Here is a 54,533-nt window from a genome sequence, read left to right on the forward strand (position 1 = left end):
ATCGACAGCCTCCCCAGCATCAGAACCACCACCGACGAAACCCCTGGCTAGACTGCCCGCAACTGTTCACTTTTCGAAGATCGAAACTGACCAGTTCTCAAGCGTCGCTGACACCGCAGAATCCCGTAGACCACAGCCCCCACCCCGCTTGCTACGGATCAGAGGGTCAACGGCATCGGCTACCCACAGATCGGCGATAACCAGGACGCGCGTTGGGGTGTCCGTTGTCGTCGGTAGGGTCCTGTTGTGATCGAGATCGCGCGCGCCGAGTTGTCCTCCTCCGCTTGTCCTGAGCGTTTTGTCGCGCGCTGGCGGGACCTTGCGACGCACCCGGAGTGGGCGGCGGGAATGGAGTACCTGCGACTCGACGAGCCGTTCGCCGTGGGGGCAACGGGTGTGCTCAAGGTGCGTGGTGGGCACGAGGCGCCCTTCGTTGTGACGGAGTATGTCGAGGGTCGTGTGTACGCCGATACGACGATCCTCGACGGTGCCGAGCTCACGGTGCACCACGCCGCTGCTCCAGCGGGGTCGGGGTCGGCAGTCGTGCTGCGCGCGTGGCTCACCGGTGCCCGTGCGGCCGAGTATGCCGACCAGATGCGCGACGACGTGCAGCGCAGCCTGGATACCGACCTCGCGGCACTCGCAAGAATGCTCGAGTCCGAGGGTGAAGCGGCTGACCGCCGACTCACTGCGCGATCAAACGCATCTCGTGAGGGATCGGATCGGGCAACCTGGAGCGCGACCTCCGCCAGCTTGACGGAGTGAAGGTGCGTGCAGCGGACCCGCGAGCCTGCCCGACGTGTGGTGATCCGCTCACCTTCGAGATTCTCGACGATGAGCGATTCCTGGTCGCATGGTCGTGCGTGAACTGCGGTCTGATCCGAACCACCGAGCCGGGGTAGATCCCAATCGGTCGACGTGATCCCGGGCTCGCATGGGGCGCGACGCCACCAATGCCGGCTGCGCGGATGAGGATCGCTTGTGCCACGGGGGCGCGATATTGAGGCCGATCGTCTGGATTCTCGTGACAGGGGTGAGGATTCTGGTTCACTGATGCGAGGGTGGCTCGCTCGGCGCGCGGCGCCCGCGTGCCTTGGTGAACCGGGGGGAGTGGTAATGCGAGCGACTCGTGACCGAGCGGCTGTCCGCGAGCCGGTCGCTGCCGGGAGCTCTTGGCGGGGCATGTTCTCCCGCTCGACGATCCTGACGCTTGCGGTCGCGTGGGTGACGGCGATCCTGTTTCTCACCGTTGGGCACGAGTATGTGACCCATCCGCCGAACGCGGCGGTCGCAGTCGGCTGCTTCGTGTTGATCCTGGGGGCGATCATGGTCGCCGCGTTTGGGGTTGTCCGACATGCCGAGCATCTCGCGGAAAGGCTCGGCGAGCCCTTCGGCACACTGATCCTCACGCTGACCGTGGTTGTGATCGAGGTCGTGCTGATCGCATCGATCATGCTCGGTCCGGGCGGGTCAGCAACCATCGGGAGGGACTCGCTGTTCGCGGTCATGATGATCGTCGTCAACGGCGTCCTCGGCCTCACCATTCTGCTCGGGGCGCTGAAATTCGGACCGCAGCGGTACAACATGGAAGGCGCGTCGATCTACATCGCGATGATCGCGGCGCTCTCGCTGGTCACGCTCGTGCTGCCGAGCTTCCTGAGCTCCACCAGTGATGGCAGCCTCATCCCCCTGCAGGCCATCGGCATAGCCGTCCTATCGGCAGCGCTGTACATCTTCTTCCTCTTCATGCAGACCGGCACCGACCGCGCGCTTTACCTGCAGCCCCGGCCGGCGTCGTCCCCAGCCGAATCAGGTCCTGCGCCCACACCGTCGCACGAGAAGGTCGCGGCCCGCGAGCTGGTGCTCCGCTCGGCTCTCCTGGTCGTGACAGTGTTACCGATCATCCTCCTCGCCCACGACCTCGGCATCCTGGTCGGCCGTGGCATCGCGCTTACGGGGGCGCCGGTCGCTTTGGGCGGCGTGATCATCGCGATCATCGTGTTCACACCCGAAGCCATCACCGCCGTCCGAGCTGCACTGGCCAACGAGAACCAGCGTGCTCTCAACCTTGGTCTTGGCGCGTTCGTCTCGACGGTGGGGCTGACCATCCCGGCGATCCTGGTGATTGGTCTGCTGACCGGCCAGCCCGTCATCCTCGGAGAATCACCCGGCAACATGGTGCTCATCTGCATCACCCTGGTGATGACCGTCATCACCTACTTCGCACCACGCACCACTGCAGTCCACGGCGCGGTCCACCTCATGCTGTTCGGCGTCTACGGCGTCCTGCTCTTCGCACCGTAGCCCACCACACATCCTTGGCCACACACGATTCCCTGGCGTCCGTCACGAGAAGCCGGCGGTGGCGTCCCCGAGCGCGTTCGGACGGACGGACTGCGGGGGGTCCGCCGGCTGTGCAGTCCAGCTGCGGAGCATGTCGAGCGCATCCGCGGAGGGCGTTCCGGGCTCGGTGAGGTACGTGGCGAGCCTGACGTCGGGGGCCGATGGCAGCGTGAGCGTCTCGTAGCGGACGGTGAGCAGGCCGACGACGGGGTGGTTGATTCGCTTCGTGCCGTTGGCGTGGGTGCGAACCGTGTGCGCTCCCCACCAGATCCGGAACTGATCGCTCCGGGTGGCGAGTTCGCCGACGAGTGCCATCAGGGCCCGGTCGCTGGGGTCCTGCCCGGCGAGCAGGCGCATCGCCGAGACGGCTTCGCGTGCGCTCTTCTCCCAGTCCGCGTAGAAGGTCTGAGAGCGCGGGTCGAGGAACAGATACCGGGCATGGTTCACCCGGGCGCCGTCGACGGGGAACAGGTGAGGGAAGAGCGCGCGACCGAGGGAGTTGGAGGCGACGATGTCGGCGAGCCGGTTGAGCGCGACCACGGGGACGTCGGCCATGGCGTCGATCAGCTGAACCACCTGAGGAGAGACGCGGGTCTCGGACTTGGCGCGAGGGGCGCGGCGAGGTCCGGATGCCGCCCTGGCGAGATCCAGCAGGTGCGCAGTCTCGGCGTCGTCGAGTTCGAGGGCACGGACGAGGGCGTATAGAACACTCTCGGACACCCCGCTCAAGTCCCCGCGTTCCATGCGGGTGTAATACGCGGTGCTCACCCCCGCGAGTTGGGCGACTTCTTCACGGCGCAGTCCCGGTACACGGCGTTCTCCACCGAACACCGGTATGCCCGCCTGGGCGGGCGTGACGCGCCCGCGCAGCGCGGTGAGGAACTGCTGCACATCCTGCCGAGGATCCATCCTCCGACGCTAGCCCGTGGGCCACGTCACATGGGAGCTACTGCTGGTGACTCTCACCCACGTGGCATGCGCGCCTACCGTGGCGGCATGACAGCAGCCAACACACCGATCCCGAACGTGACACTGAACAATGGCGTGGAGATGCCGATCCTCGGATTCGGCGTCTTCCAGGTCGGACCCGAAGAGACTGAGAAAGCCGTCAGCGATGCGCTCGCAGCCGGATACCGATCGATCGACACGGCCGCGGCCTATCAGAACGAAGAAGCCGTCGGTGCGGCGATCGCGAAGTCCGGCATCCCCCGTGACGAGCTCTTCATCACGACCAAGCTGTGGGTACAGGACGCCCCCGCAGAGGCGAACACCGCGAACGCGTTCGACGACTCGCTGCGCAAGCTCGGCCTCGACTACGTCGACCTCTACCTGATCCATCAGCCCTTCGGCGACTACTACGGGCAGTGGCGGGCGATGGAGAAGATCGCCCGCGACGGGCGTGCCCGTGCGATCGGCGTCTCGAACTTTCCGGCGGACCGGATCCTCGACCTCATCCTCAACAACGAGATCACGCCCGCGGTCAATCAGATCGAGACCAACCCGTTCCACCAGCGCGCCGACTACCAGGGCATCCTCGCCGGCGAAGGCGTCCAGATCGAGTCATGGGGCCCGTTCGCCGAAGGCAAGAACGGGCTGTTCACGAACGAGGTGCTCACCGGCATCGGCGAGAAGCACGGCGAGTCCGTCGCGCAGGTCGTGCTGCGCTGGATGATTCAGCGCAACGTCGTCGTCATCCCCAAGACCGTGAACCCCGACCGGATGGCGCAGAACCTCGACGTCTTCGACTTCGCCCTCACCGAAGACGACATGAACCAGATCGCCGCCATCGACGAAGGCAGCTCGCAGTTCTTCGATCATCAGGATCCCGACATGGTCCGCTGGCTGGCCGCCCGCCGGCTCGAAGGCTAGGACTTCGCCCGGGATGAGGTCATTCGGCGAGGCGCTCATCCGGGTGGATGCTCCGCGTCTCTTTGCGCCGGCCGCGACGGTTGACCAGGTCGCTGAGGTACACCTTGGGCAGCATCTGGGCGATGGCCAGCGCTGCGTACATGATCGTGTTGATTGCGACGAACGCGGCCAGAAACTGGAAGGCGGGTGTGGCGAGCAACTCGACCGGGAGCAGCAGGCCCGTCGGCACAGCGCCCGTCATCGTGATCATCGGTTGCCCTCCGTCGCAGATACCGGTTCGTGTGCGACGCTTCCCCACTGGGCTTTACGCCCCACGGTGATGTCGAAGACGCCCCGGACGTACACGAGGTTGAGGAAGATCGCGTACGCGAGTTCGGGGAAGAGGGCGACGGCCAGCAATCGTGCCCGCCAGCCTCCTCGCCACACGGTGACGACGCGTTCGAGGACGAAGATCAATCCGACGACGACCCAGAACGGGATCCAGATCCAGTTGTCGGCGGCGAGGACCATGAGCACCAGGAGCAGCAGATAGGCCGTGATGGCGACGACGCCGTATCCGATGCCGAGCTGCTGGGCCCAATAACGCGTCACAGATGGACGGAACCCGTAGCTGCCCAGGTTCTCGACTGCTCCGCGCTGCCAGCGCAGCCTTTGCCGCCACAGTGTGCGCCACGTCTCCATCACCTCGGTGACGACCGTGCATTGGGCCGGCGAGATCATGAGTCCTCCCAGCGATTTGATGGCCAGGGTGAGCTCGTTGTCCTCGGTGAGGACGAGGGTGTCATACACCTCTCCCAGGACGCCGGGGAGGGATCGGCCACGTGCCTCTGCCACCGTGCGCAAGGCCCGCGGGCGAAAAATCGACGCCGTGCCCGTGAGCACGAAGACCCGTCCCCGCCGGCGACGGATCTGCCGGGCGTAGCGGGTGTACTCGTTACGCTGAAACTGGCCGAGCAGACCTGCCCCCTCGGCGCCGTAGAACAACCCACCGACGGCCATCAACGCCCGATCATCGGTGAATCGGCGGACCGCTGCGGCCAGGAAACCCTGGTCCAGCGTCGTGTCGGCGTCCATCACCATCACGGTGTCGTTGTCGCCGAGGCCCTTCAGTACGGCGGGCAGCGCCTGGTTGAGCGCACCCGCCTTCTTCTTCGTGTTGGCGACCGTTTCGAACACGTCGACGCCGGCCGCCCGGGCGAGCGAGACGGTGTCATCGGTGCAATTGTCGGCGACGACGACGATCCGCGCGGGCTGGTGAGACTGGGCGCGCAGCGAGGCGATCGTCTCCGCAATGCACCCGGCCTCGTTGTGGGCCGGGATCAGCACCGTGACGGTGACCGGGCCGGCGTAGATGCCGCGGGTCTCTGCCATCACCCGCTTGGGCGCCAACGGCATCCCCTCCCAATCATCACTCGTCCGGGAGCGTCTGGCGACACGCCGCTCTAGCAGGCCGACGACAGCAGCCACAAGCAGCGCGAACCCGGCTGCGGCGAGGATCACACCGGCCGATGGCGCCGACGTGGAATACATCACCTCCCAAGCCCCGAAGAGGGTCACTGTCGTCGGGGTATCCCACCCGGCAGGATCCTGGATAGTGGCGAAAGCGGCCAGGCCGACTACCAATGCGCCCAGCAGCGCAGAACAGATGAGAGCGACGCCGACGAAACGCTCGAACTTCTTCATTCGCTACCTCCCGGGGAGCTCGTGTCTCACGGCCACGCTCGCCAGGCGAGGGGCACTCTGCTGCTCGGCTATCGCGATCGCGTCAGGATCCATCGGACGGCCCAGCAGGTAGCCCTGCGCCGACTCGCAGCCGAGGGACCGCAACAGCGACACGTGCTCCTCCGCTTCGATTCCTTCGGCGATCAGACGGAGACCCAGCGCGTGCCCCGTCTCGACGATCACCCGAAGGAACCCTTGTGAATAGCGGGGTGTATCAAGGAAGCGCCGGTCGATCTTGAGGATGTCGATCGGGAGATCCTCGAGCCGTGCGATCGAGCTGTATCCGATGCCGAAGTCGTCGAGGGCGATGCCAATACCGTCGTGGCGCAACTCGTCGAGGTGCTTCACGGCAATGGAGGCGTCGATCAATGTGGTCTCCGTGATCTCCAGCACGAGTTGAGTCGGGTCGATGCCCGAGGCGGCCACCGCTTCGCGGACATCCGCCAACACTCGTGGGCTGGAGATATGCCGCCCCGAGACGTTGACCGTCACCGCGAGCCAAGGAGCGGCTGAGTGCTCGTTCCAACGGGCGAGCTGCCGGGTGGCCTGGCGAAGGATCCACGCGCCCAGATCGCAGACCAGCTCAGACTGCTCCGCGATCGGAACGAACGCTGAGGGCGGCAGCAGCATCCCGTCCCTGCGCCAGCGGATCAGTGCCTCGAAACCCTGCACGGCCCCCGAGTCCAAATGGACGACCGGCTGGTAGTGCAGCACCAGCTGATCTGCCTCGATGGCGCGCGCGAGATCACCCTCCAGCTCCGTCCGGACGCGGAACTCCTGCCGCATCTCAGCGTCGTAGATGCTCACCCGGCCTCGCCCGGACTGCTTTGCCCGATAGAGCGCCCGATCCGCTTCGTTCAACAACTGATCGGTGGTCGTGTCGCGATCGTGGCTCAGGGCCACCCCGATGCTCACCCCCACGGCGACGTTCTGCTGGTCCGCGACGGTGACGGGCGCGGACAGGATCGGCACGAGTCGGGTGGCGACCGCGACCGCGTCCGATTCATCGGTCAGCGGGGCCAGCAGAACCACGAACTCGTCGCCGCCAAGCCGGCAGCTGATGTCGTCGGCACGGACAGAATCGCGCAGCCGTCCAGCCACCGCTCGCAGCACGTCGTCACCTGCGCCGTGACCCAGGGTGTCGTTGATCCGCTTGAACCCGTCCAGGTCGAGGAACAGCAGCGCGACTCTGCTGTCCGAGACGGCCGCCCCACTCAGGGCCGCCCTGATCAGCTGCACCGCATGCGCCCGATTGGGCAGGCCGGTGAGCGCGTCGTGGGTCGCCTGATACTCCAAGCTTGCTTGCGTCTTGGTGAGAATCTGATTCGTGGCCGCGATCTGGTTGAGCGAGATCTTCATGCGCGCGATGGCCAACCCCATCAGGACGAGCGCCATGACGCCGATCAGCCAGTCGTCGACCGGGATGCCGAGCAGGTACTTCACGGTCAAGCCCACAAACGCGACGAACGTTGCAACGGCGAGGGCGACGGTCAGCCTGTCGCTGAGCGCGACTCGCGACTCGATCGCCCGCTCGGACAGTGTGCGCATCGTGGGGTGCAGCGCCGCTGCTCCCCACAGCGCGTACGCGCCGAGCCACAAGGCGTCGAAGATGGTGTGGGCCGTGTTGTGAAGACCCAGCTCGGTGGCTCCGAGATCCGCCACGATGAGCAGAGTGAGTGCGAGAACCAACAGGGCCAGCGAGGTCTTCCTGGTGCCAGGAACCGTGATCAGTCCGATCAGGATTCCGAGCAGAACGATGTCCGCAATGGGGTAGGCCGCCGCCACCACGACCGCCAACCAGGACTCGTGAGCGCTCGCCACACTCGGCCCGGCCAGCAGTACCCAGACCAGCATCAATCCGGTCGTGACGATCGCGCTGTCGATGAACCCCGCAAGATCGTTGAGCGGCCGGCGAGCGACGAGCAACTGAACCAGACCTGCGGCGAGGAATGGATACGCCGCCAGATAGAAGGCGTCTGCCACAGATGGGAAGACGTCCTGATCCTGCACTTGGCTGATCCAGATAAGGATGCTGTCGCCCACCGACGACAGGAACACTCCCACGGCCATCAGGTACCACGCCGACCGCAAGGGTGGCCGATTCACCCGCACGCCGACAACGATCGCGACGGCGCTCACCAGCCCGATACCGAGGTAGATAACAGCGCGCCACAGATCACTGGGCGCCACCTGGTAGACGACGATTACAGCCGAGCAGACCAGCAGGAAGATCCAGCAGGCCTGAGTAGAGCGTCGAGCGTTCGCGTTCACGCCGTCACCCGGTCAGCCAGGCGCACCAGGTCTGCTCCGCGAGCAGCGCATCGAGATCCTCGGCGGTGCGCGGGTCGTCGACGGCTTCGCGGAAGCGGGCCAGCGCCGCGGGCGGCACGTCGTACATGCCGCCACCCAGCATCAGGCCCTCCTCGCTCAGCTGCAGGTAGTGCGCCACGGTCGCCTGCGAGACCATGCCGATGTGCAGCTTGTAGGGCGTCTTGTCGGCGCTGAAGCGGACGTCGCGGTACGGGCGGAAGATCTTCACCGCGCCGAACTCGGGCTCCAGCTCCGCGCCGAGCGCCTCGAACGGTCCGCGAACGGCCGTGTCGTAGCGAGCCTTGTTGGCTGACCACCACACCTTCGTGTTGTCGGCGCGAAGCTCGGCGTAGAACGAGAGTGCGTCGCGATCGAGACCTTCGAATCCCACCCGCCGATCGTAGCGGGCGGGTGCCGCGGTCGTCGCGGCCACGCGGGTATCGGCCGAGGCGGCGATGCCGCCCGCCTTCTTGTTTCCCATTGGGTGACCCCTCCGGGCGAATCGATGGCGGTGCTGTCGTTCAGAATGGAGGGGTGCCCGCCGTCGCCCTCCTCTCCTTCTCCCTCGCTTCGCGAGTATCTCGAGGTCAGGGATTGATTCTGGGCCGCTGGACCGAATCTGAGGGACTCTCATGATCGAGCGCGAGCTCACGAGCCGCCAGTCGCTGACCGGCACCGGTCGGCGGCTGAACGGCGATGCCGTCGGATGGATGCGAGCCCCGTTGCTGGACACCTCGGGCATCGACGGCCGCCGCTCGTGGGGCCGCAACAAGCGGTGGGAGTACTGGAACGTCATGACGCCGACGCACATCGTCGCGCTCACGGTGTCGTCGCTCGATTACGCCGCGGTACACGACGTGTGGGTGTTCGACCGCGCCGCCGAGACAGCCGTACACCGTGGCGTCACCGGCATCCTGAGCGGCAGCGCGACGCTGCCCGCGAGTCTGGGCGACGGGCCCGCTCGGGCGCGTGCACGCGACCTCACCATCGACATCGATGAGGTGGCCGAGGGCACTCGGCTGCGTGCCCAGATCCCGGGAGCATCGGTCGACATCGTCGCCGCCCGGCCGCCCGTCCACGAGTCGCTCGCGGTCGTCGTGCCCTGGAGTGATCGCCGATTCCAGTACACGGTGAAGGATGTCGCGCGCCCTGCGACCGGCACGATCACCGTCGACGGGGTCGCCCACGACGTGCCGGCGGGGGAGTCGTGGGCCGTGCTCGATCACGGCCGCGGCCGCTGGCCTTACGACGTGAGCTGGAACTGGGGCGCCGGGTCGGGCGTCTCCGGAGGACGCGTGATCGGAGTCCAGCTCGGCGGCCAGTGGACCGACGGCACCGGCTCGACCGAGAACGCCATGTTCGTCGACGGCCGACTGCACAAGATCAGCGAAGAGCTGCGGTGGGAGTATGACACCGCGAACTTCCTGCGTCCCTGGCGGGTGCACGGCGAGACTCTCGACCTCACCTTCGTCCCGTTCTACGACAAAGTCACGCGCACCGATCTCGGCATCGTCTCGTCTCGCACCGACCAGTGCTTCGGATGGTGGTCGGGCCGGTTCACCTCGGCGGAGGGTGAGGCCATCGCGTTCGAGGGGATCCAGGGCTGGGCCGAAGACGTCCGCAACCGGTGGTGAGTACGGGCGCGTGGCTCATCGACCGGTGGCCGGCAATTCGGAGGAGATATGCAATCCGGAGGAGCGTCTCCGCGGCATCCGTCCTCCGGTTTGCAGATCTCCTCCGAAGCGCGCGACTCGTCGGCTTTCGTTTCAGACGGTGAGCAGCACCTTGGTGGCGCGGCGCTCGTCCATCGCGGCGTAGCCGGCGGCGGCATCCTCCAGGGGGAGGGTGAGGTCGAAGACGACGCCGGGGTTGATCTTGCGATCCCAGATCAGCTGGATCAGCTCCGGCAGGAAGCGCCGCACAGGGGCGGGTCCGCCGTGCAGGTGCACGCCCGAGAAGAACAGCTCGAGACCGTCGAGCGAGACGTCGTGTGAGACGCCGACGTAGCCGATGTGGCCGCCGGGGCGGGTGGCGCGGATCGCCTGGTCCATCGACTCCTGCGTGCCGACGGCCTCGATGACGGAGTGTGCACCGAGCCCGTTCGTGAGCTCCTTGATCTTCGCGACGCCGGCATCCCCTCGCTCCTCGACGATGTCGGTCGCGCCGAACTCACGCGCGAGTGCCTGCCGGTCGGCGTGGCGCGACATCGCGATGATGCGCTCGGCGCCGAGCTCGCGTGCGGCGAGGATGCCGAGGAGCCCCACGGCGCCGTCACCGACGACGGCGACGGTCTTGCCCGGGCCCGCTTCGGCGGCGACGGCGGCGAACCAGCCGGTGCCCAGGACATCGGATGCCGCGAGCAGCGACGGGATCAGGTCGGCGTCGGGGTGCCCCGGGGTGGCGACGAGGGTGCCGTCGGCCAGCGGAATGCGGGCGTACTCGGCCTGCGTGCCGATCGCGCCCATCATCACGTTGTGCACGCACCGCGACTGGTACCCGGCCTGACAGATCTCGCACGTGTTGTCAGATGCGACGAAGGATCCGACGACGAAGTCGCCGACCTTCACGTTCTTCACGTCGGGCCCGATCTCGGTGACGACACCGACGTACTCGTGGCCCATCGGCTGCGGAGTCACATACAGCGGCTCCGCGCCGCGGTAGGGCCACAGGTCGGATCCGCAGATGCACGACGCCGACAGGCGGATGACCGCATCGGTCGGTTCGAGGATCGTCGGGTTGTCGCGGTCTTCGACCCGGACGTCTCCCGGGGCATACATGGTGACTTGGCGCATTTCGGTTCCTTTACTTCGCAGCGTGGACGGGAGATGAGACGACGGCGGGGGCACGGGAGGGCTGACGGGTCATGAACAGGTATGCCGCGCCGGCGAGGATCACGGTGACGGTGGTGACGAGACCCAGGGGAAGGATGCTGAGGGCGCCGGCCACACCGACCAGGGGCGCGGCGAAGCCGCCGAATCCGTACCGCACCATTCCCAGCATCGACGACGCGGTCCCGGCCATCTGCGGGTATTCGACGAGGGCGAGGGTGGTGGCTGGCGGTGAGGAGGTCGCGACTCCTGCGGCGAGGAGGAACAGTGACACGATCACCACCCACAGCGGCATGGCGAGGAGGCCCGCCGCGAGCAGGCCGAGTGCGCCGGCACCGGCGATCAGGATGCCGATGGCGAGCGTGCCGGGGATACTCCACCGCTCGGCCGCCCGACCGGCGAGGTATCCGAACGTCATGAACCCGGCGGAGTTCAGCCCGAACGCGAGCGCGTAGCCGAGCGGCGGGAGGCCGTAGATGTCCTGCAGCACGAACGTCGACCCCGCCAGGTACGCGAACACCGCCGCATACAGGAACCCCTGATTGAGCACTGCGCCCAGGAACACGCGATCAGACAGCAGAGTCCGATAGTCGTGCATGGTCTGGCCGAACCCGCCGCGCGTGCGCCTGCCCGCCGGAAGAGTCTCGCGGAACACCAGGAGGGTCACGACGAGGATGCCGGCGCCGATGACCGCGAGGAAGAGAAACAGTCCGCGCCAATCGGTGGACGAGCTGAGCAGGCCGCCGAGGAGGGGGCCGACGATCGCCGCGAACCCGCCGACGACCGTGAGTCGTCCGTAGAAGCGGATCAATGCACCGCCGGTGTAGATGTCGCGTCCGGCGGCTTGGGCGACGACGATCCCCACGCCGCCGGCGAGTCCCTGCACGAACCTCGCCGCGATCAGCATCTCGATGGTGGGACTGATCGCGCAGAGCGTCGACGTGACGATGTACAGGGCGACGCCGATCAGCAGGACGCCCTGCCGCCCGAACCGGTCCGAGAGCGGCCCGGCGATCAGCTGCCCGGCGGCGAGGCCGATCAGACAGGCGGTGACCGTCAGCTGCGCGACCGAGGTGACGGCGCCGAGCTCCGCCGTGAGTGCCGGAAGCGCCGGGAGATACAGGTCCATCGAGATCGGGCCGAACACCGTGAGCAGCAACAGCAGGGTCGGGAGGGCGCGGCCGACTGCGGAAGGGGCGGTCGGGGACTGAACGGGCATGACACCAGCGTCCCCGCATCCGCCGGGACGCGGGAGTCCCTGGTGAGGGGTGTACCGAGAGAGCACCCCTCGTCGAGCGGGACCGTTCTAGCCTGGGCTTCATGGACAACCGAGCCGAGGTCCGCGAGTTCCTCATGACCCGTCGCGCGCGGGTCACCCCCGACGCGGTCGGCCTCACCGTGGGGCCCAACCGGCGCGTGGCCGGCTTGCGGCGCAGCGAAGTGGCCTCCCTCGCGGGCGTGAGCGTGGAGTACTACGCGAAACTCGAGCGCGGCGCAGTCGCCGGCGCCTCGGCATCCGTCCTCGACGCCGTCTCGCGCGCGCTGCAGCTGGACGACACCGAGCGAGCCCACCTCTTGGATCTCGCTCGCGCAGCGGACGGCATCCCCACCAGTGGTCGTACCCGTCGTCGTGCGAGCACACCGACCGCGCCACGACACAGCCTGCAGTGGGCATTGGCCTCGATCACCGACGCCATCGCGTTCGTCCGCGACCAGCGCCACGACCTTCTCGCCGTCAACGACCTCGGTCGCGCGTTCTACTCACCGGTCATCGGCGACGGGGGGCGGACCCCGAACCTCGCCCGGTTCCAGTTCCTGGACCCGGCCGCGCGGGACTTCTACCCCGACTGGGACAGGTTCGCCGAGATGTGCGTCGCCGTCATGCGCGCCGAGGCCGGCCGTGACCCGCACGACAAGGGTCTGCAGGACCTCGTCGGGGAGCTCTCGCTGCGCAGCGACACCTTCCGCACGTTGTGGGCAGCGCACAACGTCCGCACGCACGGAGCCGGAACCAAGCGGTTCCAGCATCCGATCGTCGGCGAACTCGTCCTCGCGTACGAGGAACTCGCCATCACCGCCGAGCCCGGCAACGTCCTCCTGATCTACACCGCCGAGCCGGGCTCGCCCTCCGCCGAGCGGCTCAAGCTCCTGGCGTCGTGGGGAGCAGACCGCAGCGAAGAGGCCCAGCTGCCCAGAGGTATCTGAGAGGATCGATGCCATGTCAGACGCTGCCGCACGTCGTTCGAACCCCACTGCCTGGGCCGCCTTCTGGGTCGCACTCGCCGGACTCCTCCTCATGCCGATCCCGCTTTTCATCGGGCTGATCCTGGGCGGCGGGCTGTCGATCGTCGCCGCGGTGCTCGCCGTGATCGGACTGCTCAAGGGGCTCGCGCGCGGGGGCAAGGGCATCGCGCCCGTCGTGTTCGCGGCAATCTTCATCGCGTTGACGTGGGCCGGGATCTCTGTCGGCGGCGGCACAATCTGGTGAGCCGACCGATGTAAGGACCGACGATGACGACGCTCCGCAGCTCCGAGTGGTACGGCGGCGACGGCCGCAATACCTATATCCACCGAGCGTGGATGCGCCGCGGCGTGCCCGACTCGGCGTTCACGGGGCGTCCGCAGATCGCGATCGCCAACACGGCGTCGGATCTGACGCCGTGCAACGCGCATCTGAACGAAGTCGCTCAGTCGGTCAAGAACGGCATCTACGAGGCCGGCGGTATCCCACTCGAACTGCCCGTCGTGTCGCTCGGTGAGACCCAGGTTCGCCCCACCGCGATGCTGTGGCGCAACATGGCCGCGATGGCGACGGAGGAGATGCTCCGGGCCAACCCGATCGACGGTGTCGTGCTGCTGGGCGGATGCGACAAGACGATCCCGTCGCTGCTCATGGCGGCGGCATCCGTCGACCTGCCCGCCGTGGTGGTTCCCGGCGGCCCGATGCTGACCGGCCACTTCCGCAACGAAGCCCTGGGCTGCGGCACGGATGTGTGGCGGCTGAGCGAAGAAGTGCGGGCCGGCACGCTCAGCGAGGAGATGTTCCTGAAGTCCGAATCCTCGATGATCCGCAGCAAGGGTCACTGCAACACGATGGGCACGGCGTCGACGATGGCGCTGGTCGCCGAGGCGCTCGGCACCATCGTGCCCGGCCTCGCGGGAACCCCGGCGCCGGATGCGCGGCTGCTCGCGGCCGCGCATACGACGGGGATGCTCGCCGTGCAGCTGGTGGCGGACGCTCGGCGCCCGTCGACGTTCCTGACGAAGGCGAGCTTCCACAACGCGATCGTCGCGCTCGCCGCGATCGGTGGGTCGACGAACGCCGTCGTCCACCTCCTGGCGATCGCCGGTCGTCTCGGCATCGAGCTCACCATCGACGACTTCGACCGGATCGGCGCCGACGTGCCGCTGCTGGTGAACCTGCAGCCCGCCGGTCGCTATCTGATGGACGACCTGTTCCGGGCGGGCGGGTTCCTCGCGGTCATGCGCGAAGTGCGCGACCTGCTCGATCCGACCGCGCTGACGATCACCGGCAAGCCGTTCGTCGACTACCTCGAGGACGCCCGCATCTGGGACCCCGACGTGATCACGCCCCGCGACTCTCCGCTGCTGCCCGCGGCCGGGATCAGCGTGCTCCGCGGAACGCTCGCGCCCGGTGGGGCGATCATCAAGCCGGCCGCCGCCTCGCCGCACCTGCTCAAGCACCGCGGGCCCGCCGTCGTGTTCGACTCGATCGAGGACTTCCACGCCCGTATCGACGACCCCGATCTCGACATCGACGAGAACAGCATCATGGTGCTGCGCGGCTGCGGACCCCAGGGCTATCCCGGGATGCCGGAAGTCGCCAACATGCCGCTGCCGACCAAGCTGCTGGAGCGCGGCGTGCGAGACATGGTCCGCGTCTGCGACGGCCGCATGTCGGGCACCGCCTACGGCACCGTCATTCTGCACGTCACCCCCGAGGCCGCGGCCGGCGGTCCGCTCGCGCTGGCTAAGACGGGTGACTGGATCAGCGTCGATGTGCGCGCCGGGCGGCTCGACCTCGACGTCCCTGTCGAAGTACTCGCCGCTCGCACGCCGAACGCGGCGACCCTCGACGGTTACGCGAACCCGCGCCGGGGATGGGAGCGGCTGTACGTCGACCACGTGCTGCAGGCCGACAAGGGCGCCGACCTCGACTTTCTCGTCGGGTCGAGTGGGTCGAAGGTGGCCCGTGAGTCCCACTGACCCGTTCCCACACGTGCCGACGATCGGCACCCCTCGGGTTGCGACCGACGTCGCGCACTTCTTGGGCGAAGGACCCCTGTGGGACCCGCTCACCGGGCGCATCTTCTGGGTCGACATCATGGCCGGCGCCGTGTACCAGGGCCGTTTCGCGGACGGAGGCGGCATCCGGATCGAGGAGCGGATCGACTTCCCCGATACCGCCAGTGCCGTCGCGGTCTCGCGGACCGGAGAACTCGTGGTCGCGGGCAGCGACCGCCTCTACTTCCGCGCCGTCGACGGAACCATCACCGCCGGCCCCGAGGTCATCGACGGCGACGACCGGCGGTTCAACGACGGCAAGCCGGATCCGGTCGGGCGCTTCGTGGTGGGAACCAAGGGCCCCTCGACGTCGGAGCGGCTTATCCGCTTCGAAGCCGACGCGACTGTGAGCGTCCTCGACGACGATCTGACGCTGTCGAACGGATTGGCCTGGACGCGGGACGGACGCAGGATGTACAGCGTCGACACCCTCACCCGCCGCATCTTCGTGCGCGACTACGACCCCGAGACCGGGGCGATCGGCACACGCACGCTGTTCGCCGAGCTCCCGGGCGACGGGTATCCCGACGGCATCACGACCGACGAGGACGACCACATCTGGGTCGCCGTGTGGGGCGGTGCGTGCGTCCTGCGCTTTTCGCCCGCAGGCGAGCCGGTCGGCCGCATCGAGGTGCCGGCGCCGCATGTCTCGTGCATCACCTTCTCCGGTGTCGAGCTCGACACGCTTGTCATCACCACCGCGACGGAGAACCTCACTGTCGAGCAGTTGGCCGAGTACCCGCTCGCCGGCCGTCTGTTCACCGTCAAGCCGGGTGTGCGCGGCAACCCGCCCCACCTGTGGGCAGGATCTGCCGGGCACCTCTCAGGTCCTCGATGAGAGCCCTGGTCATCACCGGCCCGCATCATGCGGAAGTCCGCGACGTCGCACCTCCGGAGGCAGCGGCCGGCGAGGTCGTCATCGACGTGCAGCGCGCCGGCATCTGCGGCACCGACATCGAGTTCTTCACCGGTGAGATGCAGTACCTCCACACCGGCCACGCCGAGTATCCGATCCGGATCGGCCACGAGTGGATGGGAACCGTCGCCGCGACAGGCGACGGGGTCGACCCGAGCTGGCTCGGCGCACGCGTCACCGGTGACACGATGCTCGGCTGCGGCGTCTGCAGGAGGTGCGTCCAGGGGCTGCAGCACGTGTGCGAGTTCCGCACCGAGGTCGGAATCCGCGGCGGGCGGCCGGGCGCCCTCGCTCAGCAGCTCGCCATGCCGGTGAAGGCCCTGCATCGTCTCACGGACAGCGTCGACGACGCATCGGGTGCCCTGGTCGAACCCGGCGGAAACGCGTTCCGTGCCGTCGAAGCGGCGAACCTGAAGCCGGGCGACCGGTGTCTCGTGCTCGGACCCGGCACCATCGGCCTGCTGTGCGCCATGTTCGCCCGAGCGGCAGGTGCAGAAGTACACCTCCTCGGCCGCAGCGAGCGCTCGCTCGCATTCGCCCGAACTCTCGGATTCGACGGTGGATGGAGCGAGAGCGACCTGCCGGATCGTCCGTGGGACGCGGTCATCGATGCGTCGAACGCTCCGCAGCTTCCCGCGAAGGCGGTCGAGCTCGTCGAACCCGGCAAGCGGGTCGTCTATGTCGGGCTGGCCGGCACTCCGAGCCTCATCGACACCCGCGCACTGGCACTGAAGGACGTCACCGCGGTCGGCATCCTGAGCGCGTCGCCGGGTCTCGCAGGGACCATCGCAGCGTACGCCGACCGACTCGTCGACCCGCGCCCGCTCATCGCGGCGACGGTGACGCTCGACGAGCTCCCCGCGGTCCTCGCCGGGCAGCGCCCCGACGGCGCCGGCCGCGGTCCGAAGTTCCACATCGTTCCACGGTGATGTCTTCGCACTCCCGGTGCGAACGCCCGCAGCCCTACGGCGCGATCTGCACCCGGACCGCGTCCTCGAGGGACTGCAGGTCGTTGATGGGCCGGGACTCGGGATAGCTCGTCGTCAGGAAGTGCTGCGCGTAGGGGAAGCACGCGATTGAGAACGGTGTGTCGTCTCGGAACGCAGTGCCGAAGGTGTTCGCGGAAACGTGGACCGCGTCCAGCGGTATGCGCAGCGCCTGGGTCATCTCGGCCGGATCGAAGATGAGCCCGAACGGCTCCGAACCTTCGTGCATGAGGCGCCCGCCGTAGTCGACCGAGAGGTTCCCGTCGATCCACAGGCGCTGGTCGAGCGCGCACATCGAGCCTGCCGTCACCGGCGCCGAGACGGTCAGGGTGTGCGTGCGCTCTTTGCTCTGAACGTCGACGATCACCTCGCCCGTGTGCGTGGTGGTGAGGATCGCGCGGCTCGTGGTCGCCGCCGAGAACCCCTCGCCGGGGTCGTAGTTGATCGTGTTGGATTCGTAGTCGCAGATGACCCACGTGAGCATGCCGGTCGCGATGTTCTCGGCGATGACGTACAGCTCGACCCGAGTTCCCCAGAAGAACGAGGCGCGAACGTTGAACGCGCCGAGGATCGCTGTGGGCCGAGGCGCTTCGTCTGCGAACATGCCCGTCGGGACGAGCCGGTAGCCCGGCGGCAGCAGCGCGCTCGCGGCATCCGCATCATGGATCTCGTATGCGAGGAACGCGGCATACGGGTCCACGACGAAGCCCATGTACTCCTCGCCGGATGCGTGCGCGACGATCCAGCGCTGCAGCGACATCGGCATCTTCGCCAGCATCTCGGCACGCCCGTAGAGGTTCGCTGATGTCTTCGGCGAGATCTTGCTCTCGGTAAGTGCGACGAAACTGCGCAGCTCTGCCGGCTCGATGCTCGATCCCATGCCTGCCAGCGTACGTCCCGGTCGGGAGAGGTCGGCCGCGCGGATGGAAACGGATGCCGCGGTGTCAGGCAAGCGTCAGTGTCGAGGCCGCGCTGAAGCCCCGCGGTGAGACGTGACGACACACCTTGGCGGAAGAGTCGATGCATGCGAAATGCAAGCGTTCGCGCTAAAATGCATGCATGAGCGTCACCATCACCGTCAGAAACGTGCCCGACGACGTCCGCGACGAGCTCGCTGCTCGCGCAGCCCGATCCGGCCGCTCGCTTCAGGAGTACCTCAGCGCTGAGCTTCGCCGTCTCGCTGCGGCCCCGAGCGCGGCAGAGGCCATCGCGCGGGCCCGGCTGAACGCCCAGACCTATCCGTCTCTCGCGATGGACGAGATCGTGGCGGCGGTCCGTGACGACCGACGCTGAGGCATCCCAGACCCTCGTCATCGATGCGTCGGTGCTCGTGGCGCTCGTCTCGTCCGCTTCAGCGGCGACCCGAGAGATTGCGACGCGGATGGGGGATGCCGCGCTGCATGCACCGTCGATTCTGCCCATCGAAGTCGACAGCGCGCTGCGGCGCCTGGAACATGGTGGCCGACTGAGCGGCATCCAGGCGGTTGCGGCTCGCTTACATGCTCGCCTGATGCCGGTCGATCTGTGGCCGTGGCACCTGCTCGGCGATCGTGCGTGGGAGTTGCGCGACAATCTCTCGACCTACGATGCCGGCTACGTCGCGCTCGCCGAACTGCTCGGCGTGCCGCTGCTCACCGGGGATGCGCGCATCGCTCGTGCCCCAGGCATTCGGTGCGCGGTGGAGGTCGTCAAGCTCGGCTGACCATCGGCGCGGTCGGCGTGCCTGCGACGGTGCGGCGATGATCGCGTCGCTCGGCGAAGCCGGCGTCGACGTCTCGGGTGTGCAGCGCTCACCGCACGCCACCGGAACGGCGCTGATCGTCGTCGGTGCGACCGGAGAGAACTCGATCGTCGTCTGCCCGGGCGCGAACGCGCGCATCGACGTCGCCGACATCGTGATCGATCCACACGCGGTGGTGCTGGCGCAGCTGGAGATCCCCGCCGCGGTCGTCGATTTCGTCGCCGCGCAGACGGACGGCTTCTTCGCGCTCAACGCGTCGCCGGCCGACTCGCTGTCTGCGGCGCTTCGCGACCGGGTCGACCTGTTCATCGTGAACGAGACGGAGTACGCCGCCCTCCCCGGCCTGCGAGACGCCCGACTCACCGCGGTCACCCTCGGATCCCGCGGTGCGGTGCTCTACCGGAACGGAAACGAGATCGCGCGCGCATCGTCGATCGCGAGCGCCGTGGTCAACACCGTCGGCGCGGGCGATTCGTTCGCCGCCGCGCTCACGCTCGGTCTCCTCCGCGGCGACGCGCCGGCAGCGGCGCTGCAGCGGGCATGCGCCGTCGGCGCGGCAGCCGTCGCCGACCACCGATCCCAGCCCGAGCTGCGGCTGCTTTCGGAGTACGCGGCCGACGCCTGATCGGACTCGTGCCGGAGGTGCTCGCCGAACCGACGGTCGATACGCTTCAGAGGCCCGACGTCGAGAGGGGACGGGATGACCGGCGAGCTGGCAGTGGTCCTCGCGCTCCTGGCCGCGGCGATCGTGATGTTCGCGATCGGCCGGCCGCGCATGGACGTCGTCGCGATTCTGATGATCGTCGCGCTGCCGCTGACCGGCATCCTCACCGTTCCGGAGACGCTCGCCGGCTTCGCCGATCCGAACGTCGTGCTGATCGCCGCGCTCTTCGTGGTCGGCGAGGGGCTCTCGCGCACCGGCGTCACGTACCGGCTGGGCGACTGGCTGGCGCGCACGGCGGGCACGAGTGCGACGCGCGTGATCGTGCTGCTCATGCTCAGCGTCGCGCTGCTCGGCGCCGTCATGAGCTCGACCGGAGTCGTCGCGATCTTCATCCCGGTCGCGTTGAGCGTGGCATCCCGCACCGGCATCTCACCACGGCAGCTGCTGATGCCGATCAGCTTCGCCGGGCTCACGAGCGGCATGCTGACCCTCATCGCCACGACGCCGAACCTCGTGATCGATGCCGAGCTGCGGCGGAGCGGCCTCGACGGCTTCGGGTTCTTCGCCCCCACGCCGTTCGGTCTCGTCATCCTGGCGCTCGGCATCGGGTACATGCTGATCGCGCGGCGGTTCCTCGGCGAGGAGCAGATCGCGGATGCCGGGACCCGCACCACGTTCGGGAGCCTGGTTCTCGACTACGGCGTAGACGCCCGCACCCACCGGTATCGCGTCAACGCCGGTTCGCCGCTGATCGGCGAGCGGCTGGCGGATGCCGAATTCGGCGGTGGTGCGATGGTGGGCGTGCTGGTGCTCGAGCGCACCCGGATGCTGCGGAAGACCGTGCGCACGTCCGCCGACGACGCCGTCCTCGCGGCCGGCGACATCGTGGTGGTCGACCTCGAGGTGCCGGCCCCCGAGCGGCGGCGGCTCCGGCTCGAGGAACTGCCGATGACCCCCGACTTCTTCGACTCGTATTCGCGCATGGTGGGGATGGCGGAGGTCATGATCGCGCCCGACTCGTCGGCGCGCGGACTCAGTGTGCGCGGCATCCGGTTCCAGCAGAGGCACGATCTGGTGGTGCTCGGGGTGCGGCACCGGCGCGAGGCCGCGGGGCCGGCGTTCCCCGCGATCCGTCTGACCACGGGCGATACGCTCCTCGTCGCGGGCGGTTGGGATGCGATCCACCGGCTGCAGGCGCAGCCCCGAGACTTCATCATGCTCGATCTCCCGGCCGAGGTGAAGGAAGTCGCCCCCGCAGCCAATCAGGCGCCGTTCGCGATCGGCGCCGTGGTCGTGATGGTCGCGCTGATGGTCACCGGCATCGTTCCCAACGTGATCGCCGCCCTCATCGCGTGCCTGCTGATGGGGCTCTTCCGGTGCATCGACATGCCGAGCGCCTACCGCTCGATCCACTGGCCGACGATCCTGCTGATCGTCGGGATGCTGCCGTTCGCGCTCGCGCTGCAGCGCACCGGCGGCGTCGACCTCGTCGTGGACGGCCTGCTCGGCGTGCTCGGCGATGCGGGTCCGACCGTGCTGCTCGCCGGCGTCTTCGTGCTGACCGCCGTCATCGGCCTCTTCGTCTCGAACACCGCGACTGCCGTGCTGATGGGGCCGATCGCGATCGGCATCGCAGCGCAGCTGGGGGTCTCGCCCTACCCGTTCGCGATGGTCGTCGCGCTGGCGGCCTCGGCGGCGTTCATGACGCCTGTGTCGTCGCCCGTGAACACCCTCGTCGTCGAACCCGGACGCTACAGCTTTCTCGACTTCTTCAAGGTCGGGGCGCCCTTCACGCTCGTCGTCCTCGTCGTCAGCGTGTTCATGGTGCCGCTCATCCTGCCCTTCTGACCGGCGCCGCCACTAGCCGATCCGAGTGTCGCCCGGCGGCGAGACGCGCAGCCAGCGGAACCCGTAGGGCGGCAGCTCCAGTTCGATCCGGCCGCGCCGGTCGGGGGTGAGCCGGTCGGGGCCGTGGAGGTCGAGGAGGGCGGTTCCCTCCTCGAGCACGCCGATCTCCACCGTGATGCGCTGCGGCACGTCGGTGAAGTTGTGAAGCGCGATCATCCGCCCGACGTCCGCGCGCACTTCGTGGGCGAGCATTCCCGTGCCGTCGTGCTCGAGGATGCGGAGTTCTCCCCACCCGATCTCGGGCGAGACGCGGTATCGGCTGATCAGGTGCCTCATGAACTGCAGCAGCGAGTCGGGGTCGTTCCGCTGCTGCTGAACGTTGACGTGCTCGGGTGCGTAGCCGTCGCCGGTGATGGGCGCGACGAGACGGCTCGGTGCTGCATGCGAGAACCCGCCATTTTTGCCGTCGGTCCACTGCATCGGCGTCCGCACGGACTGGCGGCCCGGGATCTCGGGGTTCTCGCCCATCCCGATCTCCTCGCCGTAGAACAGCACGGGCGTGCCCGGCAGTGAGAAGAGCAGGCTGTAGACCATGCGGATGCGGCGCGGATCGCCCCCGAGGATGGGAGGGAGCCGGCGTGTTATCCCTCGGCCGTAGACGCGCTGAGACTCATCCGGCGCGAACGCCTCGAAGACCTCGTCGCGTTCCGCGTCGGTCAGCTTGTCGAGGGTGAGCTCATCGTGGTTGCGCACGAAGTTCGCCCACGCGGCCTCGGGCGGGACTGCCGGCCGGGCGGTCAGGGTCTTCACCAGGGGTGCGGGATCGTGGCGCGCCAGCGAGAGGTACAGGGCCTGCATCGAGACGAAGTCGAACTGCAGATCGAGTTCGCCGCCGCGCTCGCCGCCGAAGAATTGCAGCTGCTGGCGATAGGGGAGGTTCACCTCCCCCAGCAGCGCCGAATCGCCGACGCGACGCTGCAGGAATCGCTTGAGGTCGCGAAGGAACTCGTGCGGGTCGCCGAATTCGACGCCTTCGGGGGGTTCGATGAGGAAGGGGACCGCGTCGATCCGGAAGCCCGAGACGCCGAGCGCGAGCCAGAAGCCGATCGTCTTGGCGATCTCGTCTCGAACCCGCGGGTTGGCGATGTTCAGGTCGGGCTGGTGCTTGTAGAAGACGTGCTGGAAGTACTGCTCGGTGCGCTCGTCATACTCCCAGACGCTCGATTCCTCGCCGGGGAACACGGTCGGCTGCCGGGTCTTGGGCGGCTCGTCGCGCCACACGTAGAAATCGCGGAAGGGCGACGTGCGACTGCGTCGCGCGGACACGAACCACGGATGCCGATCGGAGGTGTGATTGACGACGAGGTCGACGATCACGCGCATGCCGCGGTCGTTCGCGGTGCGGATGACCTCGACGAAGTCACCGTGGTTGCCGAGTCGCCGATCGATCCCGTAGAAGTCGCTGATGTCGTACCCGTCGTCGCGATCGGGCGTCGGGTAGAACGGCATGAGCCACAGGCAGGTGACGCCGAGGTCGGCCAGGTAGTCGATGCGCCGGGCGAGGCCCGCGAAGTCGCCGGTGCCGTCGTCGTCGGCATCCATGTACGTCTCGACGTCGAGGCAGTAGATGACGGCCGACTTCCACCACAGGTCGCTCGTGTCGGTGATCCTCACAGCGCCCTCCGCAGGGCCGGCAGCAGGTCGCGCTCCGCCCGGTCGAGGAAGGCGGACTGGTCGGTGCCCACGCCGTGCAGGTAGACCCGGTCGAAGCCGAGATGCGCGAGCGCCGCGATGCGGTCGGCGAGCTCGCTCGCGTCGGCCGAGACCAGCGCTCCCTGCCGGAGCTTCTCGTCGCTCGGGTCGCCCGCGAGCGCGTCGAAGTCCTCGGGCTGCTCGATGTCCCACAACGAGGACGGGATCACGGCATGCCGCCACTGCTCCCGCACGACACGCAGCGCCTCGTCCTCGGTGTCCTCGAGGGCGACATGCACTTGGAGCACACGGGGGCCGCGGCCGCCGGCATCCCGGTACGCCCGAACGACGCCCTCGAGAACGTCCGGCGGCTGCGCGACCGTCGCGAGCCCGTCCGCCCATTGCGCGACCCATCCGGCCGTCTCGGCGGTGACGGCGGCTCCGAGGAGTGGCGGCGGTGAGGCGGGGAGGCTCCACACCCGCGCGCGGTGCACGGTGATCTCGCCGTCGTGGGTGACCTCGTTGCCGGCCAGCAGATCGCGGATGACGTGGACGGACTGCTCGAGGCGGGTGTTGCGGCGCTCCTTGACGGGCCACGCGTCGCCCGTGATGTGCTCGTTGACGGCCTCGCCGCTGCCGAGGGCGGCCCAGAACCGCCCGGGGAACATCTCCTCGAGCGTCGCGATGGCCTGCGCCGTGATCACCGGGTGATACCGCTGCCCGGGTGCCGTGACGACACCGAGCGAGAACGACGTCGCGGCGAGGGCGGCGCCGAGCCAGCTCCAGGCATAGCCCGATTCGCCCTGCCGCACCCCCCACGGGGCGAGGTGGTCCGAGCACATCGCCGCGTCGAACCCGGCTTGCTCGGCGCGGACGACCGCGGCCAGCAGCCGACTCGGGGGGACCTGCTCATGGGATGCGTGATAGCCGACGAGAACCATCATTCGAGTCTTCTGCCGCGCGGTTCATATCGACAGGGGCTTGCGCGGATGGATGCCGACGCCTATGCGCGCGTCACCTGCCATGCCTCGCTTCGCCTTGTCAAGGCCCGCCGGGCGCGGGGCCGGGCACCGTAGCGTCCTGCGTGGAGGTACCACCATGGTCACGACATCGAAGACGGCATCCACGAAGACGAAGCGCGCCGCTGCCGGAGGGACGGGCGCGAAGAGCACCCGGCGTCAGAACGCAGAGAAGGGCTTCGTCGCGTCGAAGGAGCTCGGCGAGAAGCTGCAAGCTGTGCTCGTCGACCTTCTCGAGTTGCAGATGCAGGGCAAGCAGGCGCACTGGAACGTGGTCGGCCCCAACTTCCGCGACACCCACCGCATCCTCGACGAGATCATCGAGGCGGCACGTGAGTTCAGCGACACCGTCGCCGAGCGCATGCGGGCGCTGCACGCGGTGCCCGACGGCCGCAGCGACATCGTCGCGGCGACCACGACGCTTCCGGATTACCCGCAGGGCGAGATCGACACCGGCGAGACCGTCGACCTGATCACCGTCCGGCTCGAGCGCACGGTCGCCACCATTCGTGAGGTGCACGACGCCGTCGACGAGGAAGACCCGACGAGCGCCGACATCCTGCACGCGGTGATCGAGAAGCTCGAGCAGTTCGCCTGGATGGTCAGCGCCGAGAACCGGTCGCCTGCGCGTTCATAGCGCTAGATTCCACCTATGGAACAGGTGGCGCTGAGCACGGTCAGAAGCGGGTTCGTGCCTCACCGCGTCGCAACGCCCGACCAGGCGCACGTCGTGCACCTCGGTCCGAACGGTGGCCCGGGCGTGCTCCTGCTCCACGAGCTGATGGGGCTGACAGACGAGACGTTCGAGCTTGCCGAGGCCATCACCGCCGCAGGCTTTCGCGTGGCCGTTCCGCACCTGTTCGGGCCCGCGGGAGGCGACGGCAGCATGCCCGCGGGCTCGGCAGGGCTGATCGGTCGGTGCATCGCCCGCGAAATGAGCCTGCTCGCGCGCAACCAGCCGCGAAAAGGCACGGAATGGCTCGCGGAGGCGGCGAGCTGGCTCGGCACGCACACCACCTCGCCGCGCGGAGTCGCCGTCATCGGGATGTGCGCGACGGGCGCCTTCGCGATGGCTGCGGTGCTCGATCCGCAGGTGAAGGCGGTCGTCGCCAGCCAGGCGGCGTTCCCGATGCTCCGCCCCGGCAGTTGGGCGATCCCGGGCGGAGATGAGCAGCTGGGGTCGGGCGACAAGGGCGTCATGACCCTCCGCTTCCGCCGCGACTGCAAGTCGGCGAAGCGGCGGGTGGAGCGACTGCCCGACCTCGTGGGCGGCGAGCCGCCGACGCACCGTCGCGAGGGTCCGGCATCCCCCGATCCGAAGGCCGCGCCGAGCGTGCGCGGGATCGACGTCTCAGAGGGAGGCCGCCTTCACGTCGTGTGGGCCGACGGCAGGGGGCACTCGGTGCTCACCGCGTCACGCGTGGATCGGGCCGTCGTCGAGGTCGCCGCATTCCTGCGCAAGAACCTCCACCCCGCGGCCTGAGCGCTCACGACTCCCGCACGCGCGGCGACCGGGTGGCGATCAGCACGGCCGCCCACGTGAGCAGCAGCAGACCCGTCAGCACGAGTCCGAGGTCGTCGATGCCCACCGACGCCAGCCAGGGGAGCGGGCCGCCGAGGCCGAGATTCGAGACGAGGACGTCGGAGAGCTGGACGGTCGCGATCACCACGGCGGCGACGACGGAGATTCCGGTCATGGCGATCGCGTAGACCTCGCCGAGCGGACGCCCGGCGAACTGACGACGGCCGGGCTGCCACGTGTAGGCGCGCCGCATCACGGCTCCCTGCCCCGTGTCGAACGCGCTCATGCCCGCGGCGAAGAGAACCGGCAGGGTGAGCGCAGCCCACCAGGGCACGCCGCCGAGGGTAGCGGCGCCCGCGAGCGCGAGCAGCCCGATCTCGGTCGCGGTGTCGAAGCCGAGGCCGAACAGCAGCCCGACGACGTACATGCGCGAGGGGCGGTCGACCGCCTTCTCGAAGGGACCGAGCAGCCGCAGAACCGGTCCGCCCGCGTGCCCGTGGCGGTGGCGCAGCGCCGCGACGTTGATCGCGGCGATGACGAGGAGGAACACGCCCGACACCGTGGGTCCGATGACCCCGGTCCAGGTGCGGAGGGCCGAGGAGTCATCGGCGAGCGCCGATCCGACCGCCGCGATCCCGAAGGTCAGCACGATGCAGAGCACGACGACGATCGTCGAGTGGCCGAGCGAGAACCAGAAGCCGACGGTGCCGGCGGGCTTGCCGCGCTCCGCGAGGCGGCGCGTGGTGTTGTCGATCGCGGCGATGTGGTCGGCATCGAACGCATGCCGGACTCCGAGCGCGTACGCGGTGAGGCCGAGGCCGAGGGTCACCATCGCGCCGCCGCTGCCACCGAGCGGGATGCCCGCAGGGATCACCACGAAGACGAGGACTCCCCAGCCGAGGACGTGCAGCGCCGCGATGAACGCGATGACGCCGATCGTGCCCGGCCTGATGCGGGTCGCGGAGCGGGGCTCAGGCAGTGACGTCAACATGCTTCCTCTCGGCATCCGTCGCCCACGCTTCCCACACCGGGTCCAGCGGCGAGCCGTGCGTGTGATCGGAGAGGTGGCGGGCCATCGCCCCCGCGCGCTCGAATTCGAGATCGTTCGGTTGCAGGCGCGGCCGGAATCCGACCGCCACGACGGCGTCGTGCACCCGATTCACTCCCAGAACCCCCGGCTCGGGTGCCGTGCCGTCGGCCTCCAACCGCTCGACCAGGATCGGGCCGTCGCGGTCTGCGACAGCCAGCGCCGAGGCCAGCCGTCCGCCGCGCTCGCCGTGCCTGCCGAGAACCAGCGTCTCGCGGATCACTGCTCGGGCGCCGGGTTCCAGCGTCACCGTGCTCCGGCGCTCGACGTCGGCTCCGTCGGTGACCACGAACGGCAGGCCGTCCCACAGCAGCGTCGCATCGGGTCCGATCCGGATGTCCACCACCCACGACGAGCGGCTCCCGCGGTAGGCGACCGTGCCCCCGACATCCTGGATCTCGAGGGTGCATCCCGCCCCCACGTCGATGCCGACGTGCACGTGGTCGCCGCCGAGCAGCACCATTCCGGCCGCAGCGACGGCGACGTGCGCCCGCGTGGCATCGCGCGCGACCAGGCGCGGCGCGAGCGCGCCGACCGAGAGAGCCACGTGGGCACGTGGCTCGCCGGCGGTGACCGCGATTCGCGTGCCGGTCACTCGTTCGCGTTCGTCCCCGCGCCGGCGTGCGCGTGCGTGTGGGCGTCCTCGTCGTGCGTGTGCACGAAGCCGCCGTCGGGGTGCTCCTCGTCGGCGTGGAAGTGCGGCGCCATCGGCCCCGGATCCTGCGGCACGTGGTGGCCGGAACGGTGTGCGGCGAGCATGCTCAGCACCCAGGTGCGCAGGGCCGCGACCGACTCCGCGTCGTGGCGCGAGAGCGCCAGCACCGCCCGACCCTCGCGGGCCTCTTCGGCATCCGCGACCATCTGCGGCACGTCGACGCCGACATAGGGCGCGAGGTCGGTCTTGTTGACGACCAGCAGGTCGGCACGGCCGATCCCCGGGCCGCCCTTGCGCGCGACATCCCCACCGCCGGCGACATCGAGCACGAAGATCTGGGCGTCGACGAGCGCGGGCGAGAACGTGGCGGTCAGGTTGTCGCCGCCCGATTCGATCAGCACGACGTCGAGGGGCGAGAAGTCGCGCTCGAGGTCTTCGGCGGCGAGGAGGTTCGTCGTGATGTCGTCGCGGATCGCGGTGTGCGGGCACGCGCCCGTCTCGACGGCGCGGATGCGCTCGGGCTCGAGCACGCCGGCCGAACGGAGGAACCGGGCATCCTCGTCGGTGTAGATGTCGTTCGTGATCACGCCGAGGCGCAGCTCGGAGCCGAGCGCGCGGCACACCGTCGCGATGAGCGACGACTTGCCGGTGCCGACGGGGCCGGCGACGCCGAGGCGGAGAGCGCGGGCGGATGCGGGGGAATCAGGCACGGAAGAGCCTCCTGTTGGTGACGGCGTGGGCTTCTGCCCACATCTCGGACTGCGGGGCGCTCGCCGCGGGGATCGCCTCCGGTGAGGTGAGGGCGGCGAGCTGGGGGGTGAAGGTGTCGACCGAAGCGCAGGCGCCGAGAACGAGGCGCACGCCGTCGACCGGGTCGCCCGGCTCGAGCTTGAGGAGCGCCGCGACGCCGCAGGCCATGTCGTCGTAGACGGCGAGGCGCACGAGGGTCTCGGCGTCGAGGCCGGCATGGGCGGCGACCGCCCCGAGGACGACGGGGCGCGACCACATCGCCGCACCGGCAAGACCCGCGATCGGCGCCGAGTCGGGCCAGAGACGCCCGGCGAGGCGCAGTAGTCCGCGACCGAGCTCGCGCGATGACTGCCGGGTCGCTGGGCTCGGCGTGCGAGCGGCCCACGCCTGCTCGACAGGAGCGTACGCGCCGCCGCGAAGACCGGCAGCACGCGCGACGACGGCGGTCGCGGCATCCACCATCGTCGTGGTCCTCGCCCGCGCCCGCAGGAACGCGCCGATCTCGCTCGGCTCGAGCCCGCCTTGCAGCGCCGGCTCGAGCCCCGACGAGAACGCGTACCCGCCCGAGGGCAGGCGCGCGTCGGCCAGCAGCAGGGTGATCGTGTGCGCGTCGGGGGTCATCGAGGGGCTGCTCAGAACATGGTGTAGAGCTGCGCGAGGGGGAGGGATGCCGCGGGTGCGGGCACGACGGTGTCGCCGTCGATCGCGATCTCGAACGTGTCGGGCTGAATGGCGATCGAGGGGAGCACGTCGTTGTTGCGCATATCGGCCTTGCCGATGTGCCGGGTCGACTGCACCGCCGCGAGTCGGCGCCGCAGCCCCAGCGTCTCGGCGAGACCGTCGTCGAGCGCTGCGGGCGAGACGTAGGTCACCGACAGGTCGGCGCCGATCGTGTCGCCGAACGACGGCCGCATCATGACGGGCTGGGGCGTCGGGATCGAGGCGTTCGGGTCGCCGAGCGCCGCCCACGCGATCGCGCCGCCCTTGACGACGACCGCAGGCCGCACGCCGAAGAACTTCGGGTCCCACACCACGAGGTCGGCGAGCAGGCCCACCTCGATCGAGCCGACGTCGTACGCGATGCCGTGCGCGATCGCGGGGTTCACGGTGTACTTCGCGACGTAGCGCCGCGCGCGCTCGTTGTCGGCCGGCATCCCGCCTCCGAGCGCGCCGCGACGGTGCTTCATGACGTGCGCGACCTGCCACGTGCGCGTGATCACCTCGCCGATGCGGCCCATCGCCTGCGCGTCGGACGACGTGATCGAGAGGGCTCCGATGTCGTGCAGGATGTCTTCGGCCGCGATCGTGGTGGCCCGGATGCGCGACTCGGCGAACGCGAGGTCTTCGGGCACCGCGGGGTTCAGGTGGTGGCAGACCATCAGCATGTCGAGGTGCTCGGCGACCGTGTTGACGGTGTGCGGGAGCGTCGGGTTGGTCGACCCGGGGATCACGTTCGGAAGGCCCGCGATCGACAGGATGTCGGGGGCGTGGCCTCCACCGGCGCCCTCGACATGGAATGCGTGGATCGAACGGCCGGCCATCGCCGCGATCGTCGACTCGACGAAGCCGGCCTCGTTGAGCGAGTCGGAGTGGAGGGCGACCTGCAGCCCCCAGTCGTCGGCGGCTTTCAGCGACGCGTCGATCGCGGCAGGAGTCGAGCCCCAGTCCTCGTGCACCTTGTAGCCCGCAGCACCCGCGAGCGCCTGTTCCTTGAGCGCAGCGGCCGATACGGTGTTGCCCTTGCCGAGCAGCAGCACGTTCACCGGCAGGGGGTCGAGCGCGCGGTGCATGTTGGTGAGGTGCCACGCGCCGGGCGTGACGGTCGTCGCCTTCGATCCCTCCGACGGGCCGGTGCCGCCGCCGACGATCGTGGTGATGCCGGTCGCGAGCGCCTCATGGAGCTGCGACGGCGAGAGCAGGTGGACGTGGGAGTCGATCGCGCCGGCGGTGACGATGCGCCCTTCGCCGGCGATCACGTCGGTCGACGGGCCGATGATCATGTCGATGCCGTCGCTGATGTCGGGATTGCCCGCGTGGCCGATGCCCACGATGCGCCCGTCGCGGATGCCGATGTCGGCGCGCACGATGCCCCACCAGTCGAGGATGATCGCGTTCGTGATGACGGTGTCGAGCGCCCCGTCGGCACGACTCGTGGTCGCCTGCGCCATCGACTCGCGGATCGACTTGCCGCCGCCGAAGATCGCCTCCTCGCCGCCGACGGTGAGATCCCGCTCGATCTGGATCCACAGATCGGTGTCGCCCAGGCGCACCTCGTCGCCGACCGTCGGTCCGTAGATCGCGGCGTACCGCGACCGGTCAAGCCACACCATCGAGCACCCCTTCGGCTTCGGTCTTGATCTGGATGCCGGGAACCCGGCGTGCTCCGCGGAGCGCAACGGCGTCGAGCTCGCGCGAGGCGCCGGGCTCGAAGCGCTGCGAGGTGCCCGACGGGATGTCGAGGCGGAAGCCGCGGGCGGCCGCCCGGTCGAAGTCGAGCGCGGAGTTGGCGTCGGGAAGGTGCAGGTGCGACCCGATCTGGATGGGCCGATCGCCGGTGTTCACGAACACCAGGCGGATGCGTTGGTCGCCCGAGCGGTCGGCGTTCAGCTCGATCTGCCCCGGGAGGATGCGGAAGGCGCCCGGGCCCTCGCTCGATACGGATGCCATGCGTGCTGCCCTCAGTCGATCGGGTGATGGATGGTGACGAGCTTGCGCCCGTCGGGGAAGGTGGCCTCGATCTGCACATCGGCGATCATCTCCGGCACTCCCGGCATGACCTGGTCTCGCGTGAGCACCTGACGGCCGGCATCCATGAGCTCCGCCACGCCCTGGCCCTCTCGCGCGCCCTCGATCACCCAGCACGACAGCAGCGCGATCGTCTCGGGATGGTTCAGAGCGATGCCCCGTGAGAGCCGGTCGCGCGCGACCATGGCGGCCACCGAGAGCAGGAGCTTCTCGGTCTCGGCTGGCGTGAAGTGCATCGCTCTCCTCCGACGTCGGATCGATGTCAGAAGTGTGCCACAGCGGGCCCGTTCGGCGAGGGCTGGAAAGGGTGGTCGGAAGGCGCGATCCCGCGGAATCCCCATGATTCCGCGGCATTTCGGCCGATTCATCCAGCCACGGTTTACACGATCGGAACAATCGAGAAATGTCAGAGCAATGACACAGTCCCATGCTGGGCACTACCGCAGCAGTTCCGCGATCCATCCCGCACCATCGCACGCCCCTGCTCCACGCTCGGCCTCGACGAGGCCAGTCAGCCCAGACCTTCGAGGCCTCGGCACCGGTGATCGGCGTGCCCGGATTCACGCAGCAAACAGAAACGGAGTTCCCCATGAGCACCATTCGCACACGGCGGCTGAGGACCGCCCTGATCGTCCCGGCGATGCTCGCCGGCGCCGCACTCGTCCTCGCCGGCTGCGGGTCTCGCGCCGGCGACACCGCAGAACCGGCTGCCTCCGGGTCGGCGGAGAGCTGCGTCGACACGTCCGGCGACACGATCAAGCTCGGCTTCCTCAATTCGCTCACCGGCGGCATGGCGATCTCGGAGAAGACGGTCTCCAACGTCCTGCACATGGCGGCCGACGAGATCAACGCCGACGGTGGCATCCTCGGCAAGCAGATCGAGTACATCCAGGAAGACGGCGCCACCGACTGGCCGACCTTCGCCGAGAAGACCGAGAAGCTGCTGACGCAGGACTGCGTGGGCGCGATCTTCGGCGGCTGGACCTCGTCGTCGCGCAAGGCCGTGAAGCCCGTCGTCGAGGAGCACAACGGTCTGTTCTTCTACCCGGTGCAGTACGAGGGCCTCGAGTCGTCGCCGAACATCTACTACACCGGCGCGACGACCAACCAGCAGATCATCCCGGCGCTGGACTTCCTTGCGGCCGAAGGTGTCGAGACGCTGTTCCTCGCAGGCTCCGACTACGTCTTCCCGCGCACCGCGAACGCGATCATCAAGCTCTACGCCGAGGAGCTCGGCATCGAGATCGTCGGCGAGGAGTACGTGCCGCTCGACAAGGACGACTGGACCACCCAGGTCGCGAAGATCGTCGAGGCCGACCCCGACTACGTCTTCAACACGATCAACGGGTCGTCCAACGTCGGCTTCATCAAGGCGTACTACGACGCCGGACTCACCCCCGAGGAGACCCCGATCATCTCGGTGTCGATCGCCGAGGAAGAGGCGCCGGCCATGGGGCACGAGGTGACGGGCAACTACGCGTCGTGGAACTACTTCCAGTCGATGGACACGCCCAACAACCCGGCGTTCATCGAGCGCTGGCAGGCCTACCCCGGCAACAGCGGCGTGACCAGCGACCCGATGGAGGCGGCGTACATCTCGCTCTACCTCTACAAGGCTCTGGTCGAGGCGGCAGGGTCGTTCGACGTCGACGCGATCAACGAGGCGGCGGTCGAGAACGAGATCACCGTCGATGCCCCCGAGGGCGTCGTCACCCTCGACGGTGAGAACCACCACATCTCCAAGCCCGGCAACATCGGCCGGATCAACGCCGACAACCAGTTCGACATCGTCTGGTCGTCAGACGGCTTCATCGAGCCCGACCCGTACCTCGAGGGGTACGACTGGTTCCCCGCCGACGTCCGCGATGCGCTGGTAGCCGCCGCAGGCTGACGCCCGCAGGGTGTGGGGTCCCGTGTCCATCCGGCACGGGACCCCACGCTCCACCATCGCCTCCAGACTCCGCCACCGCACAGAGAGCGACCGACCGTGGATGCACTCATACCGCCGCTGCTGAACGGCACGGCGCTCGGCGCGCTGCTGCTGCTGGCAGCACTCGGGCTCACCCTCACCTTCGGGCAGATGGGGGTGATCAACATGGCGCACGGCGAGTTCATCATGGCCGGCGCCTTCATCGCCTATCTGACCCAGTTGGTCGTCACCTCGACCAACATCTCGATCCTGCTGGCGCTGCCGCTCGCGTTCGTCGGTGCGGGCCTCCTCGGCCTCCTCCTCGAGGTCGGCATCATCCAGTGGATGTACCGGCGACCGCTGGACACCCTCCTCGTCACGGTCGGGGTGAGCCTGATCCTGCAGCAGGTAGCCCTGCAGATCTTTCCCGCGCAGGGCGTGCCGGTCGAGAGCCCGGACTGGCTCGACGGGCAGATCAACGTCTTCGGCTACGGCTGGCCGCTGCGGCAGGTGTTCACGATCCTGCTCGCAGCCGCGTGCCTCGTGGCCCTGGCCGCGTGGCTCAAGTACTCGTCCTTCGGACGCCGAATCCGAGCGACGGTGCAGAACCGCGACCTCGCCGAGACCAGCGGCATCCGCACCCGCACGATCGACCGGCTCACCTTCTTCGTCGGCTCGGGCCTGGCCGGCGTCGCCGGCGTCGCGGCATCCCTCATCGGCGGAACCAACTCCCAGATGGGCACGCAGTACATCATCCCGGCCTTCCTCGTCGTCGTCGCCGGCGGCATCGGCCAGATCAAGGGCACCGTGATCGCGGCGCTCGCGTTCGGCATCGCGCTGTCGTACTTCGCCGACTGGACGACGGGGAGCATGGCGCAGGTCCTCGCATTCGTGCTGCTCGTGATCTTCCTGCAGTTCCGACCACAGGGCCTGTTCACGGTCCGCACCCGGGGGTTGACATGACCATGACCAAGCTGAAGCCGTGGCTGCCGCTCATCGGCATCGGCGTGTTCGCCGTGCTGCTGCTGGTGGTTGCCCCCGCCGTGCTCTCGATGCACTGGATCAACAACCTCGGCAAGTACTGCTGCTGGGCGATCGCGGCCGTCGGCATCGGGCTGGCGTGGGGACGCGGAGGGATGCTGGTCCTCGGCCAGGGCGTCTTCTTCGGTCTCGGCGCCTACGCCATGGCGATGCACATGACGCTCGAGAGCGCGGGGCCGGACAGCCTTCCGGTGTTCATGATCCTGTACGACCCGTCCGCCTCGCTTCCTGTCTTCTGGGAGCCGTTCCGCAGTCCCGCTTTCACCCTCGTCGCCATCATCGCGCTTCCGGTGATCGTGGCCTCGGTCCTCGGCTTCGCACTCTTCAAGCGACGGATCAAGGGCGCGTACTTCGCGATCCTGTCCCAGGCGCTCGCTGTGGCGCTCGCCGTGCTCATCAGCTCGACGATCCGCGAGACGGGTGGCGACACGGGGCTCAGCGACTTCCGCTACTTCTTCGGGTTCGTCCTCGAGGACGACGCGAACAAGATGATGATCTTCATGATCGCGGCGTCGCTGCTCATCGCGTGCCTCCTGGTCGTGTGGCAGCTGAACCGCAGCCGCTTCGGCGAACTGCTGATCGCGACGCGGGATGCCGAGGAGCGCGTGCGCTTCCTCGGCTACGACCCGGCCAACATCAAGCTCGTCGCCTACGTCGTCGCCGCCGTCATGGCCAGCATCGCCGGCGCCATGTTCGTCCCGATCGTCGGCATCATCACGCCGGCTGAGATCGGCGCTTCGGCGTCGATCCTGATGATTGCGGGCGTCGCTCTCGGCGGGCGCGCCTCGCTGTTCGGACCGGCTCTCGGAGCGATGGCGATCGGGTGGGGGCAGTCGAGCCTCGGCTCGAGCTGGCCGAGCGGCTGGGTCTACATCCTGGGACTGGTCTTCATCCTGGTGACGCTGTTCCTTCCGATGGGGCTCTCGTCGCTGTTCTCGAAGGCGAAGAACGCGGTATGGCGCTCACGCAGAACGCCGCCGGATCCCGATCCCGCCCCCGCCGCCTCGGCGCCGGTGCTCGAGGAGGTGGCGAAGTGACCGCCGCTGCGGATGCGCTCGTCGTCACCGATCTGCGGGTCGAGTTCGACGGCTTCGTCGCGGTCGGCGGCGTCTCATTCGACGCCCACCCGGGCGAGGTGAGGTTCCTCATCGGCCCGAACGGCGCCGGCAAGACGACCTGCATCGACGCCATCACGGGTCTGTCGAAAGGCACCGGCTCGGTGACGCTCGGCGACCAGGAGCTCTTGGGGCGACCGGTCAACAAGATCGTCCGCCTCGGCGTCGGCCGCACCTTCCAGACCGCGAGCGTCTTCGAGCAGCTCACCGTGCTGCAGAATCTCGACATCGCGGCGGGGCTCCACCGCTCGGCGCTGTCGCTCCTGCGCGCTCGCCGCGGGGTCGATCCGTCGATCGAGACCGCGCTGGAGGAGACGGGCCTGAGCGCCGAGCGCGCGACGCCCGCCGGCATCCTGTCGCACGGACAGAAGCAGTGGCTCGAGATCGCGATGATGCTCGTGCAGGGCCCCCGCGCGCTGCTGCTCGACGAACCCGTCGCCGGGATGAGCCAGGACGAGCGGACGGCGACGGGTGAGCTGCTGCAGCGCATCGCCGAGCGCCGGATCGTGCTGGTGGTCGAGCACGACATGGACTTCATGCGCCGCTACGCCTCGCGCGTCACAGTGCTGCACCAGGGCAAGGTGCTCTCGGAGGGCGCGGTCGCCCAGGTGCAGGCCGACCCGAAGGTGCAGGAGGTCTACCTCGGCACCGCCGGGGCGGCGACGACCACCGGCATGCTCGCCGTGGCCGAGTCGACGCCCGCGATGACGGATGCCGCTACCCAGGGAAACGGGGCCTGAGATGCTCGAGCTGAACGAAATCCAGGCCGGCTACGGCCGCACGCTCGTGCTGCACGGCGTCACGCTGCCGCGCTCCGATACGGTGGTGGCCGTCCTCGGCCACAACGGTGCGGGAAAGTCGACGCTTCTGCGCGTCGCGATCGGGCTCATCAAGCCGCGCAGCGGCCAGGTGATCTTCCAGGGCGAGGATGTCACGTCGCTCCCGCCCAACAAGCGCGTCGCACGCGGAATGGCCTACGTGCCGCAGGGGCAGCAGTCGTTCGGTCAGCTGACGACGATGGAGAACCTGCAGCTCGTCGCCGACGGCCGCAGACGCGGCAAGGCGCTCATCGAGCAGCAGCTGACGCGCTTCCCCGCACTCGAGAAGTTCGCCACCCGCAAGGCCGGTCTCCTCTCGGGCGGCCAGCGGCAGCAGCTCGCGATCGCGCGAGCCCTCATCACCGAGCCCAAGCTCCTGATCCTCGACGAGCCGACCGAGGGCATCCAGCCGACGATCGTCGCCGAGATCGAGCACACCGTGATGCAGCTCGCGAGCGAGGGGCTGTCGGTGCTGCTCGTCGAGCAGCACATCGGGTTCGCGCTGGAGGCCGCCGACAAGTACCTCGTACTCGCGAGCGGCTTCGCATCGAGCACCGGGGAGGGTGGGGCATCCGCCGCAGAGAACGTGCGCATGGCCATGGCTATCTGATCTGTCGCGAGGTCTTCTCTCGCCGCAACGCGGCTGTAACACGGTGCGTCCACAATGGTGCGCACGCGTGGGACGCGAGGAGTGCGACGGTGACGAGGGCAGACAACGCGCGGGCAGCCGCCGAGGACAGCCTCGAGGACTATGCCTTCCGCTACGTTCCGCGCTCGTTTCGGCGCTGGAGCGCCGGCGCGGTCGGGGTGACCGCGCTCGGCTCGATCGCCTTCCTCGCCGACTTCTCGATCGGCGCCTCGATCGGCATCGAGCACGGCACGAACAACGCCGTGCTCGGCATCCTGCTCGCGTCCGTGACGATCTTCCTCGTCGGGCTTCCGATCGCCTACTACGCCGCTCGCTACAACCTCGACCTCGATCTCATCGCCCGCGGCTCGGGGTTCGGCTACTACGGGTCGTCGATCACGACCGTGATCTTCGCGATCTTCACGTGCATCTTCTTCGCACTGGAGGGGGCGATCATGGCGCAGGGGATCCAGGTGGCCACCGGCATCCCGCTTCCCATCGGCTATCTCATCTCCACGGTCGTCGTGATCCCCATCGTGATCTACGGGATGCGAGCGCTCGAGCGACTGCAGTTCTGGACGACGCCGCTGTGGCTCGCACTCGCGCTGCTTCCGCTGCTGTGGGTCATCGTCTCGGATCCCGACGCGGTCGCCGCCTTCGTCGCCTACACCGGCAACACCGACGGCGCCCTCGACTTCGGCGCCGTGGTGGCCAGCGCCGCGGTGTGCTTCGCCCTCACACCGCAGCTCGCCGAGCAGATCGACGTGATCCGCGCCATGCCGCCCCGAACGCGCGCGAACGCCCGCTCATGGTGGACGTCGCTGCTGTTCGCCGGTCCCGGGTGGGTGCTGTTCAGCGGACTCAAGCAGGTCGCCGGCGTCTTCCTCGCCGTCTACCTCTTCACGCGCGTCGATCCCGACCTCGCCGCGCGCGCGACCGAGCCGGTGCTGCAGTTCGTCGGACTGTACTCGTCGATGATGCCCGAGTGGCTGGCGATCGGGCTCGCGCTCATCCTCGTCGTGATCGCGCAGGTGAAGATCAACGTCACCAACGCCTATTCGGGCTCGCTCGCGTGGTCGAACGTCTACACGCGGCTCACGAAGACCTACCCCGGGCGCTCGGTGTTCGTGTTCTTCAACCTCGCGATCGCGCTGGGGCTGATGTGGATGGACGTCTTCAGCCTGATCGCCTTCGTGCTCAGCCTCTACGCGAACGTCGTGATGGCGTGGCTCGTGACGATCGCCGCCGACATCGCGATCAACAAGTACCTGCTGCGGCTCTCGCCGATCTTCCCCGAGTTCCGCCGGGGCATGCTCCACGACTGGAACCCGGTGGGCCTCGTCTCGGTGGGGCTCGCGTCGGTGCTCTCGCTCGCGGCTTTCGGAGGCGCCTTCGGCGAGGAGGTCAGGCCGTACTCCGTCCTGATCGCGATCGGCGTGGCTCTCGTCGTCACACCGCTCATGGCGATCATCACGGGCGGGCGTTTCTATCTGCGTCGCCGGAGCGACGGCATCCCCTCGCCGATGTTCGACGCCGACGGCAACCCGTCGGGTGAGCGACTTCGCTGCCATGTCACCGGCTACACGTTCGAGCGCCCGGATATGCTGGCGTCGGCGGAGCGCGGCCCGCACGGAGAGCTCCAGTTCGTCTCGTCGCTCGCGCTCACGCTCGATGCATCCGACCGGTACGTCCTGCCGCCCGAGCCCAAGCCGGTGCGGCGAAGGGCGGCGAAGCGGGAGGTGCGGGTGGTGGGGAGTCGCATCGCGAGAGGAGAAGGCGGATGACCGCTGAGCCGGTGGACACACCCACCGCGATCCTCCAGAGCGCGGCGGCGGCGCTGCGCGAGACCACCTTCGACGACATCTCGTACCGATCGCTGGGTGATGCGGTCGGCGTTTCCGAGCGCACCGTCTACCGCCAGTTCCCGACCCGGTCGCACCTCCTCGAGGGGCTCGCCCAGTGGATCGAGCAGGCCGAGTTCCCGTTGCCGGCGTTCGTCACCATCCCCGAGTTCCGTGCCGCGGCACGCGACCGATTCGGCGCCTTCGATGCGTCACCGGCCTTCGCCTTCGTGTGCGCTCGCGCGGCATCCATCTCTCCCACGGTCGAATCGGAATCGACATTCCTGACCCGCGCGATCGACGGGATGCTGGAGACGGAGTACCCGACGGTCAACGCACGCGATCGCCGGCGCGTCGCCGCGACGATCCGGTACTTCGCCTCCGCGCAGTTCTGGGCGCGCATGCGCACCGGCTTCGAGATGAGCGCCCCGGAGATCTCGGACGTCTTCGATCGCACGGTGGGGCTCGCCGTCAGCGGTCTGCCCACTCCGTCGCGGGCGCCGAGATGAGCGCGCAGGCGCCGGGTCTCGCATCCGAGATCAGCGACACCGCCCCGAATCGCACGCAGGAGGCGATTCTCGCAGCGTACGCCGAGCTGATCGAAGAGCTCGGCACCGACGACGTCTCGTTCCGGCTCATCGCGCGACGGGCGGGCATCGGCGAGCGCACGATCTTCCGCAACTACGCCACCCGCGTCGACCTTCTGCTCGCTACGGCCGCCTGGATCGAGCGCAGCATCTTCACTCGGCCGGAATCCTCGTCCGTCTTCGACATCCCCCTCGCGATCCGCGAGGCGATGGCGGCGTACGACCGCCGGCCCGAGCTCGCCCACGTCGTCGCCGAGACCTCGATGCGCGGCGTCAGCGGCGCCGCGCCGTCGCCCACCCGTGACTCTCTCTCCGCGATGCTCGCACGCGAGGCGCCGTCGCTGCCCGAGGGTGAGCGCGTCTCGATCGTGGCGGCGCTGTCGCACCTGGACTCCGCTGCGACCTGGGTGACGCTGCGCCGCGAGCTGCACATGGACGGGCGAGACATCGCCGACGCGGCAGGGTGGGCGGCCGAAGCGGTGCTCGACCCGATCCGGGGGCGCGTCGCCTCGTGACCGACGCGGTCGAAGCCCGCGGCTGGCGGGGGCTGATCGGCTCGATCCGACTCGGCCAGATCGTCATCACGGTCGTGCTGATCGTCGTGGGGACTGTTCGGGCCATCGGCGACGGCACGCCGTGGCCCGGGGTGGTCGCCGTCGCGGCGGTGTTCGCCGGCTGGTACTTCGGCGGGCTGCGGCTGGTCGACCGCGCCCGCGACCCGGCGCTCGCGACATGGTGGCTCCTCGGGCTCGCCCTGATCTGGATCGGTGCCGTGGCCGTCTCGCCCGAGTTCGTGTGGCTCGCCTTCCCGCTGTGGCTGCTCGCCGGGTTCGTGCTGCGGCTGCGGTGGGCGGTGCCGTTCAGCATCCTCGTCTTCGTCGTGGTCGTCGCAGCGCCCCTCATCCACACCGGCACGACGACGTATGCGAACGTCATCGGGCCGCTCATCGGCGGCGTCTTCGCCCTCGGGATCTCGCGCGGCTACCTCGAGCTCGTCCGCGACGGCGAGGAGCGTCGCCGGCTGATCGCGTCGCTCGTGGCGACGCAGGCCCAGATGGCCGAGCTGCAGGACGAGCTCGCCCGAACTCAGCGCGACTCCGGAGCCGGTGTCGAGCGCACACGCCTCTCGCGCGACATCCACGACACGGTCGCCCAGAGCCTGTCGTCGATCGGATTGATCGCCGGCGGCGCACGGGCGCGCGGCGAAGACGCCGACGGGGACGGGGACGGGGACGTGACGGATCGCGCACTCGATCAGATTCAAGCGCTGGCACGCGAAGGGCTCGGCGACACGCGCCGGATCGTCGACGCGCTGACTCCCGCCGAGCTCGAGGGGTCGGCGCTCGGCGACGCCCTGCGACGGATGCTGTCGCGTCTCGCTGACGAGACCGGCATGCGCACCGACCTCCACGTCGACGAGACGGTGCCGGCGCTTCCCGTCGCCGTCGAGGTCGCCCTGCTGCGCACCGCGCAGTCAGCGCTCGCGAACGTGCGGGAGCACGCGGGCGCCGAGCGCGTCGTGGTCAGCCTCGTCGACGCGGGATCGACGGTGCGTCTCGACGTCGTCGACGACGGCGCGGGCTTCGATCTGGAGCGCTGGGACTCGGCATCCACCCGTCGCCCCGCCGGCGGATACGGACTGCGTGCGATGCGTGCCCGCCTTCGAGAACTCGGAGGCGGCCTCGACATCGAGAGCACACCTGGTGCGGGGACGGCTCTGTCGGCATCCCTCCCGCTCGGCGGAACCGGAGGCGCGTGATGACCGTGCTGCGCGTGCTGCTGGTCGACGACCACCCGATCGTCCGCGCCGGACTCCGGTCGCTGTTCGTCGGTCACGACGCCGTCGAGGTCGTCGGCGAGGCGGCGACCGGCGAGGAGGCGGTGCTGCTGGCGTCCCACCTGCGACCCGACGTCGTGCTGTGCGACCTGCGTCTGGGCGCGGGGATGGACGGCGTGCAGACGACCGCGGCGCTGCGCGCCCTCGACCCGGCGCCGGCCGTCATCATCCTGACGACGTTCGATCGGGATGCCGAGATCCTCGGTGCGATCGAGGCCGGCGCTTCGGGCTTCCTGCTCAAGGATGTCGCTCCGGAGGTGATCGTGCGCTCGATCGCGCAGGCGGCCGCGGGCGAGCTCGTCCTGACGCCCGAACTGACCGACCGCGTGGTGCGGGTCATGCGCGCGCCGCGGGTGCGGCTCACCGAGCGCGAGCGCGATGTGCTGCGGCTCCTCGACACCGGCGCTTCGAACAAGCAGATCGCCACCGCCCTGTTCGTCAGCGAAGCGACCGTGAAGACCCATCTCGTGCACCTCTTCGACAAGCTCGCGGTCGACAGCAGATCCCGAGCGGTCGCCCTCGCCCGCGAGACCGGCCTGCTCTGAGGCGAGAGGTCACATCTCAACCCTTCGGTTGATCTCCGTGCGCGGCGAAGCACTGAGGCTGGAGTGAGTCCTCGAAAGGAATCACCCATGCGTCGCCTCTACTACTCCGCCTTCGCCTATATGGTCGGCGGTGTCCTGTCCGGTCTCTTCTATCGCGAGTTCACGAAGCTCAACGGCTTCCCCCCGGGCGAGTTCACCCAGCTCGGCCTCGCCCATACCCATCTGCTGACGCTCGGATTCATCGTGCTCGTGATCGTCCTTCTGCTCGAGCGGGCATTCACACTGTCGCGCAGCCGGCTGTTCGGCTGGTTCTTCTGGGTCTACAACGCGGGCGTGATCCTCACCTCGGCCATGCTCGTCTGGCGCGGCAGTCTCACGGTCCTCGGGCAGGAGTCGTCGAAGATGATCGCGGGCATCGCCGGGACGGGCCATATGCTGCTCACCGCCGGCATGGTCCTGCTCTTCCTCGCGCTCGGTCGGGCCATCGCCGCCGACCGCAGGGTCGAGGCGGCGCATCAGCCTGAACTCGTCGGCGCGAGCTGATCGCCTGAGGTCGCCGCGATGCGGCAGGGTGGGAGGCATGACCTCCTCCCCGCCGCTCGCGTGGTCGTGGCGGAACGTCGCTCACGGCGCGGTGCTGGCGCTGCCGGCGGCTGTCGTCTCGACGCTCGACCCGGCGCTGGGAGTGCCGCTCGCGGTGGGTGTGCTGCCCGCGGCGGCGTTGGGCCTCGGCAGCACGCGGCGTCAGCGCGCGATGGTCATGGTCGTCGGTGCCGTCGCCGCGGTGTCGATCCTGCTCGGGTCGCTCGTGGCATCGCTGCCGGTTCTCGCGGTCGTGCTCGTCTTCGTCCTGTGCGTCGCGGTCGCGCTGTTCGCCGCGAACCCGGCACATCGCCTTGCACCGCTCGCCCTCATGCTGGGGCTGCCGCTGTACGGCGCCGGGCTGTCGGAGTCGCCGTGGACGGCAGGCGCCGCTGCGGCGCTGCTGATCACGGCGGGATCGGTGTACGGGTGGTTGGTCTCGCTCGCGTGGCCGGCGGCGGATACGGCCGCGCGACCCCCGCGCCCGGCTGCTCCTCGCTCCGTGATGCTGCAGTACGGCATCCAGATCGGGCTCGCCGGTGCGACCGCCGCCGCGATCGGCTTCGCTCTCGGGGTGGATCATCCGGGGTGGGCCTGCATGGCGGCGCTGCTGGTGAGCCGACCGGATCGCGGGCAGCTCGACGCGCGCGCTTGGGGCCGCTCCGCCTCGGTGGTCGCGGGTGCTCTGGTCGCGTGCGCGATCGCCCTCGCGCCACTCGGTGACATCGCGATCGCGCTCATCATCCTCGCGACGCTCGCCGCTGCGACCGGGACCGCCGGCAGCCGCTGGTACGTCTTCCCGTTCTTCTCGACCGTGATCGTGCTGTCGATGCTGCTGCTGGGTGAGACCGAGACCCCCGCGCACTGGTTCCTCGAGCGGGTGGCGATGACGCTGCTCGGTGTTGCGCTGGCACTGGCGGCCGCGTGGATCGTCAGTCTCGCTCGGGGGCGAGGTACACGAGCGCCTCCACCGACTCGTCGCGCAGGTGGAACCGGATGACGCTGCCGACCGGGAGTCCGTCGCCGAAGTCGTAGGACGGCACGACCAGGACCTCGAGGTCGACCAGCAGGTCGGCTTCGGGCGGCGTGCACGTCGCTTCGAGAGCGCTGTGCGTCGAGCGTTCGATGAGGACGAGGCACGGATTGCCGTACGCATCCACGGCCGACCAGGGTTCGACCCCGAGGAACATTCCGTACGACTGCAGTGTCGACACGTCGATGTCGTCGACCGCGTCCGCGGCGAGAGTCCGTGCTTGCGCGTCGGGCACCGACGCCGTCAACCCCAGGGTGGCGTCCGGCTGCGGGCCGAACAACGTCGTCACGCCGTACCCGAGCGCGACGATCGCCGCTCCCGCGCCGGCCAAGAGCAGGAGGCGGGCCGACCGCGTCGCGGCGACCCGTGATGATCGCGGTGGGGGGCTCTCGGTCGCCGCTTCCCTTGCGACAGCGACGTCCGCGGCATCCGCCTCCGCATTGTCGTCAGGCGCAGCATCCGCCGGCGCACCCTCCTCTGCGACGAACCGACGACCTACCCGCTCGGCCTCGAGTTCGCTGAGACGAGCGAGCGCGGCAGGATCAGCGTCGATGTCGGCGGCGGGGCCGTACGCGCGGACCCGAAGATCCTCCAGTTCGTGCTCCAGCTCTTGGGGCATCGGCGTCGATTCCATCAGCGGGCCTCCTCCGGCGTCAGGTGGTACACGTGGAGCGCATCGGCGTTCGCGTCGCGCAGCACGAATCGCAGCCTTTCGCCGGCCGCGAGCCCGTGCTGCCGGGTGTCCATGACGACGTCGGTTCCCGCCGGGATGCACTCGCGCGCGATGACGTCGACTGTCTGCCGATGGACGGCGATGAGGCACCGCGATCCGTGCGCGTTCTCCGCCGACCACACCTCGATGTCTCGATAGGTTCCGAAGCCGCGCAGCGTCGACAGGTCGATCAACTGCTCCGATGCGAAGCCGGGGGGCGGTGAAAGCTCCTCGTAGTCCGAGCCCTCGCCCGACAGCAGCGTGATCAGCCGGTCGTCGGGCTCGACGCCCGCGGGAACGAGGGTGGCGTCCGGCGGGGTGTTCTCGAATCCCAGTGCTACGGCGATGACTCCGCCGGCGACGAGAGCTCCGGCGGCGAACGCGATGATTGTCGACGGAGCAGTGAACCATCGTTGTCTGCGCGCGGTGGTGACGGTGTCGAGCGCGGCGTCGGACTCGGCGTCGGCCTCGACCTCAGGCGAGGGTTTCATACCTCTTAATGTCCGCGAACCGCGATTCGGTTCCCACGCGCGTGAGTAGCATCGGCTTCGTGCTGCAGGAGCGTCGCGAGTGCAGCAGGTCGGGAACCTTCTCGCGCGGTGCGGACATTACAGGGTATGAGCGATGACGACGCCTCGGACTGGCTGGCGGTCCGTTCCGGTGACCCGGTGGCCCTCGCCGCGCTGTTCGACCGGCACGAGGCGCGGCTCTTCCGCCATGCACGGCGCCTTCTCACGGCGCGCGAGGATGCGAAGGATGCCGTCACCATCGCGTTCTTCGAGCTCTGGCGCAAGCGGGCCTCGGTTCGGCTGGTGGACGGGTCGCCGCTGCCCTGGCTGCTCAACACGGTGTCGTTCGCCGCGCGCAACCTCGAGCGATCCAGCCGCCGCTATCGGACGCTGATCGCTCGCGCGCCGCGCGCAGATGAGGTCGGAGAGCTCACCGGCAGCGACGAGAGCGGGGTGCTCGCGGCACTCAGACGCCTGCCCGCCCGCGAACAGAGCGTGGTGGTGCTGCGGGTTCTCGAGGGCTACCCGGAACTCGAGACCGCACAGACTCTGGGAATTCCGGTCGGGACGGTCAAGTCCCGACTCGCCCGGGCGCGAGCGAAGCTCCGCGATGAGATCACGGCAATGGAGGCATCATCATGAGCGCCGGCGAAGGCCTCACACCCCGCGAGCGCAGCGAGATGCGCGATCTGGTGCTCGCGGGAACGCAGCGCATCCATCCGTCGGACGGTCGGCGCACGCAGTTCATCGCGGCGGGTGTCGCCCTGGTTCTCGTGGGAGCGGTAGCCGGAGGCGTGCTGACCGCAGCCCTCGGCCAGAGCGAACGGCCTGCTCCGTTCGCGTCGGGTGAAGGCCGACCGGCGGGGGCGGTCCCGACAGCGGGGACGGCGCCTGAGGTCGTGCCGACCGATGTCGATCCGCAGGTGTGGATCGACTCCCTTCCCGATGGCGAGCCGCCGCTCACGCCCTACGCCCACGACGGCGTGCTGCATGTCTCGGGCACCGAGATCGTGCCGTCGTTCGAGGTCGGCGCGATCGAGGTCGCAGGTTCGACGGTCATCGTCGGCGGCGGTGCGCGGGACGGCGTTCCCGCGAGCTGGTGGCTGGTCGACGGTGATGCTCTCGTACCGTTCCCTGCGACGCAGGAGTACTACCCCTCGCTGAGCGCCGACGGCTCGATCATCTTCTGGCAGGAGAAGCGGAGTGCCGACACGACGACCTTCGTGATGTGGGACGTCGCGACGAACCAGGAGCTGGCGACCCACACGGTCGACGGCGACTTCGACACGAGCAACCGCCTGCACATCATCGGGGTCGACGCCGACGGCATCGCGTACTGGGTGAACGAGTCGAGCGATCCGCCCGTGTGGCGCTGGGATGTGCGCAACGGCGTCGTCGAGCCCACCGATCTGCCGTTCGAGAGCAGGAAAGCCTTCAGCGAGCAGGCCGACCCGATTCCCGAGGTGTGGCGAGGATTCGAAGACAATTACGTCTCACCCGACGGCACCCGTGAGATCTTCACCGACACGCAGCTGCGGGTGCGGCCGCTCGGGTCGAGCGCAGCCGACGAGATCACGACTCTGCAGTTGCCGGAAGGGGTTCCCGGCGAGCCGCTGTGGCGTGCCTACACCGATCGCGGCGCGACCGCGTGGTGGGAGACGAACGAGACCATCCTGCTCATCGCCCAGGTCGACGAGCATGCCACCCTCGTGCGCTGCTGGGCGACTGGCGGCGCGTGCGAGCGGGTGTTCGACCTCGGCGCCCACGCCGCGGGGTACACGGACCCGCCGGAGTGGCAGCAGGACTGGGTTCTCGGCATGGTTCCGGTGCGCGGCTAGGACCCGGGGGAGCGGAGCCCGTCGAGCACGACGGTGAGGATGCCGCGGGCGAGCGCGTCGCGATCGATCGGGCCGCCGGGGCGATACCACTCGACGACCGAGTTGATCATGCCGAAGATGAGTCTCGTCGCGATGGCCGCGTCGACGTCGGCGCGGATCCAGCCCTCGGACTGCGCGCCGGCGACCAGCGCGGCGACGCGCGCGTCGAAGACGCGCCGGCGCTCGAGCGCCTGCTGCTCGGTCGCGCTGTTGCCGCGGACGCGCAGCAGCAGCGTCACCTCGGGGAGGTGGTCGATGAGCACCTCGACGGCGCCCGCGATCACATCGCGCAGGCGCTCGGCGTCGGACTCTGCGCGGAGTTCGGCCTCGTCGAGCACTCCTTCCAGCGCAGTCAGTGCCGAGTCGAGCGCGAGCGCGAGCAGCTCATCCTTCGAGGCGAAGTGGTGGTACAGCGCCGACTTCGTGAGCCCCAGGCGCTCGGCGAGATCGGCGACCGAGGTCGCGTCGTAGCCCTGCTCGTTGAACAGCTGCACGGCGACCGCGAGCACCTGGTCGCGGTCGTAGCCGGGGCGGCCGCGCCGCGCACCCGCGGGCGCCGTCGTCTCACTCGTCATCACGACAGTCTCGCACTGCCCCTGCTTGCCTGTCCTCGACGCGTCTGGCATCATTACTGAACGATCGGTTTGGAAAGATTGAGGATGACGATGTCCGAGCGTCTGACGACGCAGTGGAGCGATGACCGCGTCGTCGCGACCCTCGATCGGCCGTCGACCCGCAACGCGATCGACCAACAGACGATCGACGAGCTCCACGCGTTGTGCGCCGAGCTCGAGTCAGAGCCGCGGGTCTTGATCCTCACCGGCGCCGGCGGTGTCTTCGCCTCGGGCGCCGACATCGCCCAGCTGCGCGAGCGCACCGCCGCAGATGCGCTCGCGGGCATCAACACGACGGCGTTCCGGCGCATCCGCGAGCTTCCGATGCCCGTCATCGCCGCGATCGACGGCTATGCGCTCGGCGGCGGCGCCGAGCTCGCGTATGCCGCCGACATCCGCGTCGGCTCGCCGACCCTGAAGATCGGCAACCCTGAGACGGGGCTCGGCATCATCGCCGCCGCAGGCGCCACGTGGCGTCTGCCTGAGATCGTCGGCGAGGCGCGCGCCGCCGAGCTGCTGCTCACCGGCCGCATCCTCGACGCCGACACCGCCCTCGCGTGGGGGCTGGTCTCCGCGGTCGGCCCCGCAGACAGCCTGCTCGCCGAAGCCCACGCGATCGCCGATCGCATCGTCGCCAACGACCCGCTCGCGACGATGCACACCAAGCGCGCACTGCTGGCTCCCGCGAGCGCGCACCCCACCATCGAGCTCGAGCTGCAGGCCGAGTTGTTCGAGAGCCCCGAGAAGCACCGCCGCATGACGGCGTTCCTCGAGAAGAGGGCGCGATGACGCCGGATGCCGCGACCGACGTGCCCGACCGCGTCGGCGTGCTGGGCGGCGGGCGCATGGGCGCGGGGATCGCGCACGCGTTCCTGCTCGCCGGTTGCCGCGTGACGGTCGTCGAGCGCGACGACGACGCGGCGGTGGCGGCAGCCGACCGCGTGCGCGAATCGCTCGCGCGATCGGTCGAGCGCGGCGCGACGGCCCGCGATGCCGCCGATCTCGACAGCGCGATCGCCGTCTCGGTCGACCCGTCGGCGTTCGCCGATTGCGCGCTGGTGATCGAGGCGGTTCCCGAAGACCGCGCCCTCAAAACCGACGCCCTCCGCCGTGTCGAAGACTCCATTGCGTCCGACGCGATCCTTGCGAGCAACACGTCGTCGATCTCGATCGACGACCTCGCGGCGTCGCTGGCGCACCCGGGGCGCTTCCTCGGCCTGCACTTCTTCAACCCTGTGCCCGCGTCGACCCTCGTCGAGGTCGTGATGGGTTCGGCATCCGACCCCGCGCTCGCCGATGCCGCGCGTGGGTGGGTGTCCGCCATCGGCAAGACCCCGATCGTCGTCCGAGACGCACCGGGGTTCGCGTCGAGCCGGCTCGGCGTCGCGCTCGCGCTCGAAGCGATCCGCATGGTCGAGCAGGGCGTGGCCTCGGCAGAAGACATCGATCGGGCGATGGAGCTCGGGTATCGGCATCCGATGGGCCCCTTGCGCACGACCGACATCGTCGGACTCGACGTGCGCTTGGGGATCGCCGAAGAGCTCCAGGCCGCGCTCGGCGAGCGGTTCGCGCCGCCCGCGCTGCTGCGGCAGATGGTCGCCGAGGGCCGGCTCGGACGCAAGAGCGGCAGCGGATTCTACGAATGGAGCGAGTGATGGTGGATGTGCTTCCGAGCTACGTGCGGGACACGTGGTGGCAGCCGGCCGATGACCGTGATGCCGCGGTCGTGCGGGACTCGTCGACGGGTGAGACCGTCGCGCGCGTGAGCACGGCGGGCCTCGATCTCGCGGGTGCCCTCGACCACGCCCGCACCGTCGGCCAGCGTTCGCTCGGCGCGTTGACGTTCCACCAGCGCGCCGTGCTGCTGAAGAAGTTCGCCGTCACCCTGACCGCCAGCAAGCAGGAGCTCTACGATCTGTCGAAGAAGGCCGGGTCGACCGAGCGCGATTCGCTGAACGACGTCGACGGCGGGATCGGCGTGCTGTTCACCTACTCGTCGAAGGGCCGGCGCGAGCTGCCGAACGCGACGGTGTACGTCGACGGACCCGCCGAGCCGCTCTCGAAGGACGGGACATTCCTCGGACGGCATGTGTTCACGCGCCTGCCCGGCGTCGCCGTGCAGATCAACGCCTTCAACTTCCCGATGTGGGGCGCGCTCGAGAAGTTCGCGCCAGCCTTCCTCGCGGGCGTTCCCACGCTCGTCAAACCCGCGACGCCGACCGGCTACATCGCCGAGGCATGGGTGCGGATGCTCGTCGAAGCCGGAGACCTTCCCGCGGGATCGCTGCAGCTGGTGAGCGGTGGCGTTCCCGACCTCTTCGACCACCTCGGGCTCGGCGATCTGGTGGGCTTCACCGGCAGCGCGTCGACGGCCGAGCGCCTGCGGGCGAAGGCCGCGTACGGCGTGCGGTTCACGAGCGAGACCGACTCGATCAACGCGTCGGTGCTCGGGCCGGACGCGACCCCCGAGACCCCGGAATTCGATGCGTACGTCAAGCAGCTGCTGGTCGAGCTGACGACGAAGGCGGGGCAGAAGTGCACGGCGATCAGGCGGGCCATCGTTCCCGTGGGCACGGTCGATGCGCTCGTCGAGGCGCTCCGGGCGAAGATCGACGAGCGCGTGGTCCTGGGCGACCCGCGCGCTGAGGGCGTCACAATGGGGCCACTCGTCTCGCTCGACCAGCGCGACGAAGTGCTCGGCCAGGTCGAACGGCTGCAGGATGCCGGGGGCACGCTCCTGCTCGGCTCGACCGCAGCCCCCGAGATCGTCCGCGAAGACGGCTCGCGGGGCGATGCTCCAGACGGAGCGTTCGTCGCGCCGATCCTCGTCGGGTTCGCCGACGCCACGACCGCGGCTGTGCACGACACCGAGGCGTTCGGCCCGGTCGCGAGCGTGCTCACGTACCGGACGGTCGCCGAGGCCGCCGACCTCGTAGACCTCGGCGGCGGGTCCCTCGTGACGAGTGTCGCGACGAACGATCCGGGCGTCGCGGTCGAGCTGCTCTCGCGCATCGGAGCGTTCAACGGCCGCGTGCTCTTCCTCAGCCGCGAGAACGCCCGCACCTCGACCGGTCACGGTGCACCCGTGCCACACCTCGTGCACGGCGGCCCGGGTCGCGCCGGCGGCGGTGAAGAGCTCGGCGGCATCCGTGCGGTGCTTCACCACATGCAACGCACCGCGGTGCAGGGCTCGCCCGAGATGCTCACGGCCCTCACCGGGGTCTGGCACGAGGGCGCGCGCTCGGAGCCCGGGGGTCGGCATCCGTTCCGCAAGTCCCTCGTCGACCTGCGGATCGGCGACCAGGTCGTCTCGGCGTCGCGCGAGGTCTCGTTGGACGACATCGAGACGTTCGCGCACTTCACCGGCGACACGTTCTACGCGCACATGGACGAGGCCGCGGCAGCCGCCAACCCGTTCTTCCCGGGGCGGGTCGCCCACGGGTATCTGCTCGTCTCGTGGGCTGCCGGGCTCTTCGTCGACCCCGATCCCGGTCCGGTGCTCGCCAACTACGGCCTCGAGAACCTGCGGTTCATCACGCCGGTGTCGCCGGACGACGAGATCCGCGTGGTGCTGACCGCGAAGCAGATCACGCCCCGCGAGACCGACGAGTACGGCGAAGTGCGATGGGATGCCGTCATCCGCAACCAGCGCGACGAGGTCGTCGCCACCTACGACGTGCTGACGCTCGTCGCAAAGACCGACGCACCGGCCGCGGAAGAGACGGCCGCGTGATGGTCCGGCTGATGATGCAGCGCGACCGGGCCTCTGCCGCGATGGGGATGCAGGTCGAGCAGGATGAACCGGGCCACGCCGTCGTGAGCATGCTCGTGCGAGACGACATGCTCAACGGCTTCGCGATCACCCACGGCGGCTTCGTCTTCGCGCTCGCCGACACGGCATTCGCGATCGCGTGCAACGAGGACGACCGCATCACGGTCGCCGCGGGCGCCGACATCTCGTTCCTGAAGTCGACGCACGCCGGGCAGACGCTCACTGCGACCGCACGCCGCCGGGTTGTCAGTGGCCGCACGGGTGTCTACGACGTCACCGTCACCGACGAGGGCGGCGACGTCGTCGCGGAGTACCGGGGGCGCTCGGTCGCAACCAGCAGGTCGCTTCGCGACGCGGTTGCCGGGCCGTGATCGGCTCGGTAGACTAACTGAACGCTCGTTCTGTAAAGGAGTCGATGATGACTGTTCTCGAGCAAGAGACCTTCGACGCGCTCATCGCGGCCGAGCAGCGCATCGAGCCCCGCGACTGGATGCCCGAGGCGTATCGGAAGACCCTGATCCGGCAGATCTCGCAGCACGCGCACTCCGAGATCATCGGGATGCAGCCCGAGGGCAACTGGATCACGCGCGCCCCGAGTCTCAAGCGCAAGGCGATCCTGATGGCGAAGGTGCAGGACGAGGCGGGCCACGGGCTGTACCTGTACTCGGCGGCGCAGACCCTCGGCATCACGCGCGACGAGATGACCGAACAGCTGATCTCAGGCCGCGCGAAGTACTCGTCGATCTTCAACTACCCGACGCCGACGTGGGCCGACATGGGAGCGATCGGCTGGCTCGTGGACGGCGCCGCGATCTGCAACCAGGTGCCGCTGTGCCGCGCGTCGTACGGACCCTACGGCCGCGCGATGGTGCGCGTGTGCAAGGAGGAGTCGTTCCACCAGCGGCAGGGGTTCGAGATCCTGCTCGCGCTCATGCAGGGGACGCCGGCGCAGCGCGAGATGGCGCAGGACGCCGTGAACCGCTGGTACTGGCCCTCGCTCATGATGTTCGGGCCGCCCGACGATTCGTCGCCCAACTCGGCGCAGTCGATGGCGTGGAAGATCAAGCGGTTCTCCAACGACGAGCTGCGCCAGCGGTTCATCGGGATGCTGGTTCCCCAGGCCGAGGTGCTGGGCGTGACGCTGCCGGATCCCGAGCTGCGGTGGGACGAGGCATCGGGCCGATGGCACATGAGCGAGATCGATTGGACCGAGTTCCATGAGGTGCTCGCCGGGCGCGGACCGATGAATGCGGAGCGGCTGCGCGCGCGGCGCGACGCGCACGAGGACGGCGCGTGGGTGCGTGAGGCGGCGGCGGAGTATGCGCGGCGGCGGGCCTTTCCCGGGTCGCTGAGCGAGCGCAGCGAGACGAAGCGCGACGTCCCAGCGGATGAACGGGGCGTTTCGTCTCGCTTCGCTCGCTCAACGACCGCAGCCGAGGTGGCGTGATGGCGACGCCGGGCGGGTCCGACCGCGAGACGTGGCCCCTGTGGGAGGTGTTCGTCCGCGCCAACCGCGGTCTGTCGCACGTGCACGCCGGTTCCCTTCACGCGCCCGACGCCGACATGGCGCTGCGCAATGCGCGCGACCTGTACACGCGCCGAGGCGAAGGCACCTCGGTGTGGGTGGTGCCCGCTGAGGCGATCACGACGAGCGACCCCGATTCCAAGGGCGCGTTCTTCGAGTCGCCCGCGGGCAAGAACTACCGGCACGCCGTGTACTACACGGCGTCTGAGGGGGTGCCGCACCTATGACCCCGCCCTCCGACCTCCACGGCGACGTCACCGTCGACCGGCTCGAGCTCGCAGAAGAGCTCACGGGCTCGGCCGGTGCGGCCGCTTCGCCCGACGTCGCCGAGTACGCGCTGTGGCTTGGCGATGACGCGCTCATACTCGCGCAGCAGTTGGGCGGCTGGATCGCCCACGCGCCCGAGCTCGAAGAAGACGTCGCGCTCGGCAACATCGCCCTCGACCTGCTGGGTCACGCCCGCTCGCTGCTGCACTACGCCGGCACGGCAGACGGTCGCAGCGAAGACGACCTCGCGTACTGGCGGGATGAGCCCGCTTTCCGCTCCGCGTGGCTGTTCGAGCAGCCGAACGGAGACTTCGCGCAGACCATCGCGCGTCAGCTCGCGGCATCCGTCTATCTCTTCGAGCTCTACACGGCACTCCGGGCCTCGACCGACGCGACCCTCGCCGCGATCACCGCCAAGGCGGTGAAGGAGGTCGACTACCTCCGCGACCACGCGGTGCAGTGGACGCTGCGGCTCGCCGGCGGCACCGACGAGTCGCGCACGCGGATGATCCGCGCGGTCGGCGACGTGTGGCCGTACGTCGACGAGCTGTTCCGCGACGAGGAGCTCACCGACCGGCTCGCCGAGACCGGGATCGCGCCCCGTCCGTCGACCCTGCGCTCGGCCTTCGACGCCGTGATCGCCGCGGTGTTCGCCGAGGCCGACCTCGAGGTTCCGGTCGGGTTCGTCTCGTCGGGCGGCGGGCGGCGCGGACAGCACTTCTCGACGATGGGGTACCTGCTGGCCGAGATGCAGGTGCTGGCGCGGCAGTATCCGGGGGCGACGTGGTGACCGGGCAGGGGCGCGCGTGGGAGATCGCCGCGGCCGTCGCCGACCCCGAGGTTCCGGTGCTCACGATCGAAGACCTCGGTGTGCTCCGCGACGTCGCGGTCGCGGGGGAGCGGGTGACCGTGACGATCACGCCGACGTATTCGGGGTGCCCCGCAATGGATGTGATCAGAGACGACGTCGTGCTCGCCCTCACCGCCGCGGGCTTCGGCGATGTCGAGGTGCGGCTGACGCTGTCGCCCGCGTGGACGACGGACTGGATGAGCGACGCCGGCAAGCGCAAGCTCACCGAGTACGGCATCGCGCCGCCGACGGGGCGGGCAACCGTCGGGCCGATCAAGCTCGCGATCGCGGTGAAGTGCCCGCGGTGCGGGTCGCTCGATACGCGTGAGGCGTCGCGGTTCGGATCGACCTCGTGCAAGGCGCTCTACGAATGCCGCGCGTGCCTCGAGCCCTTCGACCACTTCAAGGTGCACTGATGGGGTCGGAGGTCGATGTCGCCGAGGCGTTCCTCGCGAGTGCCGTCGGAGGGCCTTCGGGCTCGCGTCGGCGCGCGCGGTTCCACACGCTGCGGGTCGCCGAGGTGCGGCCGCTCACCGACGCCGCGATCGAGGTGACGTTCGCGGTGCCGCCCGAGCTCGCGGGCGATTTCGAGTACCTCGCCGGGCAGCACGTGGCTCTGCGCACCCACATCGACGGTCGGGAGGTGCGGCGGTCGTATTCGCTGTGCCGCCCGCCGGGGCCGGGGGCGATCAGCGTCGCGATCAAGCGTGACCTCGGCGGGCGCTTCTCGACGTGGGCGCAGACCGAGTTGAAGCCCGGCGCCGAGCTCGACGTCATGAGCCCGCAGGGGTCGTTCACCTCGAATCTCGCTGAGCTCGACGGCGCGCATGTCGCCGGCATCGCGGCGGGCTCGGGCATCACCCCGCTGATGGCGCTCGCGGCGACCGTGCTCGCGCGCTCGGAGACCTCACGCTTCACGCTCGTCTACACGAACCGCTCGACGACCGACGTGATGTTCCTGGAAGACCTCGCCGACCTGAAGGACCGGTACCCGACCCGTCTGGCGCTGCACCACGTGCTCTCGCGCGAGCAGCGCTCGGCGCCACTGCTGTCGGGTCGCATCGACGAGGAGCGCCTGCGGCGCATCCTCGACGCGCTCGTGCTGCCCGAGACGGTCGACGAGTGGTTCCTGTGCGGACCGTTCGAGCTGGTGCAGCTGTGCCGAGATACCCTCGCCGACATCGACGTCGACAGGGCGCACGTGCGGTACGAGCTCTTCACGACCGGCGAGCCCGGCCGAGATCAGGGCGACGCCGGGCGGCCCGTCGTCGCCGTGGCGGGAGATCCGGTCCGCACCATCGAGATCACCCTCGACGGGCAGTCCTCGACGATCGAGAGTCCGGTGAGCGCGCACGAGTCGATCCTCAACGCGGCGCTGCGCGTGCGCCCCGACGTGCCGTTCGCGTGCGCCGGCGGCGTGTGCGGCACGTGCCGCGCAAGGCTGCTCGTGGGCTCGGTCACGATGACCG

General features: G+C 69.1%; 58 protein-coding genes (1 of these 58 running past the window's edge). 38 read left to right on the plus strand and 20 right to left on the minus strand.

The genetic code is table 11. The features are described from left to right. Nucleotides 1-348 precede the first annotated feature (348 nt). Both FFS15_RS10310 and FFS15_RS10315 read left to right on the plus strand, forming a co-directional pair. Nucleotides 349-765, plus strand: a complete 417-nt coding sequence (locus tag FFS15_RS10310) for a hypothetical protein (RefSeq protein WP_137844946.1) — start codon at nucleotides 349-351, stop codon at nucleotides 763-765. 417 nt (nucleotides 766-1,182) lie between these two features. Then, nucleotides 1,183-2,304 carry a calcium:proton antiporter gene (locus FFS15_RS10315; RefSeq protein WP_137844947.1) on the plus strand — a complete coding sequence of 374 codons (1,122 nt, stop codon included), beginning with the start codon at nucleotides 1,183-1,185 and terminating at the stop codon, nucleotides 2,302-2,304. A gap of 42 nt (nucleotides 2,305-2,346) precedes the next feature. Here FFS15_RS10315 and FFS15_RS10320 read toward each other — a convergent pair whose 3' ends face one another. Then, nucleotides 2,347-3,252 carry a helix-turn-helix transcriptional regulator gene (locus FFS15_RS10320; RefSeq protein ID WP_137844948.1) on the minus strand — a complete coding sequence of 302 codons (906 nt, stop codon included), beginning with the start codon at nucleotides 3,250-3,252 and terminating at the stop codon, nucleotides 2,347-2,349. Between the two features lie 87 nt (nucleotides 3,253-3,339). Between FFS15_RS10320 and FFS15_RS10325 the strand changes: the two genes are divergently transcribed. Beyond that, nucleotides 3,340-4,212, plus strand: a complete 873-nt coding sequence (locus FFS15_RS10325) for an aldo/keto reductase (RefSeq protein ID WP_171013161.1) — start codon at nucleotides 3,340-3,342, stop codon at nucleotides 4,210-4,212. A gap of 19 nt (nucleotides 4,213-4,231) precedes the next feature. Here the strand turns inward: FFS15_RS10325 and FFS15_RS10330 are convergent, their stop codons facing one another. Genes FFS15_RS10330 through FFS15_RS10345 form a run of 4 tightly spaced genes read right to left on the minus strand, consistent with a single transcriptional unit; the run spans nucleotide 4,232 to nucleotide 8,725 of the window. Further along, on the minus strand, nucleotides 4,232-4,462 hold the full coding sequence (locus FFS15_RS10330) for a hypothetical protein (protein WP_249353939.1): 231 nt from the start codon (nucleotides 4,460-4,462) through the stop codon (nucleotides 4,232-4,234). After that, nucleotides 4,459-5,895 carry a glycosyltransferase family 2 protein gene (locus tag FFS15_RS10335; RefSeq protein ID WP_137844949.1) on the minus strand — a complete coding sequence of 479 codons (1,437 nt, stop codon included), beginning with the start codon at nucleotides 5,893-5,895 and terminating at the stop codon, nucleotides 4,459-4,461. Before FFS15_RS10335 ends, FFS15_RS10330 begins: the two co-directional genes overlap by 4 nt. Nucleotides 5,896-5,898: 3 nt before the next feature. Then, complete coding sequence (locus FFS15_RS10340) at nucleotides 5,899-8,205, minus strand: EAL domain-containing protein (RefSeq protein ID WP_137844950.1); 2,307 nt, start codon at nucleotides 8,203-8,205, stop codon at nucleotides 5,899-5,901. A 4-nt stretch (nucleotides 8,206-8,209) separates the two neighbouring features. After that, on the minus strand, nucleotides 8,210-8,725 hold the full coding sequence (locus tag FFS15_RS10345) for a DUF2461 domain-containing protein (RefSeq protein ID WP_171013162.1): 516 nt from the start codon (nucleotides 8,723-8,725) through the stop codon (nucleotides 8,210-8,212). A gap of 151 nt (nucleotides 8,726-8,876) precedes the next feature. On the opposite strand from FFS15_RS10345, the gene FFS15_RS10350 reads away from it, so the two are divergent. Further along, nucleotides 8,877-9,878: a DUF2804 domain-containing protein gene (locus FFS15_RS10350; protein WP_137844952.1), complete on the plus strand. Its 1,002-nt coding sequence runs from the start codon at nucleotides 8,877-8,879 to the stop codon at nucleotides 9,876-9,878. 132 nt (nucleotides 9,879-10,010) lie between these two features. Here FFS15_RS10350 and FFS15_RS10355 read toward each other — a convergent pair whose 3' ends face one another. Beyond that, nucleotides 10,011-11,036 (minus strand): zinc-dependent alcohol dehydrogenase family protein, encoded by a 1,026-nt coding sequence (locus FFS15_RS10355; RefSeq protein WP_137844953.1) that lies wholly within the window; start codon nucleotides 11,034-11,036, stop codon nucleotides 10,011-10,013. A gap of 10 nt (nucleotides 11,037-11,046) precedes the next feature. Beyond that, nucleotides 11,047-12,291 (minus strand): multidrug effflux MFS transporter, encoded by a 1,245-nt coding sequence (locus FFS15_RS10360; RefSeq protein WP_137844954.1) that lies wholly within the window; start codon nucleotides 12,289-12,291, stop codon nucleotides 11,047-11,049. A 101-nt stretch (nucleotides 12,292-12,392) separates the two neighbouring features. Here FFS15_RS10360 and FFS15_RS10365 point away from each other — a divergent pair, with 101 nt between their 5' ends. The 5 genes from FFS15_RS10365 to FFS15_RS10385 are packed head-to-tail and all read left to right on the plus strand — an operon-like array spanning nucleotide 12,393 to nucleotide 17,222. Beyond that, nucleotides 12,393-13,277 carry a helix-turn-helix transcriptional regulator gene (locus FFS15_RS10365; RefSeq protein ID WP_137844955.1) on the plus strand — a complete coding sequence of 295 codons (885 nt, stop codon included), beginning with the start codon at nucleotides 12,393-12,395 and terminating at the stop codon, nucleotides 13,275-13,277. 13 nt (nucleotides 13,278-13,290) lie between these two features. Continuing rightward, the gene (locus FFS15_RS10370; protein WP_137844956.1) at nucleotides 13,291-13,560 is read left to right on the plus strand and encodes a hypothetical protein; all 270 of its coding nucleotides are present in this window, start codon (nucleotides 13,291-13,293) and stop codon (nucleotides 13,558-13,560) included. A gap of 23 nt (nucleotides 13,561-13,583) precedes the next feature. Beyond that, nucleotides 13,584-15,299 (plus strand): IlvD/Edd family dehydratase, encoded by a 1,716-nt coding sequence (locus tag FFS15_RS10375; protein ID WP_137844957.1) that lies wholly within the window; start codon nucleotides 13,584-13,586, stop codon nucleotides 15,297-15,299. Beyond that, a complete protein-coding gene (locus FFS15_RS10380) occupies nucleotides 15,286-16,215 on the plus strand; it encodes an SMP-30/gluconolactonase/LRE family protein (RefSeq protein ID WP_249353941.1) in 930 nt (309 codons plus the stop codon). The genes FFS15_RS10375 and FFS15_RS10380 overlap by 14 nt, the downstream gene beginning before the upstream one ends. Beyond that, nucleotides 16,212-17,222, plus strand: coding sequence for an alcohol dehydrogenase catalytic domain-containing protein (locus FFS15_RS10385; RefSeq protein ID WP_137844958.1), 1,011 nt, complete (start codon nucleotides 16,212-16,214; stop codon nucleotides 17,220-17,222). Before FFS15_RS10380 ends, FFS15_RS10385 begins: the two co-directional genes overlap by 4 nt. Nucleotides 17,223-17,256: 34 nt before the next feature. Here FFS15_RS10385 and FFS15_RS10390 read toward each other — a convergent pair whose 3' ends face one another. Beyond that, a complete protein-coding gene (locus FFS15_RS10390) occupies nucleotides 17,257-18,159 on the minus strand; it encodes a hypothetical protein (RefSeq protein WP_137844959.1) in 903 nt (300 codons plus the stop codon). A gap of 179 nt (nucleotides 18,160-18,338) precedes the next feature. On the opposite strand from FFS15_RS10390, the gene FFS15_RS10395 reads away from it, so the two are divergent. The 4 genes from FFS15_RS10395 to FFS15_RS10410 all read left to right on the plus strand — a co-directional run bounded on the left by FFS15_RS10395 (nucleotide 18,339) and on the right by FFS15_RS10410 (nucleotide 21,532). Continuing rightward, nucleotides 18,339-18,572, plus strand: coding sequence for a hypothetical protein (locus FFS15_RS10395; protein ID WP_137844960.1), 234 nt, complete (start codon nucleotides 18,339-18,341; stop codon nucleotides 18,570-18,572). Next, the gene (locus tag FFS15_RS10400; RefSeq protein WP_137844961.1) at nucleotides 18,556-18,981 is read left to right on the plus strand and encodes a type II toxin-antitoxin system VapC family toxin; all 426 of its coding nucleotides are present in this window, start codon (nucleotides 18,556-18,558) and stop codon (nucleotides 18,979-18,981) included. The genes FFS15_RS10395 and FFS15_RS10400 overlap by 17 nt, the downstream gene beginning before the upstream one ends. 37 nt (nucleotides 18,982-19,018) lie before the next feature. After that, nucleotides 19,019-19,645 (plus strand): PfkB family carbohydrate kinase, encoded by a 627-nt coding sequence (locus tag FFS15_RS10405; protein ID WP_249353943.1) that lies wholly within the window; start codon nucleotides 19,019-19,021, stop codon nucleotides 19,643-19,645. 75 nt (nucleotides 19,646-19,720) lie between these two features. Next, on the plus strand, nucleotides 19,721-21,532 hold the full coding sequence (locus tag FFS15_RS10410) for an SLC13 family permease (RefSeq protein WP_137844963.1): 1,812 nt from the start codon (nucleotides 19,721-19,723) through the stop codon (nucleotides 21,530-21,532). A 12-nt stretch (nucleotides 21,533-21,544) separates the two neighbouring features. Here the strand turns inward: FFS15_RS10410 and FFS15_RS10415 are convergent, their stop codons facing one another. Continuing rightward, entirely contained in the window at nucleotides 21,545-23,206 is a 1,662-nt protein-coding gene (locus tag FFS15_RS10415; protein WP_137844964.1) for an alpha-amylase family protein, read from the minus strand. Beyond that, nucleotides 23,203-24,168, minus strand: coding sequence for a TIGR03885 family FMN-dependent LLM class oxidoreductase (locus tag FFS15_RS10420; protein WP_349290460.1), 966 nt, complete (start codon nucleotides 24,166-24,168; stop codon nucleotides 23,203-23,205). Before FFS15_RS10420 ends, FFS15_RS10415 begins: the two co-directional genes overlap by 4 nt. A gap of 154 nt (nucleotides 24,169-24,322) precedes the next feature. On the opposite strand from FFS15_RS10420, the gene FFS15_RS10425 reads away from it, so the two are divergent. Both FFS15_RS10425 and FFS15_RS10430 read left to right on the plus strand, forming a co-directional pair. Beyond that, the gene (locus tag FFS15_RS10425; RefSeq protein WP_137844965.1) at nucleotides 24,323-24,880 is read left to right on the plus strand and encodes a DNA starvation/stationary phase protection protein; all 558 of its coding nucleotides are present in this window, start codon (nucleotides 24,323-24,325) and stop codon (nucleotides 24,878-24,880) included. A gap of 15 nt (nucleotides 24,881-24,895) precedes the next feature. Further along, a complete protein-coding gene (locus FFS15_RS10430; protein WP_137844966.1) occupies nucleotides 24,896-25,726 on the plus strand; it encodes a dienelactone hydrolase family protein in 831 nt (276 codons plus the stop codon). A 4-nt stretch (nucleotides 25,727-25,730) separates the two neighbouring features. Here the strand turns inward: FFS15_RS10430 and FFS15_RS10435 are convergent, their stop codons facing one another. The 7 genes from FFS15_RS10435 to FFS15_RS10465 are packed head-to-tail and all read right to left on the minus strand — an operon-like array spanning nucleotide 25,731 to nucleotide 31,238. Then, nucleotides 25,731-26,756 carry a high-affinity nickel-transport protein gene (locus FFS15_RS10435; RefSeq protein WP_137844967.1) on the minus strand — a complete coding sequence of 342 codons (1,026 nt, stop codon included), beginning with the start codon at nucleotides 26,754-26,756 and terminating at the stop codon, nucleotides 25,731-25,733. Continuing rightward, nucleotides 26,737-27,447, minus strand: coding sequence for an urease accessory protein UreD (locus FFS15_RS10440; RefSeq protein WP_249353945.1), 711 nt, complete (start codon nucleotides 27,445-27,447; stop codon nucleotides 26,737-26,739). The genes FFS15_RS10435 and FFS15_RS10440 overlap by 20 nt, the downstream gene beginning before the upstream one ends. Then, a complete protein-coding gene (gene ureG / locus FFS15_RS10445; RefSeq protein ID WP_137844968.1) occupies nucleotides 27,444-28,217 on the minus strand; it encodes an urease accessory protein UreG in 774 nt (257 codons plus the stop codon). The genes FFS15_RS10440 and ureG overlap by 4 nt, the downstream gene beginning before the upstream one ends. After that, a complete protein-coding gene (locus tag FFS15_RS10450; RefSeq protein ID WP_137844969.1) occupies nucleotides 28,210-28,878 on the minus strand; it encodes an urease accessory UreF family protein in 669 nt (222 codons plus the stop codon). The genes ureG and FFS15_RS10450 overlap by 8 nt, the downstream gene beginning before the upstream one ends. A gap of 11 nt (nucleotides 28,879-28,889) precedes the next feature. Further along, complete coding sequence (locus FFS15_RS10455; protein ID WP_171013163.1) at nucleotides 28,890-30,587, minus strand: urease subunit alpha; 1,698 nt, start codon at nucleotides 30,585-30,587, stop codon at nucleotides 28,890-28,892. Then, nucleotides 30,574-30,924 (minus strand): urease subunit beta, encoded by a 351-nt coding sequence (gene ureB / locus FFS15_RS10460; RefSeq protein ID WP_137844970.1) that lies wholly within the window; start codon nucleotides 30,922-30,924, stop codon nucleotides 30,574-30,576. The genes FFS15_RS10455 and ureB overlap by 14 nt, the downstream gene beginning before the upstream one ends. A gap of 11 nt (nucleotides 30,925-30,935) precedes the next feature. Further along, nucleotides 30,936-31,238, minus strand: a complete 303-nt coding sequence (locus FFS15_RS10465; protein ID WP_137844971.1) for an urease subunit gamma — start codon at nucleotides 31,236-31,238, stop codon at nucleotides 30,936-30,938. A 353-nt stretch (nucleotides 31,239-31,591) separates the two neighbouring features. Here FFS15_RS10465 and urtA point away from each other — a divergent pair, with 353 nt between their 5' ends. The 12 genes from urtA to FFS15_RS10525 all read left to right on the plus strand — a co-directional run bounded on the left by urtA (nucleotide 31,592) and on the right by FFS15_RS10525 (nucleotide 42,905). Further along, entirely contained in the window at nucleotides 31,592-32,893 is a 1,302-nt protein-coding gene (urtA, locus tag FFS15_RS10470) for an urea ABC transporter substrate-binding protein (RefSeq protein WP_137844972.1), read from the plus strand. Nucleotides 32,894-32,989: 96 nt separating this feature from the next. Then, nucleotides 32,990-33,874, plus strand: a complete 885-nt coding sequence (urtB, locus tag FFS15_RS10475; protein ID WP_137844973.1) for an urea ABC transporter permease subunit UrtB — start codon at nucleotides 32,990-32,992, stop codon at nucleotides 33,872-33,874. Further along, nucleotides 33,871-34,989, plus strand: coding sequence for an urea ABC transporter permease subunit UrtC (gene urtC, locus FFS15_RS10480; protein ID WP_249353947.1), 1,119 nt, complete (start codon nucleotides 33,871-33,873; stop codon nucleotides 34,987-34,989). The genes urtB and urtC overlap by 4 nt, the downstream gene beginning before the upstream one ends. Then, nucleotides 34,986-35,807 carry an urea ABC transporter ATP-binding protein UrtD gene (urtD, locus tag FFS15_RS10485; protein WP_137844974.1) on the plus strand — a complete coding sequence of 274 codons (822 nt, stop codon included), beginning with the start codon at nucleotides 34,986-34,988 and terminating at the stop codon, nucleotides 35,805-35,807. The genes urtC and urtD overlap by 4 nt, the downstream gene beginning before the upstream one ends. 1 nt (nucleotide 35,808) lies before the next feature. Then, nucleotides 35,809-36,495 (plus strand): ATP-binding cassette domain-containing protein, encoded by a 687-nt coding sequence (locus tag FFS15_RS10490; RefSeq protein WP_137844975.1) that lies wholly within the window; start codon nucleotides 35,809-35,811, stop codon nucleotides 36,493-36,495. A gap of 89 nt (nucleotides 36,496-36,584) precedes the next feature. Beyond that, nucleotides 36,585-38,297, plus strand: coding sequence for a hypothetical protein (locus tag FFS15_RS10495; protein WP_249353949.1), 1,713 nt, complete (start codon nucleotides 36,585-36,587; stop codon nucleotides 38,295-38,297). After that, on the plus strand, nucleotides 38,294-38,863 hold the full coding sequence (locus tag FFS15_RS10500) for a TetR/AcrR family transcriptional regulator (RefSeq protein ID WP_137844976.1): 570 nt from the start codon (nucleotides 38,294-38,296) through the stop codon (nucleotides 38,861-38,863). The genes FFS15_RS10495 and FFS15_RS10500 overlap by 4 nt, the downstream gene beginning before the upstream one ends. Further along, nucleotides 38,860-39,456: a TetR/AcrR family transcriptional regulator gene (locus FFS15_RS10505; RefSeq protein WP_137844977.1), complete on the plus strand. Its 597-nt coding sequence runs from the start codon at nucleotides 38,860-38,862 to the stop codon at nucleotides 39,454-39,456. The genes FFS15_RS10500 and FFS15_RS10505 overlap by 4 nt, the downstream gene beginning before the upstream one ends. Then, nucleotides 39,453-40,700 carry a sensor histidine kinase gene (locus FFS15_RS10510; RefSeq protein WP_249353951.1) on the plus strand — a complete coding sequence of 416 codons (1,248 nt, stop codon included), beginning with the start codon at nucleotides 39,453-39,455 and terminating at the stop codon, nucleotides 40,698-40,700. The genes FFS15_RS10505 and FFS15_RS10510 overlap by 4 nt, the downstream gene beginning before the upstream one ends. Continuing rightward, nucleotides 40,700-41,323, plus strand: coding sequence for a response regulator transcription factor (locus FFS15_RS10515; RefSeq protein ID WP_137844978.1), 624 nt, complete (start codon nucleotides 40,700-40,702; stop codon nucleotides 41,321-41,323). The genes FFS15_RS10510 and FFS15_RS10515 overlap by 1 nt, the downstream gene beginning before the upstream one ends. Nucleotides 41,324-41,410: 87 nt before the next feature. Continuing rightward, nucleotides 41,411-41,866 (plus strand): DUF2871 domain-containing protein, encoded by a 456-nt coding sequence (locus tag FFS15_RS10520; protein ID WP_137844979.1) that lies wholly within the window; start codon nucleotides 41,411-41,413, stop codon nucleotides 41,864-41,866. A 37-nt stretch (nucleotides 41,867-41,903) separates the two neighbouring features. Beyond that, nucleotides 41,904-42,905: an FUSC family protein gene (locus FFS15_RS10525; protein ID WP_137844980.1), complete on the plus strand. Its 1,002-nt coding sequence runs from the start codon at nucleotides 41,904-41,906 to the stop codon at nucleotides 42,903-42,905. Here the strand turns inward: FFS15_RS10525 and FFS15_RS10530 are convergent. Further along, the gene (locus tag FFS15_RS10530) at nucleotides 42,838-43,572 is read right to left on the minus strand and encodes a hypothetical protein (RefSeq protein WP_137844981.1); all 735 of its coding nucleotides are present in this window, start codon (nucleotides 43,570-43,572) and stop codon (nucleotides 42,838-42,840) included. The two genes, FFS15_RS10525 and FFS15_RS10530, sit on opposite strands and share 68 nt — an antisense overlap. Next, nucleotides 43,572-44,141, minus strand: a complete 570-nt coding sequence (locus tag FFS15_RS10535) for a hypothetical protein (protein WP_137844982.1) — start codon at nucleotides 44,139-44,141, stop codon at nucleotides 43,572-43,574. Before FFS15_RS10535 ends, FFS15_RS10530 begins: the two co-directional genes overlap by 1 nt. A 126-nt stretch (nucleotides 44,142-44,267) precedes the next feature. Here FFS15_RS10535 and FFS15_RS10540 point away from each other — a divergent pair, with 126 nt between their 5' ends. Continuing rightward, nucleotides 44,268-44,801: a sigma-70 family RNA polymerase sigma factor gene (locus FFS15_RS10540; RefSeq protein WP_137844983.1), complete on the plus strand. Its 534-nt coding sequence runs from the start codon at nucleotides 44,268-44,270 to the stop codon at nucleotides 44,799-44,801. Further along, nucleotides 44,798-45,997, plus strand: coding sequence for a hypothetical protein (locus FFS15_RS10545; RefSeq protein ID WP_137844984.1), 1,200 nt, complete (start codon nucleotides 44,798-44,800; stop codon nucleotides 45,995-45,997). The genes FFS15_RS10540 and FFS15_RS10545 overlap by 4 nt, the downstream gene beginning before the upstream one ends. On the opposite strand, the gene FFS15_RS10550 is transcribed toward FFS15_RS10545, so the two are convergent. Further along, complete coding sequence (locus tag FFS15_RS10550) at nucleotides 45,994-46,611, minus strand: TetR/AcrR family transcriptional regulator (RefSeq protein ID WP_137844985.1); 618 nt, start codon at nucleotides 46,609-46,611, stop codon at nucleotides 45,994-45,996. The two genes, FFS15_RS10545 and FFS15_RS10550, sit on opposite strands and share 4 nt — an antisense overlap. A 90-nt stretch (nucleotides 46,612-46,701) precedes the next feature. Between FFS15_RS10550 and FFS15_RS10555 the strand changes: the two genes are divergently transcribed. The 9 genes in view from FFS15_RS10555 to paaE are tightly spaced (at most 47 nt apart) and all read left to right on the plus strand, a layout consistent with a single transcriptional unit that may run on beyond the window. After that, a complete protein-coding gene (locus tag FFS15_RS10555) occupies nucleotides 46,702-47,439 on the plus strand; it encodes an enoyl-CoA hydratase/isomerase family protein (protein WP_137844986.1) in 738 nt (245 codons plus the stop codon). Continuing rightward, nucleotides 47,436-48,305 carry a 3-hydroxyacyl-CoA dehydrogenase family protein gene (locus tag FFS15_RS10560; RefSeq protein WP_137844987.1) on the plus strand — a complete coding sequence of 290 codons (870 nt, stop codon included), beginning with the start codon at nucleotides 47,436-47,438 and terminating at the stop codon, nucleotides 48,303-48,305. The genes FFS15_RS10555 and FFS15_RS10560 overlap by 4 nt, the downstream gene beginning before the upstream one ends. After that, nucleotides 48,305-50,383, plus strand: a complete 2,079-nt coding sequence (gene paaZ, locus FFS15_RS10565) for a phenylacetic acid degradation bifunctional protein PaaZ (RefSeq protein WP_137844988.1) — start codon at nucleotides 48,305-48,307, stop codon at nucleotides 50,381-50,383. Before FFS15_RS10560 ends, paaZ begins: the two co-directional genes overlap by 1 nt. An 11-nt stretch (nucleotides 50,384-50,394) precedes the next feature. Beyond that, complete coding sequence (gene paaI, locus FFS15_RS10570; protein WP_171013164.1) at nucleotides 50,395-50,793, plus strand: hydroxyphenylacetyl-CoA thioesterase PaaI; 399 nt, start codon at nucleotides 50,395-50,397, stop codon at nucleotides 50,791-50,793. A gap of 47 nt (nucleotides 50,794-50,840) precedes the next feature. Beyond that, complete coding sequence (gene paaA, locus FFS15_RS10575) at nucleotides 50,841-51,869, plus strand: 1,2-phenylacetyl-CoA epoxidase subunit PaaA (RefSeq protein ID WP_249353952.1); 1,029 nt, start codon at nucleotides 50,841-50,843, stop codon at nucleotides 51,867-51,869. Then, nucleotides 51,869-52,174: a 1,2-phenylacetyl-CoA epoxidase subunit PaaB gene (gene paaB, locus FFS15_RS10580; RefSeq protein WP_137844989.1), complete on the plus strand. Its 306-nt coding sequence runs from the start codon at nucleotides 51,869-51,871 to the stop codon at nucleotides 52,172-52,174. Before paaA ends, paaB begins: the two co-directional genes overlap by 1 nt. Next, a complete protein-coding gene (gene paaC / locus FFS15_RS10585) occupies nucleotides 52,171-53,004 on the plus strand; it encodes a 1,2-phenylacetyl-CoA epoxidase subunit PaaC (protein WP_137844990.1) in 834 nt (277 codons plus the stop codon). Before paaB ends, paaC begins: the two co-directional genes overlap by 4 nt. Continuing rightward, nucleotides 52,998-53,480, plus strand: a complete 483-nt coding sequence (gene paaD, locus FFS15_RS10590) for a 1,2-phenylacetyl-CoA epoxidase subunit PaaD (protein WP_137844991.1) — start codon at nucleotides 52,998-53,000, stop codon at nucleotides 53,478-53,480. Before paaC ends, paaD begins: the two co-directional genes overlap by 7 nt. Further along, nucleotides 53,480-54,533, plus strand: the 5' portion of a protein-coding gene (gene paaE / locus FFS15_RS10595) for a 1,2-phenylacetyl-CoA epoxidase subunit PaaE (RefSeq protein WP_137844992.1). The gene runs 101 nt beyond the window's last position; only the first 1,054 of its 1,155 coding nucleotides appear in the window; the start codon lies at nucleotides 53,480-53,482; its stop codon lies beyond the right edge, outside the window. Before paaD ends, paaE begins: the two co-directional genes overlap by 1 nt.

Source organism: Microbacterium sp. 2FI, from assembly GCF_005502885.1.
Classification (GTDB): domain Bacteria; phylum Actinomycetota; class Actinomycetes; order Actinomycetales; family Microbacteriaceae; genus Microbacterium.

Bases quoted from the DNA above. Each gene is read 5' to 3' on its own strand.
- FFS15_RS10310 (WP_137844946.1), top strand. From the start codon at position 349: ATGGAGTACCTGCGACTCGACGAGCCGTTCGCCGTGGGGGCAACGGGT.
- FFS15_RS10315 (WP_137844947.1), top strand. From the start codon at position 1,183: ATGTTCTCCCGCTCGACGATCCTGACGCTTGCGGTCGCGTGGGTGACG.
- FFS15_RS10320 (WP_137844948.1), bottom strand. From the start codon at position 3,252: ATGGATCCTCGGCAGGATGTGCAGCAGTTCCTCACCGCGCTGCGCGGG.
- FFS15_RS10325 (WP_171013161.1), top strand. From the start codon at position 3,340: ATGACAGCAGCCAACACACCGATCCCGAACGTGACACTGAACAATGGC.
- FFS15_RS10330 (WP_249353939.1), bottom strand. From the start codon at position 4,462: ATGATCACGATGACGGGCGCTGTGCCGACGGGCCTGCTGCTCCCGGTC.
- FFS15_RS10335 (WP_137844949.1), bottom strand. From the start codon at position 5,895: ATGAAGAAGTTCGAGCGTTTCGTCGGCGTCGCTCTCATCTGTTCTGCG.
- FFS15_RS10345 (WP_171013162.1), bottom strand. From the start codon at position 8,725: ATGGGAAACAAGAAGGCGGGCGGCATCGCCGCCTCGGCCGATACCCGC.
- FFS15_RS10350 (WP_137844952.1), top strand. From the start codon at position 8,877: ATGATCGAGCGCGAGCTCACGAGCCGCCAGTCGCTGACCGGCACCGGT.
- FFS15_RS10355 (WP_137844953.1), bottom strand. From the start codon at position 11,036: ATGCGCCAAGTCACCATGTATGCCCCGGGAGACGTCCGGGTCGAAGAC.
- FFS15_RS10360 (WP_137844954.1), bottom strand. From the start codon at position 12,291: ATGCCCGTTCAGTCCCCGACCGCCCCTTCCGCAGTCGGCCGCGCCCTC.
- FFS15_RS10365 (WP_137844955.1), top strand. From the start codon at position 12,393: ATGGACAACCGAGCCGAGGTCCGCGAGTTCCTCATGACCCGTCGCGCG.
- FFS15_RS10370 (WP_137844956.1), top strand. From the start codon at position 13,291: ATGTCAGACGCTGCCGCACGTCGTTCGAACCCCACTGCCTGGGCCGCC.
- FFS15_RS10375 (WP_137844957.1), top strand. From the start codon at position 13,584: ATGACGACGCTCCGCAGCTCCGAGTGGTACGGCGGCGACGGCCGCAAT.
- FFS15_RS10385 (WP_137844958.1), top strand. From the start codon at position 16,212: ATGAGAGCCCTGGTCATCACCGGCCCGCATCATGCGGAAGTCCGCGAC.
- FFS15_RS10390 (WP_137844959.1), bottom strand. From the start codon at position 18,159: ATGGGATCGAGCATCGAGCCGGCAGAGCTGCGCAGTTTCGTCGCACTT.
- FFS15_RS10395 (WP_137844960.1), top strand. From the start codon at position 18,339: ATGAGCGTCACCATCACCGTCAGAAACGTGCCCGACGACGTCCGCGAC.
- FFS15_RS10405 (WP_249353943.1), top strand. From the start codon at position 19,019: ATGATCGCGTCGCTCGGCGAAGCCGGCGTCGACGTCTCGGGTGTGCAG.
- FFS15_RS10410 (WP_137844963.1), top strand. From the start codon at position 19,721: ATGACCGGCGAGCTGGCAGTGGTCCTCGCGCTCCTGGCCGCGGCGATC.
- FFS15_RS10420 (WP_349290460.1), bottom strand. From the start codon at position 24,168: ATGATGGTTCTCGTCGGCTATCACGCATCCCATGAGCAGGTCCCCCCG.
- FFS15_RS10425 (WP_137844965.1), top strand. From the start codon at position 24,323: ATGGTCACGACATCGAAGACGGCATCCACGAAGACGAAGCGCGCCGCT.
- FFS15_RS10430 (WP_137844966.1), top strand. From the start codon at position 24,896: ATGGAACAGGTGGCGCTGAGCACGGTCAGAAGCGGGTTCGTGCCTCAC.
- FFS15_RS10435 (WP_137844967.1), bottom strand. From the start codon at position 26,756: ATGTTGACGTCACTGCCTGAGCCCCGCTCCGCGACCCGCATCAGGCCG.
- FFS15_RS10450 (WP_137844969.1), bottom strand. From the start codon at position 28,878: ATGACCCCCGACGCGCACACGATCACCCTGCTGCTGGCCGACGCGCGC.
- FFS15_RS10455 (WP_171013163.1), bottom strand. From the start codon at position 30,587: ATGGTGTGGCTTGACCGGTCGCGGTACGCCGCGATCTACGGACCGACG.
- ureB (WP_137844970.1), bottom strand. From the start codon at position 30,924: ATGGCATCCGTATCGAGCGAGGGCCCGGGCGCCTTCCGCATCCTCCCG.
- FFS15_RS10465 (WP_137844971.1), bottom strand. From the start codon at position 31,238: ATGCACTTCACGCCAGCCGAGACCGAGAAGCTCCTGCTCTCGGTGGCC.
- urtA (WP_137844972.1), top strand. From the start codon at position 31,592: ATGAGCACCATTCGCACACGGCGGCTGAGGACCGCCCTGATCGTCCCG.
- urtC (WP_249353947.1), top strand. From the start codon at position 33,871: ATGACCATGACCAAGCTGAAGCCGTGGCTGCCGCTCATCGGCATCGGC.
- FFS15_RS10490 (WP_137844975.1), top strand. From the start codon at position 35,809: ATGCTCGAGCTGAACGAAATCCAGGCCGGCTACGGCCGCACGCTCGTG.
- FFS15_RS10500 (WP_137844976.1), top strand. From the start codon at position 38,294: ATGACCGCTGAGCCGGTGGACACACCCACCGCGATCCTCCAGAGCGCG.
- FFS15_RS10505 (WP_137844977.1), top strand. From the start codon at position 38,860: ATGAGCGCGCAGGCGCCGGGTCTCGCATCCGAGATCAGCGACACCGCC.
- FFS15_RS10515 (WP_137844978.1), top strand. From the start codon at position 40,700: ATGACCGTGCTGCGCGTGCTGCTGGTCGACGACCACCCGATCGTCCGC.
- FFS15_RS10520 (WP_137844979.1), top strand. From the start codon at position 41,411: ATGCGTCGCCTCTACTACTCCGCCTTCGCCTATATGGTCGGCGGTGTC.
- FFS15_RS10525 (WP_137844980.1), top strand. From the start codon at position 41,904: ATGACCTCCTCCCCGCCGCTCGCGTGGTCGTGGCGGAACGTCGCTCAC.
- FFS15_RS10530 (WP_137844981.1), bottom strand. From the start codon at position 43,572: ATGGAATCGACGCCGATGCCCCAAGAGCTGGAGCACGAACTGGAGGAT.
- FFS15_RS10535 (WP_137844982.1), bottom strand. From the start codon at position 44,141: ATGAAACCCTCGCCTGAGGTCGAGGCCGACGCCGAGTCCGACGCCGCG.
- FFS15_RS10540 (WP_137844983.1), top strand. From the start codon at position 44,268: ATGAGCGATGACGACGCCTCGGACTGGCTGGCGGTCCGTTCCGGTGAC.
- FFS15_RS10545 (WP_137844984.1), top strand. From the start codon at position 44,798: ATGAGCGCCGGCGAAGGCCTCACACCCCGCGAGCGCAGCGAGATGCGC.
- FFS15_RS10550 (WP_137844985.1), bottom strand. From the start codon at position 46,611: ATGACGAGTGAGACGACGGCGCCCGCGGGTGCGCGGCGCGGCCGCCCC.
- FFS15_RS10555 (WP_137844986.1), top strand. From the start codon at position 46,702: ATGTCCGAGCGTCTGACGACGCAGTGGAGCGATGACCGCGTCGTCGCG.
- FFS15_RS10560 (WP_137844987.1), top strand. From the start codon at position 47,436: ATGACGCCGGATGCCGCGACCGACGTGCCCGACCGCGTCGGCGTGCTG.
- paaZ (WP_137844988.1), top strand. From the start codon at position 48,305: ATGGTGGATGTGCTTCCGAGCTACGTGCGGGACACGTGGTGGCAGCCG.
- paaI (WP_171013164.1), top strand. From the start codon at position 50,395: ATGATGCAGCGCGACCGGGCCTCTGCCGCGATGGGGATGCAGGTCGAG.
- paaA (WP_249353952.1), top strand. From the start codon at position 50,841: ATGACTGTTCTCGAGCAAGAGACCTTCGACGCGCTCATCGCGGCCGAG.
- paaB (WP_137844989.1), top strand. From the start codon at position 51,869: ATGGCGACGCCGGGCGGGTCCGACCGCGAGACGTGGCCCCTGTGGGAG.
- paaC (WP_137844990.1), top strand. From the start codon at position 52,171: ATGACCCCGCCCTCCGACCTCCACGGCGACGTCACCGTCGACCGGCTC.